This is a genomic window from Curtobacterium sp. C2H10 (assembly GCF_025407985.1).
In the GTDB taxonomy this organism is placed as follows: domain Bacteria; phylum Actinomycetota; class Actinomycetes; order Actinomycetales; family Microbacteriaceae; genus Curtobacterium.
In genome coordinates, this window is record NZ_JABXGF010000016.1 from 1 (window position 1) to 55259 (window position 55259).

Here is a 55259-nt window from a genome sequence, read left to right on the forward strand (position 1 = left end):
ACCCAGCAGGCTGCCCCGCAGCAGCAGGCGCCGGTGCAGCAGGCCGCCCCGCAGCAGGCCGCGCCGTCGACCCCTGCCCCCGCGACCGAGGCGGCTCCGGCTGCCCCGAGCAAGCCCGCGGCCGTCAAGACGAGCGGCAAGACCTACACGGTCGTGTCGGGCGAGACCCTCGACAGCATCGCGACGAAGCTGCACATCGACGGCGGCTGGAACAAGCTCTGGGCCGCGAACACGTCGACCATCGACGACGCGAACCTGATCTACGCCGGCCAGGAGCTCCAGCTCCCCGCCTGATCGTTCCTCCGATCGACAGGACGCCCGGTGACCGTGTGGTCACCGGGCGTCCTGCTGTGTCCGGCTACTGCGGGTTGTCGGCCAGCCACCCGGCGACGTCGTTCGATCGGAGCGCCTGGGACAGCGACTGAACGGCGATGGTGTTCACCGCGACGTAGGACTGTCCGTCCGCCGAGGTCCCGCCGCCCGCGGTCGGCATCGTGAACGTCCGCAGGTCCGACGGCCGGACGTCACGCAGGGACCAGCCGAGGTCGACCATCGTGCCGGCGGTGAGGCCGGCGTCCACCGACAGGTACTCGCTCGTCGCCCGGACGAAGTGCTGCACGCGCCCGGGGTTCGTGAGGGTGTCGCGCGAGAGGAGTCCGTCGACGATCCCGCGCATGAACGCCTGCTGGTTCCGCACACGGGTGTGGTCGGCGTCGGCGAAGGCGTACCGCTCGCGGACGAACGCCAGGGCGGCGTCGCCGTCGAGGTGGTTCGCGCCGGCGGTGAACTCGTGCCCGCGGGCCGAGAACGCCGTCCGTGACTGCACCGTCACCCCGCCGAGCGCGTCGGTCATGCCCGAGAAGCCGGCGAAGTCGATCTCGGCGACGTGGTCGATGCGCACGTCGAGCAGGCGTTCGACCGTCTGGACCGTCAGCGGGACCCCGCCCCAGGAGTACGCCGCGTTGATCTTCGCGGTGCCGTGGCCGGGGACCTCGACCCACGAGTCGCGCATGATCGACATGAGGTACACGGCCCGCTTGTCGGCCGGGACGTGGGCGAGCATCAGGGTGTCCGACCGACCGCCGGCAGCGCGGTCGCCGTCGGGGTCGGCACCCTGGCGGGAGTCCGATCCGATGAGCAGGATGTTCTGCGCGCCCTCGGTCGGAGCGGGGCGCGCGCCGGTCGGGAACGGGTCGGCGAGGACGTCGGCGTCGAAGCTGCGGACGAGGCCCGCGATGAAGAGGCCGGCGACGACGGCGAGCACCGTGGCGACGGCGACGAGCGAGCCGGCGGTGCCGAGGACGGCGACGAGGAACGGGCGCTTCCGGCGGCGTCGGCGCCGCTTCCGGCCGTTGCTGCCCCGGCTCCCGCTCCGGCTCGAGCCGCTGCTGTGGGGCCTGCGGGCGCTCGATCCGCTCCGGGGTGCCCGCGGTGCGGGGGCGTCGGTACCCGCGTCGGTGCCGGCGTCGTCGGCGGCGATCGATGCTGCCTGCGCTGCCGCCTCGGCCAGTTCGGCCGCATCGGCTGCTTCGGCTCGTTCGGCGGCCTGACGGGCTGCTCGGCGCTCGGACATCGGGTCTCCTGCGGGTCGGGTCGGTCGTGCTACCGACTCCGCGAGTCTACCGTATGTGGTATATCAACCGCTAGGTGTTCGGTTCGGTCGGTGCTTCTCGAGCAGCCGGGTCAGGGCGCCCCGCAGTGCGGCATCGTCCGGCAGGACGTCACGCTCGATGTGCCGGGCGGTCTCCCACGCCTCGCGCCCGTGCTCCGTCACGGTGACGATCCGCCGTCGCCGGTCGTCCGGGTGCGGCGAGCGTTCGACGAGCCCGTCGCGCTCCATGCGCTCGAGCGTGCGGGACATCGTCTGCGGCTGCACGCGTGCCGTCCGGGCCAGGGTGTCCGCGCCGGTCGGGCCGGTCCGCACGAGGATGTCGATCGCGATGAGCGCCGCGTGCGGGAGGCCGATCGCACGCAGACGCTCGTCCCAGTCCCGTTCGATCGCCCGGGCAGCGGCGGAGAGGAGACGCCCCAGCGGCCATGCGTCGGGGGCATCGTCCATGCCCCGAGTCTACGGATCCCGTTCCTTCGATCTCTCTAGTAATCAGCATGCTGACGATTGGAGTACGCTCACGGACGTGTCCCGCTTCCTCCGCATCGTCCTCCCCGCGCTCGTCATCGTGGTCTGGCTCGCGATCGCCTCCGTCGGCGGTCCCTTCTTCGGCAAGATCTCCGAGGTCTCCACGAACGACCAGACGTCGTTCCTGCCGGCATCGGCGGACGCCACCAAGGTGCAGGAACGCGCGTCCGAGTTCCGGCAGGCGTCGGGCGCCCCGGCGATCATCGTGCTCGAGCGCGACGGCGGCCTGACGGCTGCGGACCAGCGCGCCGCGACCAGCCTGGCCCAGCGGCTCGGGGACCGCGACGACGTGCAGGGCGTCAGCCCGGTGATCCCGAGCGAGGACGGGGACGCGGTCGAGATCGTCGCCACACTGACCCAGAGCGCGGACACCGGTGACGCCGTCGAGGCCGTCCGCGCCGACGTCGAGGACGCGCTGCCGTCGGGGGTGCAGGGCTACGTCACGGGTCCGGCGGGATTCACCGCCGACCTCACCGAGGCCTTCGCGGGCATCGACGGGCTGCTGCTCGGTGTGGCGCTCGCCGCGGTCTTCGTGATCCTCATCATCGTCTACCGCTCACCGCTCCTGCCGATCCTCGTGCTCGGTACCGCGACGTTCGCCCTGTGCGCGTCGATCCTCGTCGTGTGGTGGCTCGCCAAGGCCGACATCGTGACCGTGAACGGCCAGGTGCAGGGGATCCTGTCGATCCTCGTCATCGGCGCCGCGACCGACTACGCACTCCTCTACACCGCACGCTTCCGCGAGGCACTGCGCGACCACCGCACCGGGTGGGACGCGACGAAGGCCGCCCTGCGGGGGAGCCTCGAGCCGATCCTCGCCTCGGGCGGGACCGTGATCGTCGGTGTGCTCTGCCTGCTGCTCTCCGACCTCAACTCGAACAAGGCACTCGGTCCCGTCGCGGCCATCGGCATCGCGTTCAGCCTCCTCGCCGCGCTCACCCTGCTGCCCGCGCTCCTGCTGGCGTTCCGGCGCGCGGCGTTCTGGCCGCTCCGCCCGAAGTACGGCAGCGCGCACCCCGTCCTCACCGGGCCCGACGCCCGCGGGCTCTGGGCACGGGTGGGCCGGCTCGTGGCGCGCCGCTCCCGGATCGTCTGGATCGTGTGCACCGTCGGGCTCCTCGCGATGGGTACCGGCCTCGTCGGACTCAAGGCGGACGGGGTCCCGCAGAGCGACCTGGTCATCGGGAGCTCGCAGGCGCGCGACGGTCAGGACGTGCTCGCGGACCACTTCCCGGGCGGGTCCGGCAGCCCGGCACAGGTCATCGGTGCCGCGTCGAGGACCGACGAGCTCGCCGCCGCGATCACCGGCGTGGACGGCGTGGACAGCGTCGTGGCGGCCGCGAAGGACGCGCCGTCCGGCACCGTCCCCGTGACGACGAGCGGCAACCAGGGCGGCGCCGCCGGTGCGACCCCGACCGTCTCCCGTGGCGACGTCCTCCTCGAGGCCACCCTGTCCGACCCGGCCGACTCCGACGCCGCCGAGCAGACCGTTCGTGCCCTCCGCACGGCGGTCGAGCGGGTGGACCCCGGCGCGATCGTCGGTGGCGCGACCGCGACCGCCGTCGACACGAACGACACCGGCATCCGGGACCGCACGCTGATCATCCCCGTGGTGCTCGCGGTCATCCTGCTCATCCTGATGCTGCTGCTCCGGAGCATCGTGGCGCCGCTCGTGCTCATCGGCAGCGTCATCGTGTCCTTCGCCGCGGCGCTCGGCGTCGGTGCTCTCGTGTTCGACCACGTGTTCCACTTCCCCGGGGCCGACCCGAGCGTCCCGCTGTACTCGTTCGTGTTCCTCGTGGCGCTCGGCGTGGACTACAACATCTTCCTCATGACCCGGGTGCGCGAGGAGGCCCTGCAGCACGGTCCGCACGAGGGCGTCCTGCGCGGGCTCGGGGTGACGGGCGGCGTGATCACCTCGGCCGGGGTCGTCCTCGCGGCGACGTTCGCGGCGCTCGGCGTGATCCCGATCCTGTTCCTCGTGCAGATCGCGTTCGTGGTCGCCTTCGGTGTGCTGCTCGACACGATCGTGGTCCGCTCGCTGCTCGTCCCGGCGCTGGCGTACGACCTCGGGCGCCGGGCCTGGTGGCCGTCGCGCCTGTCGCGTCCGGCCCATCACATGTGACACGCTGGGCGCATGCCAGTTCCTTCGACGCAGCCCGCCGCCGAGCGGAAGCTCCTCCGTGACACCGTGCAGGACAAGATCCGGGACGCGATCATGGACGGCACCCTCGAGCCGGGCGAACGGCTCAACGACGACGACCTCATCGCCTGGCTCGGTGTCTCCCGCACCCCCATCCGTGAAGCCCTCGCCGAGCTCGCCCGAGCCGGACTCATCGAGATGGCGCCGAACCGGTACACCCGCGTCGCCGCCCCGACGAAGGACGAGCTCCTCGACGCCTACCGCACGCTCGGCGTGATCTACGGCGGTGTCGCCCGCCTCGCGACGCCGCGCTTCACGGACGCGCAGCGCAAGAAGGTCGTGAAGACCCTCGACGACGTCACGGCGCAGGTCGAGGCCCGGCACCAGGGCGAGGTCGCCCAGCACGGCGCGGACATCTACGCGATGTGGGCCGACCACTGCGGCAACCCGTCGCTCGAGCAGCTCTGCAAGGCGACGACGGACGGGCTCGCGTTCAAGCTGCGGGTGCCGGAGCTGGCCGAGCTGGTGCCGGCCGAGGTCGTGCTGCCGGAGCTCGAGAAGCTCAAGGCCGCCGTCGTCGCGAAGGACCCGATCGCCGCCGAGCTCGCCATGGAGGCGATCCACCTGCTGCCGTCGCGCGACTGACGCGACGAGTGCGACCGGCGCGACGAGCGCGTCCGGCGCGACCACCTGACGGCCAGGAGGCGCGGTGCGGGCCCGCACCGCGCCTCCTGGCCGTCAGTGCGCGACCGCGCTGATCATGCCGAGGCCGACGCTGATGCGGTCGGCCACCTCGATGAGGTCCTCGGCGAGCGACGCGGTGTCGCGGTCCCGCAGCTGCGTCACCCGCCCGGAGATCGACAGCGCCGCGACGATGCGCCCCGACGCGTTCCGGATCGGTGCCGCGATGCAGAACCGGCCGAGCGCGACCTCTTGGTTCTCGACGCACCAGCCGCGCTTCGCGGAGGCCTCGAGGTCCGCCGTCAGCGCGTCGTGCGACGTGATCGTGTGGTCCGTGTAGCGCGCGAGGTCCGCGCCGAGCAGCGCCTCCCGCTCGGCCTGAGACAGGTCGAGCATGAGCGCCTTGCCGAGCGCCGAGGCGTGCAGCGGCTGCCGCATGCCGATCATGGTGTGCGACTTCGGGGCGAGCGAGCCTTCGAAGTGGCAGAGGTAGATGCAGGCCGCGTCGTCCTGCACCCCGACGTTCGCGGTGAGGCCGATGCGGTGCGCGAGCTCCTGCGCGGCGGCCCGGCTCTCGCGGTGGACGGGGTTGTGGTTGAGCCCCTGGCTGGCGAGCTCGAGGACGGCCCGCCCGACGGAGTACCCCTGCGACTCGGGGTCGCGTCGCACGTACTCGAGCGACTCGAGCGTGGCGAGGAGCCGCCCGGTCGTCGACGTGCCGAGGCCGATCGCCCGTGCGATGTCGGAGGCGCGCATCGCCCCGTCGGCGGCACCGAGCGCGCCGAGGACCGCCGCGGCGCGCTCGATGCTCTGGTTCGGAGGGGTGGTGGCCATCCGCCCATTCTGTCCCGTGGAGTCGATCAGGACACCGTGACACCGCTGACGAACTGGTTCGTCCGCACCTGTGCCGTGGTGAGGGGTGCGCCGCCGAGCACGACGTCCTCGAGGGCGACGTCCGACACCCCGTGCGTCGCGTCCCACCCGGACAGCGTCACCGTGTCGGCCGTGACGTCGGTGAAGTCGCGGATCGTGATGCCCGTGATCGTGCCCCGCTCGTCGCGGTACCCGGTGTCGTTCGAGTACTGACCCTTGAGCACCTGCAGCACGATGGCCTGCCCGCCGACCGGCTGCGACTCCACGTGGAAGCCGTCCACGGTGACGTCGGAGACCGTCGCCCAGTCCTGGACGTCGAACTTCAGCGCGACCTCCTTCGCGCGGAGGACGTACGACTGCGTGATGGAGACGTCGGTGAAGACCTCGGTCTCCATGGACGAGCCGAACCGGACGGGGTTGCCGCCGGTGACGTTCCAGAACGTGGTGTCGGTCGCGTGCAGCCCACGGGTCTCCGGCTCGCCGTTCGTGGCCGCGTCGAGGGCGTGCCAGCCGAATCCGTCGTCACCGCTCATCACGAAGTTGTGCTCGACGGTCATGTCCTGCACACCGTCGGTGTCGATGCCGTCGTTGTTGATGAGCGTGCCCATCAGGTTCAGCCAGGACACGTGGATGCCCGAGGAGTGGATGTACAGCGTCTGCCACCACTGGGCGTTGCGGACGCCGATGCCGGACACCGTGATGTCCGAGCTGTCGTGGAAGCGGATCGCCATCGTCTTGTCGGTCCGCGACGTGTCCGAGCCGGCGTCGAGGATCCCGCGCCCGAGCACGTGCACGCCGGTGACGCCGTCGCCGTCGATGCGCCCGTGCACGAGGGCACCCGGCGCGAGGTAGACCGTCTGGCCCGACACGGGGCGGATCACGCCGGCATCGTGCTCGCCGGGCCCGAAGTACAGCACGTCGGGGTCCGACGCGGACGGCACCGCGGTCTCCGACGGCGTGACGAAGAGGAACAGTGCGCGGACGCCGGGGGTCTCGATGACGAGCGGGTGCGCGTCGCGGATCGTGAAGGTCACGGTGTCACCGGCCCGGGTCGTGGCGATCCCGAGCGTCCGGGGCGTGACGACCGGGGTGGCCGACGCGGCGAGGCCGGGCATCGTGACGCTGACCGTCGCGGTACCCGTCCCCTTCGCGAACATCGCGACGTCGTGCGAGGTGCCGCTCACGGACTCGGCCTTGACCGGCACGGCGGTCCCGTTGACCGACACCGTGTGCGCGGTGGCGGTGGGCGACGTCGGGTTCCCCGGGTTCGCCTGGATGCTCGCGGTGCCGGCGGCGACCGCGGTGCCGGACGCGACGGCCGGCGGCCCGACGACCCCGACGGTGGTGAGCGACAGTGCGACGGCCGTCGCGATGGTCAGTGCGCGCAGGCGCATGGCGATCTCCCTTGATCGTGGTGGTGCTGCGGGTGGTGCGGTGGGTCAGTAGACCTTCACGGCGCTCGCCGACGCGAACGGTGAACCGTTCGTGGCGGTCACGACGACGCGGAGCGAGGCGGTCCGCGTCGGCGCGACGTCGTGCACGCGGTGCCGGTGCCGGTTGTCGGTGACGGTCGCGAGTCCCTGCCACGATCCGTCGACGCACGCCTCGATCCGGTAGTCGCGGGCCAGGGTCGGGACCGCGTCCCACGGCGTGCGGTGGTGGTGCAGGTTGATGAGGTCGGCGTCGACGTCGTCGTTCCAGACGATGCGGACCTCGCGGACGTCGACGGGCTCCGCCCAGTCGAGGGTGAGGGTCGCCGCGCCGTCGTCCGGCTCCGACGACCACAGGTGCGGTCCGCCGAACGGGCGCTGGTAACCGTCGGCGACCCGGGAGGCGCGCCACGCGTCCGACGCGTCGGCTGCGGTGAACGCGAAGGAGCGTCCGCGCAGGGCCCGCGCCTCCCAGTCGGTGACCGGCTGGTCGGCCTCCTCGGGGATGTGGTCGTCGAACTGCTCGTCGTCGGCCGTGCGGGCGCGGAGCGCGAGGACGCCGTACGGGTGCCCGTCGGTGAGGACCAGGCGCACGCCGGGGGTCCGGCGGACCACGACCACGGCGTTGCACGGCTCGTCCGGCCGGAACCCGAGGTCGACGACCGCCTCGCCCGCCCCGGCGGGGACGCGCGCGGTGTGCGTCGAGACGTGCGCGATCGGGGCGTAGTTCTGCGGCCGGCCCGTGGTCCAGAGCTCGATCGTGACGTCGGTGTCGTGGTCGGCGACGGTCCGGAACGCGACGGAACCGAGCACGGGGTCGACCGGCACGACCAGCGCCGCGTCGCGGTCGAGCGCGAAGGTGTCCTCGGTCGCCCACGGGGTGGTGTCGAGCCGGACGAGTTCGCTGCTCGCGCTGATCCGGGCGCGCTGGGCGAGGTCCGCCCCGTCGTGGGCCCGGACGCCGATGAGCGGCGCGTCCTCGCGGAGGAGCGTCTGCTGCAGCATCGCGACGTGGTCGGTGCCGAGCTCTCGCGGCGTGACGCCGTGGCGGGCGGCGAGGTGCGCGGCGGTCCCGGCGGCCTGGCCCTGGGTGGCGCAGGTGGCCATCACGCGGGTCGACCCGAACGCGACGTGCGACGCGGAGATGTTCCGGCCGGCGAAGAGCAGGTTGGCGACGTCCGCCGAGTAGAGGGAGCGGAACGGGATGTCGTACGTGCCGTCCGTGTACCGCTGCTGCGCTCCGGCCGTCTCGGCGTAGACGCCCTCGACCGGGTGCAGGTCGATCGACCACCCGCCGAACGCGACCGTGTCCGGGAAGGTCCGCTGCGAGAGGAGGTCCTGCTGGGTGAGGGTGTGGTCGCCCACGAACCGTCGGTACTCCCGCTTGCCCGGGATCGCGCCGACCCAGTCGAGGGTGAGCGAGTCGGCGTCGAACGCGCCGGAGTTCTTGATGTGGTCCCAGATGCCGTAGACGACGCCCCACAGCTCGTCGCGGATCCGTTCGTTCTCGGTGACGGTGTCGAGCTCGCCGCCCCACTCGATCCACCAGTAGTTGCAGCCGTTGTCCCCGGTCTTGATCGCCCGGTTCGCCAGGATCGGCGTCGTGCTGAGGTCCTTCGCGATCGACGGCGGCACGAACTTCTCCGGGCGGCCGGTGTCGTGCGTGGAGAAGAAGATCGAGCTGCCGAGCAGTTCGTCGTCCGGCTGTTCGGGCGCCCACTCCTCGCCGTGTTCGTCGCGGCCCTCGCGCCCGATCCGGTACGACGCCCCGGCCAGGGCACCGACGAGCCCGTCTCCCGTGCAGTCGAGGAACACCGGGGCGGTGAACGTCGTCTCGATCTCGGAGCCCATCGTCCAGCCGGTGACGGACGCGATGCGCGGTGCGCCGGTCTCGTCATCCACCGTCGTCACGGTCCGCACGTCGGTGTTGAGGTGCAGGTGGACGTTCGGCTCGGCGCGCACGAGGTCGAGCACGACCTGGTCCCAGTAGATCGCGTTGCCCTGCGGGTTCCGGTACTGGTTCTCGAGGAACAGCTCGCCCATGATCCCGGTCTCGCGGGCGAACCGCTGCGTGCCGTGGGCTGTGGCGCCGACGACCCACACGCGGATCTCGCTCGAGGAGTTCCCGCCGAGGACCGGGCGGTTGGTGACGAGGGCGACGCTGGAGCCGAGGCGGGCGGCGGCGACGGCGGCGCTCACACCGGCGAGGCCACCTCCGACGACCACGACGTCGTGGTGCTGTTCACGGGACTGCATGGCGGCGACGGTATCACTTGCTGGCGACACTTTCCCACTGTGTGGCAAAGTGTGCCCGGCGAGTGCTATCGTCAACCAACTCTCGACAACGAAGTGTGAGGTCTCCCCATGAGCGACGGAACCCAGACGCGCACCAGCGCCGACGCCGCCAACGCCCCCGTCCCGGACGTGTTCGGCGACGACGCCCGCCGCCGGAGCATGCGGAAGGTGATCGTGGCGGCCGGCGTCGGCCACTTCGTGGAGTGGTTCGACTTCGGCCTCTACGGCACCCTGGCGACGGTCATCTCGCTGTACTTCTTCAAGCAGGGGGACCCGCAGGTCGCGCTGCTCTCGGCCTTCGCCGTGTTCGGTGCCGGGTTCGTGATGCGTCCGCTCGGTGGACTCTTCTGGGGTTCGCTCGGCGACCGGGTGGGGCGGAAGACGACCCTCGCGACGGTCATCCTCATCACGAGCGGCGCGACCGCGGTGATGGGCATCCTGCCGACGTACCAGAGCGTCGGGCTGCTGGCGCCGATCCTCCTCGTCGTGGTGCGGCTCGTGCAGGGCTTCGCCGCCGGCGGTGAGGGAGCGGGGGCGACCACGCTCCTCGCCGAGTCCGCGCCCTCGAACCGACGCGGCTTCGTCACGAGCTTCATCGACGTCTTCGGCTTCGCGGCGTTCATCGTGGGTGGCGGACTGGTCTTCCTGTTCACGGCGATCGCGGGCGACGGCGCCCTCGAGTCGTGGGGCTGGCGCGTGCTGTTCCTCATCGCGCTGCCGCTCGGGCTCGTCGGGCTCTACCTCCGCTCGAAGCTCGAGGACACCCCGGAGTTCCGCGCGCTCAAGGCCAAGGGCGACCTCGCGAAGAACCCGCTCCGGCGATCGCTCCGCACCGGGTGGAAGGCACTGCTCTTCTGCGTCGGGTTCGTCGTCCTCAAGGCCGTCGGGCACTGGATCCTGCAGACGTTCATGCCGTCGTACCTGCAGGCCGACCTCGGCTACTCGCCGCTCGTGTCGTACGGCGTGGTCGTCATCGGGTTCATCGTGATCGCCGGACTCGTGCCGTTCTTCGGCCTGCTCTCGGACAAGATCGGCCGGAAGCCCGTGATGCTCGCCGGCTGCGGCGGCTTCCTCGTGCTCACCTACCCGACGCTCATGCTCATGAACGCCGGCAACTTCTGGGCCGCCGCCGGCGCGATGGTGCTCCTCGGGCTGTTCATGGCGGCCTTCGACGGTGCGGTGAGCGCTGCGATGGCCGAGCTCTTCCCGACCGCGATCCGCTACGGGTCGATGGGCATCGCGTACAACATCAGCGTCGCGCTCTTCGGCGGGATCACGCCGTACTTCGCCACCTGGCTGATCACGGCGACGGGCAACACGTTCGCGCCGGCGTTCTACGTGATGGCGGCCGCGGCGATCACCGGGATCACGGTGCTGCGGGCGCGGGAGACCAACAAGGGCAAGCTCGCGTCCTGAGACGCGACCGAACACGGACGGGAGGCGCGGTGCCAGCTGGCACCGCGCCTCCCGTCCGCCGGTCGGTCACGGCGGGATCGCGGCGACCTGCCAGGACGGTTTGATGTTGTCGGCACACACGCCCGTTATGGTTTCCGGGTGACGAACGAGCCCGAGCAGACGACCGGTCGTGGCCGCCGCGGCTTCACGCCACCGCGGCACGGCCGCCAGAAGCGACGTGGCGGGGTGGTCCTCCCCGCCGTCGCGGGCGTGCTCACCATGGCCCTCCTGCTCGGCGGCGGCTACGCCGCGTACGCCTACGGATCGCTGTCGAACGGCGTCACCAAGATCAACGCGATCACCGGGAGCACTGCGACGAAGGACGACGTCGACGGCCAGGCGCAGAACATCCTGCTGGTCGGCGACGACCACCGCCCGGACAACGCGACGCCGGAGGAGATGGCGGAGCTCAGCACCGAGTCGGACGGCGGTGCGACGAACACCGACACGATGATCGTCCTGCACATCAACGAGGACGGCTCGCAGGCGACGATGATCTCGTTCCCGCGCGACTCGTACGTCGACATCCCGGGTGTCGGCAAGGGCAAGCTCAACAGCGCGTTCTACTTCGGCACCCTCAACGGCGGCGGGGACACCGGGGGCGCGAAGCTGCTCATCAAGACGATCCAGAACCTCAGCGGCCTGACGATCGACCACTACGTGCGCGTCTCCCTGCTCGGCTTCTACCAGGTGGTCAAGGAGCTCGGGCCGGTCGACGTCTGCCTCAACAACGCCGTCAACGACCCGTACTCGGGCGTGAACCTGCCGAAGGGCAAGTCCACCCTCGACGCGAAGCAGGCGCTGTCCTTCGTCCGACAGCGGCACGGGCTGCCCAACGGGGACCTCGACCGCAACGTCCGGCAGCAGTACTTCCTCTCGCAGGAAGCCCGCAAGGTGCTCTCCGCGGGGACGCTGCTCAACCCGATCAAGATGGGCAACATCCTCAAGGCGGTCGGCGGCTCGATCCAGACCGACACCGACCTGGTCAACCTGGCGACCCAGATGCGGAACCTGCGCCCGGGCAACATCCAGTCGGCGACGATCCCCACGCTCGGTACCCCGACGATCACCGTCAACGGCTCGCCGCTGTCGATCGTCGAGGTCGACACGGTCGGGCTGCCGGCCTTCGTGCAGGGTCTCGTCGGTGAGCCCGCGGAGTACAGCAAGGCCGGGCGCGCCCAGCCGGCGAGCACCTCGGTCACCGTGCTGAACGGCAGCGGTGTCACGGGTGCCGCAGGAGCCGCCGGGACCGTCCTCACCGCGCGCGGCTTCCAGGTCGGTGCACCCGGGTCCTCCGACCTGACGAAGACGACCCAGGTGCAGTACCCGGCCGGCATGGAGAAGCAGGCGAAGGCGGTCGCGGCCGTCGTGCCCGGTGCCGTCGCGGTGCGGACGAACGCGGTCACCGGCGTGACGCTGGTGCTCGGGTCGGACGGCAAGACGGTGACCCCGGTCGCCGCTGCCGGTGGGACCGCCTCGAGCCCCGCAGCCGGCTCCGGTTCGTCCGATGCCGGTTCGACCGGTTCCGGCGCCGCGGCTTCGAAGCCCGCGGCCTCGAAGCCCGCCGCGCCCGAGCCGAAGCCGTCGTCGACCGACGTGAAGAGCTACGGCAAGGCAGGCGTCTGCATCAACTGACGCCGGAGCCGGTCGCGTGCCGGCGGATGGTCGTGATCGCGGTGTCGAGCCCGATCGCGAGCGGGCGGACGTCCCGCTGGACCTGCGCCAGGAGCAGGCCGCCCTGCAGCGCCACCATCACGGTCGTCGCCAGCGCGGCGGGGTCGGCGTCCGGTCCGAGCAGCCCGCGTTCGCGCATCGTGCGGATGCCGTCGTGGAACCCCTGCTCCCAGCGGGCGAAGCCGGCGGCGACGAGGTCGCGGGTGTCGACGTCACGCTCGGCGACCTCGGTCCCGAGGGACCCGAGCGGACAGCCGCCCACGCAGCCGCCGGCCTCGGCGTCTGCGACCGTCCGGTCCCGCCACCGCTGCCAGGCGTCCCACGTGGTGAGGTCGCCGTAGTCCGGCCCCTGGTGCGCGATGATCGCGTCGGTCTGCTGCCGGACGACGTCGCGCACGAGCTCCTGCTTGTCGGCGAAGTAGTGGTACATCTGCGACCGTCCGACCGTGGCGGCGGCGCCGATGTCGTCGAGCGTCGTCCCCGAGATGCCGCGCGTCAGCATCAGGTCGGCCGCGGCGGCGACGATCCGGCTCCGGGTCGCCAGTCCTTTGGACGTCGTGCGTCGAAGGGTCTTCGGGGTGTGTTCGGGGCGCATGCTCAGAGTGTACTTGCGAGTACATTTGCAGTATGTGACATTCGAGTCGTGAACGACGAACTCCTCGCCAAGCGCGACGAAGAACGCATGCTCCTCATCGCAGCGGCCGCCGGTGACCGGGCGGCCTTCACCCGGCTGCACGACCGCTTCCGACCGCTCGTCGAGCGGTACGTCCGCCACCAGCTCGTCGATGCGTGGCAGGCGGAAGAGGTCGTGCAGGACGTCTTCCTCGAGATCTGGCAGATCGCCGACCGGTTCGACCCGGCGCACTCGGCCATCGCGTGGATCCGCACGATCGCGCAGCGCCGGGCGATCGACCGGGTCCGGAAGAGCCGGGCGGACCGCGACCGCGACCTGCGGATCGGCACCAGGGACGCCGACCTCGTGGACCACTCGAGCGTGGAACGGGCCGAGAGCGTCCTCGACCGTGCCGAGCTCCGCCGCGCCGTCGCCGCGCTCCCCGGGCGCCAGCGCGACGCCGTCGTCCTCCGGCACCTGGTGGGGCTGACCGGGCCCGAGGTCGCCGCGCGGCTCGGGGTCCCGGTCGGCACCGCCAAGACCCGGGCGCGCGATGGGGTCATCGCACTGCGGCGGGTCATGGTGCCCTGAGCGCGCCCGTCGGTAGGTTCGACGGGTGAGCAACGCAGCGCGTCCGATCACCCTGATGACCTACAACGTCAAGAACCCGGATCCGGCCCACGACTGGCCCGCCCGGTTGCCGGTCCTGCTCGACGTGGTCCGGCGGCACGACCCCGACCTCGTGTGCGTCCAGGAGGCCTTCGCGCACCAGCTGGACGACCTCCGCGCCGGTCTGCCCGACCACGGCGACGTCGGCCAGGGGCGCGAGGGCGGCACGGCCGGTGAGCACGCGGCCGTCTTCTTCCGTCGCTGCCGACTCCGGCCGATCGACGAGGGCGCCTTCTGGCTCTCGGACACCCCGGACGAGCCCGTGTCGAACACCTGGGGGAGCCTGTTCCCCCGAGTGGCGAACCACGCGCGGTTCCTCGACGCCGAGGGCGAGGCGTTCACGCTCCTGACGACGCACCTCGACCACGAGGTCGGACCGCACGGGGACGACGTCCGGGCGCGGAGCGCGGCGCTCATCGTCGAACGCCTCAGCACGGCGGACGGCCCGGTCATCGTGGCGGGGGACTGCAACGAGCCGGCCGGGGCGGGGCCTGCGTCGCGGGTGCTCGTCGAGGCCGGGTTCGAGGACGCCTGGCTGGTCGGTGGCGACCCGGCGGACCGGACGGCGACCTTCAACGACTGGCAGCCGCCGGTCGACTCCGGGGAGCGCATCGACTGGGTGTTCACCCGGGGGATCGCCGGCGTCGACCGCGTCGTCATCGACCACGACGGCCCGGAGACGTGGTTCGCGAGCGACCACTTCCCGGTGGTGGCGACGCTGCGGGTCTGACCGGGCCGGTCAGCAGGTGCGCTTGGCGTGCACCGGCATCGGCGACCCGAGCACCGTGACCGTGGTGTCGTCGGTCAGGGCGGAGACGCCGTTCGTCCCGGCAGCGGACTCCGTGTCCGTGTCGGACGGCGTGCTCGTGTCCGTCTCGGTGCCCGTGCCGCGGCTGTCGGGCGGGCTCGCGGCGTCGTGCTGCGGGGCCCACCCGGGCTCGAGCAGGAGCTGGAACGCGCGGGCGTCCGCGGAGCCGAACGACATCCGGTCGGACTTCGGGGCGTCCCGGATCGCCGTGCGGATGTCGTCGCCCACCTGGACACCGTCGGGTCCGGTCAGTTCGACGTCGCCGCCGAAGCGGGACCGCACCGTCTCGCGCAGGACGCGGATCTCCACCGCGTTGCCGGCAGCGGCGGGGGACGTCAGGGCAGCCACGCGGACCGCCCCGCCCCACGTGTAGGTCGTCCCGGCGGGGAAGCACGCGCCGCCGTCGCCCTCGGCCGTCTGCGTGCGCGACGCGGTGCCGAGCAGGCGGTTCAGCAGGCTGACCGTCGTGCGGGAGTCGCGCATCGACGCCTCGGTCACGGTCTTGTCGCCGCGCCGGAACACGAGCGATTCGGCGTCGAGCTCGATCGAGTCGACCCGCTTGAGCTTCGCGTTCGTGACCCGGACGGGCTCGTGGTGCACCGGGTCCGGTCCGAGCTCGGCCGCACTCGCGGGGGTCGCTGCGACCCCGGTCCCGACCGTGCCGTCGACGGCGACCGTGCCGGCCGAGAAGGCGAGCACGGCGGCGCTCAACGCCAGCACGGTCCGGAAGGTCACCACTCGACGGTACGACGCCCGACCCGTCTGGACGACGGGTGTTACCGAATCGGAGCCTGGTCGTCACCGGACCGTGACATTCGTCGGTGACGCGTCACATGCCCTCGGCAAGCCCCGCCGACGGGGGCCTGTCGGCCGAACGGGGGACAGCCTCCTGGACGGTGCGGGGGTGCCGCGTGCGTACCGTCGGCGGCATGACGGACCAGCAGATCGACCAGTACAGCATGCAGGACCCGACGAAGATGTACGCCGACAAGAAGCCCGACGAGCAGTACCTCGAGGGTGCCGGCACGGACGAGGAGATGGCGGAGAACGTCCCGGCCGACCACGGCGAGGACACCTACCGCGGCTCCGGTCGACTCACCGGCCGCAAGGCGCTCATCACCGGCGGTGACTCGGGCATCGGGGCCGCCGTCGCGATCGCCTACGCACGAGAGGGTGCCGACGTCGCGATCTCGTACCTCCCCGAGGAGCAGGAGGACGCCGACCGGATCATCGCCCTCGTCGAGGCCGCCGGTCGCAAGGCCGTCGCCCTGCCCGGTGACATCACCTCGCTCGCGACCTGCGAGCAGCTCGTCGCGGACGCCGTCGAGCAGCTCGGCGGGCTCGACATCCTCGTGAACAACGCGGGCAAGCAGCAGAACGTGTCCTCGATCGAGGACATCTCGGACGAGGAGTTCGACGAGACGTTCAAGACCAACGTCTACGCGACGTTCCGGATCACGAAGGCGGCCGTGCCGCACCTGCAGCCGGGATCGACCATCATCAACACGACCTCGATCCAGGCGTACGCGCCGTCGCCGCACCTGGTGCACTACGCGGCGACGAAGTCGACCGTGAACAACCTCGCGAAGGGCCTCGCCGCGCAGCTCGCGCCGAAGGGCATCCGCGTGAACGCCGTCGCACCGGGGCCGATCTGGACCCCGCTCCAGCCCGCCGGTGGCCAGCCGCCGGAGGCCCTGCCGTCCGCCGGTGAGCAGACCTACCTCGGCCGCTGGGGTCAGCCGGCCGAGCTCGCGCCGGCGTACGTCTTCCTGGCGAGCGGCGAGTCGTCGTACGTCGTGGGTGAGACGCTCCACGTCGACGGGGGCATGCCGACGCCGTAGTCGCGACCTGCGGAAGGACGGGAGGGACGGTGCCAGCTGGCACCGTCCCTCCCGTCCGTCAATCGGTCGTCAGCAGGGCGCGGTGCAGGTGCGCGCCAGACGCTCGAGCAGTTCGCGCGCGGACAGCGCCGCGGCCAGCTCGACCTCGACCGGGTTGATGCCGACGGCCCGTTCGAACGCGCGGCGCCGGGCCTGGTCGGCGATCGGGACCTCGGGGCGCTGCGGGAGCGCGGCGATCGCCCGGGCCGCGGCGTCGAACGCGCCGGTCGGCCGCCCGAGTTGCTCCCACATGGTCCGGACGTCGTGGGCGACCTGATCCGGGTCGCCGCCGAACTCGAAGCCGGCCGAGGCCATGGTCGCCAGTCCCTGCGCGGTGGGGTCGTTCGGGGTCATGACGGCATCGTCACACGGATGACCGCGAACGCGCTGCGAACCGCATCGCTTGTCCCCCGACATGCCGACACCCGGACCGGGGATTCTGGTGTCCCCCGATCTCCGTTTGGATGGACCTGCCCCCAGGGGCGACACGGACAGGACGTCCGGGGACCGACGGAGGGCACGATGCTCGAACACACCAGCGCGGACACGCAGGCGGCAGCCGCCGCGGCCGCGACCCTGCACCTGCGGATCACGATCGTGGGGGCGACCGTCGACCTGCTGCGGGACGTGCCCTTCCACGAGGCCGACGCGGGACTCGTCGCCCAGCGACTGGGGATCACCGTCGAGGAGCTCCGGCAGCACTTCCCCTCGTGGGACGGACTCGTGCTCGCCGCCGTCGACCGGTGGAACGGCGGCCGCATGGACGAGGTCGCGCGCGAGGTCGGGGACGGCTCGACCGTGCAGCTCCTGCGCGGGATCGTCGCGTCGAACGCCGAGGACCCGGCGCTCATGCGGCTCCTCGTGGCGCTGCTCTCGGTCGCGGGCAACCCGCAGCACCCCATGGCGTCGTACCTCCGGTCGCGCTACCAGCTCTTCTACGCGCAGATCAAGCGTGGCCTCGAGCACGACATCGCGGTCGGTCGGGCGCCGCACACGATGGACCCGCGCCGAGGGGCCGAGCAGCTCATCGCCCTGTACGAGGGACTCCAGTTGCAGGCGTTGCTGCGGTCGGACCTCGACCTCGTGCCGGCGTTCGACCGGGCCGTCGCGCGGCTCGAGCGGGGCTGGATGGAGCGGTACGAGCCGCAGGCGGCCCGGCGGCTCTCGACGTGGAGCGACGGCGGCTGGGAGCTCTGACGCCGCGCGGCGGTGCGCAGCGTCACGCGGCGGTGCGCGTTCTCACGGGCTGGGCGACACTTCACGCGCGTCGCGGCCCGTGAGATGTCGCCCAGCCCGTGAAGTCGTCGGCTGGCCGGCTCGCCGGCCGGCGCGGCGCCGGCGCCAGCCCGTCAGCGCGGGCGCGGCCCCCGCGGCACCGAGCCGTTGCCGGGGTCGTAGCCCGAGTCACGGATGACCTTGATGGCCGTCGTGTCGTTGTGCACGGAGTGCACGACCACCCGTCGGGACCGCCGGAGCGCCCGCCGTGCCCCCGGCGTCGCCACGAGGCCGCCGAGGACCAGCCCCGCCCCGATCGCCAGCGCGACCGAGACCGCCGCGACGAAGTCCAGCGCGGCACTCGACGACCCGGACATGAAGTTGAGCAGCGCGTTCGACACCGCGACACCGGGCAGCAGGGCGCCGCAGAACGCCGGCACGGAGATCGCCGCCACCGCCGTCCGCATCCGCGCGGCCGCGATCGTCGCGAGGACGCCCAGCAGCACGGCGGCGAGGAACGTCGCACCGAGCAACGGGATGCCGAGCTCCCGGAGGCCCCGCAGCGCGGCACCGGCGGCGACCGAGAAGACCACCGCGACCGGGATCACCCGCGCGCTGGCCTGCTGCACGAAGCAGTTCGCCGCGGCCGACACCACGGTGAGCAGCAGTGACGCCCACAGCGGCAGCGTCTGCGTGACGATGCCGGACGGGTCGACCTCGATCCGGAGCCACTTCGTCACGGCGATGCCCGCGGGCACCCCGACCACGATCGCGGCGATGACGAGCCCGATGTAGAACGCCCGGGCCACTGCCATCGCCCGGAACCCCGAGATCGCGTCCTGCGCCCAGGTGACGAGCGACGGGTGCGGGAGCAGGAGCACCACGAGCGCGGCCACCATCGTCGCCGCCTGCCCCGGGTGCAGCACACCCGCCCAGATCGCGAGGGTGCCGATCGCCGACGCCACCGCACCCTGCGCACCGGAGACGAAGAACTGCGGGAAGCCCCGGCCGGTCAGCCACCGGCCCGAGACGATGATCCCGAGCATGAGCACGAAGGCGCCGAGTCCGGCACGCCAACCGCCGCCGGCCTGCATCGCGATCGAGATGCCGAGGATCGACAGCCCCACGTCGGCCGTCCACCGCGGCCAGCGCGGCGGGAGCCGGAGCACCGCGACCAGGGCGCTCACGGCGGAGGTCATGTCCCGCTCGTCGTGGACGAGGTCGTCGACGATCTGGTTCGCCCGCGCCAGGCGGTCGAGGTCGGATCCGTCGGACTGCACCGTGCGGACCTTCACGAGCGGCGGGTGGTCGGCCGGTGCGTACTGGATCGTCACCGAGCTGCCGGAGAAGTCGAGGTCGAGCGGCGCGAGGTTCCACTTCGTCGAGACCGCGACGACGGCCGTCTCGACGCTGCGTGTGTCCGCACCGGACGCGAGCATCACCTCGGCGAGGTCGAGGCAGAAGTCCACGATCTGCACCGGCGAGTACTGCTCGAGCGGTCGGGTGTCGGGGACGACCTCTTCGTAGATGGTGCCGCGGAGGCGTGCCCGGGCGTCGCGGATGTCGTGCTGCGCGAGGCTCCGGACGCGTGGCCGTGGTGGACGCCCGGGTCTGGCTCCGGGGAGGGACTGCTCGGCCATCACGCCATCGTGCCAGGCGCGCTCCGCCGAGTCCGGACGCGCGCTGAACGCCTCAGCGCGGGCGACGGACGCTCAGCCGACCGGCGGCGAACGCGGCGACCACGGCGCCCACGACGACGAGCAGCTGCCCGACGACCCGCTGCCACGAGTTGGTCCCCGCGACGAAGGCGTAGTCCGACAGTGGGGCGTACGCGAACCACCCGAACGCGGCCGGCGGCGCGGAGGCCGCGACCACGAGTCCCGCGACCACGGCGACGAGTCCCGCCCAGAAAACGATGCCGGTCGGGGTGGCGAAGAGACGTCGGATCACGTCCGCCAGCGTATGTGGTGACCGACGGACGGGAGGCGCGGTGCCAGCCGGCACCGCGCCTCCAGTCCGTCATCAGGTGACGGCTCCTGCGTCGCTCGCCTACTGCTCGAACGTCGCGTGCAGCGTGATGTCGACGCCGGTGAGTGCCTTGCTGACGGGGCAGGTGGCCTTGGCGTCCTCGGCGGCCTTGAGGAAGGCCGCCTCGTCGATGCCGGAGACCTCGCCGTTCACGGTGAGGACGATGCCGGTGAGCTTGAACCCGCCCGCGCTGTCCGGGCCGAGCGAGACGTCGGCCTTGACGTCGAGTGCCTCGACCGTGCCGCCGGCCTCGCCGAGGACGGCGGAGAACTGCATGGCGTAGCACGCGGAGTGCGCGGCGGCGATGAGCTCCTCGGGGCTGGTGGTGCCGTCGGCGTCCTCGGCGGCGCGCTTCGGGAACGAGACGTCGTACGTGCCGACCTTCGAACTGGAGAGCTCGACCTGGCCGGTGCCGTCCTCGAGGCCGCCGTTCCAAGCAGTGCGTGCGGTGCGCGTGGGCATGGCCGCTCCTTTCGTGTGGGGGATCGGTCCCGATCGGGACCGCCGACGCCGAGTCAATCAGAGAACGACCGTTCTCGCATCGGCTCTCGGGGAAGACGCAGGTCTGCCCTACGATCGGGCGCATGGGGGACAGTGTGGTCGGCCGATCGCGTCCTGGCGGTGCCCGCTTCGACCACGGGCTCTTCGCCGGTCGTGCGGCGGTCCGGCCGGATGCGCAACACGTGTCGCCCTGAACGACGGGTGTAATCTGGAGAGCGTTCAAAGGAGACCCACCATGCGCGCCGTCGTGTTCGAACAGTTCCAGACGTTCCCGTCCCTCACGGACGTCCCGAAGCCCACTCCGGGTCCGGGGGAGGTGCTCCTCAAGGTCGCCGGTGCCGGTGCGTGCCACTCGGACGTCGCCGTCTACCGCGAGTTCCAGGCGGGGCAGCCGGGCGCACAGCAGCCCCCGTTCGTCCTCGGGCACGAGAACTCGGGTTGGGTCGAGGAACTCGGCGACGGCGTCTCCGGCTTCACGGTGGGCGACGCCTACCTCGTCTACGGCCCGGTCGGCTGCGGGCACTGCTCGTACTGCTCGAAGGGCCAGGACACCTACTGCGAGAACGCCGCCACGAACCCGTACATGGGCATCGGCCTCGGGCGCGACGGCGGCATGGCGGAGTACGTCACCGTGCCGGCGCGCAACCTCGTGCCGCTCGGCGACGCCGACCCGGTCGCCGCCGCACCGCTCAGCGACGCGGCGCTCACGCCGTACCACGCGATCAAGAACTCCCTGCCGAACCTGGCCGGCGGCGGCAAGTACGCCCTCGTCGTCGGACTCGGCGGCCTCGGACAGATCGCCGTGCAGATCCTCACGGCGCTCACCGGTGCGACCGTCATCGCGACGGACATGAAGCAGGACGCGATGGACCGCGCTGCTGCCCGCGGGGCGATCACGGTGCCGGGCGGCCCGGACCAGGCCGCTGCGATCCGCGAGATCACCGGCGGCCGCGGGGTGGACGCCGCGTTCGACTTCGTCGGGGCGACGCCGACGATCACGGTCGCCCAGGCGTCCATGGCCATCGGTGGCCGGTTCACCGTCGTCGGGATCGCCGGTGGCACCACCGAGTGGAACTTCTTCCGGACGCCGTACGAGTCGACCATCACGAACACGTACTGGGGCACCATCGAGGACCTGCACGAGGTCGTCGCGATGTACCGGGCGGGGCAGATCGTCCCCGACGTCGAGCGCTACGCCCTGTCCGACGCGCTCGAGGCGTACCGGAAGCTCGAGGCCGGCGAGCTCTCGGGCCGCGCGGTGGTCGTCCCGACGCTCTGACCCACTCGCCGCGGGGCGGTCAGCGTCCGGCGGCGTAGCCCTGCGCGCCCCGCGAGTTCGCCGCAGCGCCGAGCACGCCGGTCGCGGGGTCCCGCGTCACGCAGGACAGTCGACCGAGCGCCCAGTCGCCCGCCCGGGTGACGACGTGCCCGCGGGCCTCGAGGCCGGTGATCACGTCGTCCCCGAGGCGGTCCTCGACCACGAGCCCCGCCGGTTCCCACGTGCGCGGCCAGAAGGACCCCGGGAACGACGTCGTGTGCAGCGCGGGGGCGTCGATCGCCTGCTGCGGGGAGTACCCGCCGACGATCCACCGCAGCAGGAAGAGCAGCTGCCACTGGTCCTGCTGGTCGCCGCCGGGTGAGCCGAGCGCTGCGACCGGTTCGCCGTCGCGGAGCACCAGGGTCGGGGTGAGTGTGGTGCGTGGGCGCTCGCCGGGGCGCAGCGTCGACGCCGTGCCCGGTTCGAGCCAGGTCATCTGCAACCGGGTGCCGAGGCAGAAGCCGAGCTCGGGGATCGTCGGGGACGACTGCAGCCAGCCACCGGACGGGGTCGCGCTGACGATGTTGCCCCAGCGGTCGACGACGTCGATGTGGCACGTGTCGCCGCGGGTCTCGCCGTCCGGGGCGACGAACGGCTCGCCGCGGTCCTCGACGGGAGCGGCGGGAGCAGCAGGCGCGGCGGGTGCGGCAGCCGCGGCTGGGGTCCGGTCCCGAGCGACCTGCACGGTCGGTTCGCCGAGCCCCGCCGCGGCACCGGTCGCGTACGACGTCCGGACCGGCGGCATGGCGTGCACGACCCCGTCGACCGCCCCCGGACGCAGTTCGGCCGACGCACGCTCGCCGATCAGTGCCCGGCGCGCGTCGGTGTACGCGTCCGAGAGCAGCACGTCGAGGGGGACGTCGCCGTCGCCGTAGAACGCCTCGCGGTCGGCCAGCGCGAGCTTCAGGGCCTCGGCGATCGTGTGCGCGCCGAGCTCGGTCGAGGGGTCGAGCCGGGCGTCGTCGAGCGGTTCGAGCAGCCGGAGGGTCTGCAGGAGCGCCGGGCCCTGACCCCACGGGCCGGTCTTCGCGATCGTGCAGCCGCGGAACTCCGCCGTCGTCGCGGGTTCGTAGGACGCCCGGAACGCGGCGAGGTCCGACGCCCGGATCACCCCGGCGTGGTCGGTCCCGGACGCGTGCCGGTGCGGTTCGCGGACGAACCGGTCGATCGCCTCGGCGACGAAGCCCTCGGCCCACTCGCCGCGGGCGGCGTCGATGCGGGCGGTCCGGGTGTCGGCGCCGGCACCGGCGGCGACGAGCCGCTCGAACACCGAGGCGAGCGCCTCGTTGCGCACCAGTTCCCCGGGGACGGGCACCGCGCCTCCTGGCATCCACTGCGCTGCGGAGGTGGGCCAGTGCTGTCGGAACAGGTCCTGCACGGCGGTGATCGTCCGGACGACCGCGGGCGTGACGGGGTGGCCGTCGCGTGCGTAGCCGACCGCCGGTGCGAGCACGTCCGCGAGCTCCCACGTGCCGTGGTCGCGGAGCAGCAGGAGCCAGGCGTCGACGGCGCCGGGGACGGTGGCGGCGAGGGCACCGGAACCGGGGACGAGGTCGAGGCTCTCGGCGCGGTAGTGCTCCGGCGTCGCGCCGGCCGGGGCCGGACCCTGCCCGACGAGCACCGTCGGCGTCGGGTCCGTGGCGGTGGCGAACACCGCGGTGAGGTCGCCTCCGGGGCCGTTCAGGTGCGGTTCGACGACCTGCAGGACGAACGCCCCCGCGACCGCTGCGTCGAATGCGTTCCCGCCGCGCTCGAGAACGGACTGCGCCGTGGCGGTCGCGATCCAGTGCGTGGCCGCCGCCGTGCCGAACGTGCCGCGGATGTCCGGGCGGGTGGGGTGTGCGGTGGGCGGCGTGAACGCGGGGTTCGGCATGCTCCCATCCTGTCCCCGCGGTCCCGATCAGGCGACAGCCACGGCGACACCGGCGGCGACGAGCAGCACGAGGTACCCCCACGCGTGCACGGCTTCGGGCAGGTGCGGGGGACGGCGTCGGAGCATGACGATGACCGGCACGGCGCCGAGGAGCAGCGCTGCCGCCGCCCGGACGTCCACGGCGCCGACGAGGCCCGCCGCGTGCAGGGCCCCGGCGGGCACGAGCAGCGTCGCGATGGTCGCGGGCAGGGCGATCGCGAGGGTGAGCGGGTTCGCCAGGGTCGTCGCGGCGGACATCGTCGCACCCGCTCGGCGCATCACCGGGACGGTCATCACGCTGCCGCCGACCCCGAGGAACGCCGCGGCGGCGCCGATCGGCAGGCCCGCCACCGTCGGCAGGCCGCCACCGGTCGGGACGCCGGCGGCGGTCGCCCGGCCCGCGGTCGAGTGCACGGACGGGTCCGGGGCACCGGGGCGTGCACGGCCGGGACGGAGGAACCCCGGGCGCAGCACGAGGTCCGCGACCGTGACGGCGAGGTAGACGACGAAGCCCCACCGGATGAGCACGTCGGGGGCGAACCGGGCCGCCGCGACTCCGACGACCCCACCGCCGCCGAGCAGCAGGAAGAGTGTCCACCGGCCCCGGAGCGGCGTGAGCGCACCCCGCCGCGCGGACGCGGTCGCCACCGCGGCGTTGACGAGCATCACGAGCGCGGAGGTCGCCGTCGCCACCCGGACAGCGTCCCCGCCGAGCGCGGCGTCCGCCACCGTGATGATCGGCACGGTGACGAACCCGCCGCCGAAGCCGAAGAGGACGGTGGTGACCCCGACGAGGACACCGATGAGGACGAGCACGACGAACGACACCCCTCCATCACAGCCGGAAGGGGAGCGGCGGACGATCGCATGTGCGGCAACTTCCTTCGAGACCTAGCCTTGCCGTGTGCGCAACGTGTCCGTGGCCGACTTCGACGGCCTCCCCGTGGACGTCCTGCCGATCGGCACCGACTACCCGCCCGACCACCTGCTCGCCCGGCACGAGCACCGGCGGGCACAGCTGCTCTACGGCGCGAGCGGGGTGATGCTCGTCGAGACCGACGAGGGGTCGTGGACGGTGCCGACCGACCGCGCCGTGCTCATCCCCGCGGGCGTCGCCCACGAGGTGCGGATGCTCGACGTCACGACGTGGAGCCTCTACGTCGAGCCCGACGCCGTCCCGTGGTGGCCGACCGTCTGCACCGTCGTCGAGGTCGGCCCGCTCCTGCGCGAGGTCCTCCGCGCCGCGAACGCGCTCGAGGTCCCCTACGACGAGGCCGGTCGGGACGCGGTGCTCGTCCGGCTCGCCCTGCACGAGCTGCAGCGGGTGGCGCCGATCCCGCTCACCGTGTCCCTGCCGCCGCACGGGGTCCTCCGCGAGCTGTGTCGTTCCTACCTGGCAGCCCCGGACGTCCACGTGACGAACGCGGACTGGGCGCGCGCGGCCTCCGTGTCCGAGCGCACCCTCGATCGGCACTTCCGCGAGGCGACGGGCGTGGGGCCCGCGGGCTGGCGGGTCCGTGCGCGTCTGTTGTCGAGCCTCCCGGCCCTCCGGCGGTCGAGCGTGACGGACGTCGCGGGCCGGCTCGGGTACGCCACCCCGGCGGCGTTCACTGCCGCCTTCACGAAGGCGTTCGGTGCGCCGCCGTCGCGGTTCCGGTGAGGGGCTTGCGCAGGACCGAGCACGCACCCATACTGAACCCAGCGGTTAATTAACCGCAGGGTTCACCGAGGAGGCGACGATGGAGACCGATCGCACCGACGCCGTCCTGTCGGCGCTCGCCGACCCCATCCGTCGCCGCATCGTCGAACGACTCGGCAGGGGCGAAGCCACCGTCACCGACCTCTCGGCACCCTTCGACGTCAGTGCGCCGGCGATCTCCCGGCACCTCGGCATCCTCGAACGCGCCGGCCTCATCACCCGCGAACGGCACGGCACCTGGCGCACGTGCCGCCTCCGGCAGGAAGCCGTCGACGAGCTCGGCACCTGGGTGGGCCGGTTGCGGCCCGACTGGGACCGCCGGTTCGACAGCCTGGAGGCGCTGCTCGCCTCCCAGCGACCGCCCGCCCCCGTGGGTGGCGCGTCCACCGCACCGACCGTCACGTCCGTCGACCACCAGGAGCAGTCATGACCGAACAGTTCACCGCCCACGCCACGCACCGGTTCGCGTACCCCATCGCGGACGTCTACCGCGCCTTCGTCGACCCCACCCTGCTCGCGCTGTGGTTCGGGCCGCTCGGCTTCCACGTCCCGGCAGCCACCGTCGAGGTCGACGCCCGGGCCGGCGGGGCGTGGAACCTGACGATGGTGAGCAACGACAACCCCGAGTGGACGTCGCCGGTGACCTCGGTGCTCGAGCAGATCGAGGAGAACCGGATCATCGTCGGTACCTCGACCGCCCAGGGGATCCCCGGGATCGAGGACGGGACGCCGCTGTCCCTCACGCTCGAGTTCGCCGAGGACGGCGACGGCACGATCGTCACGCTCACCCAGGGCCCCTTCCCCGAGGTCATGCGCGACATGAACATCGCCGGTTGGACGCAGTCGTTCCACAAGCTCGAGGCGCTGCTGGGGTCGCCGAAGGAGTTCCTCAAGGCCCCGTGACGACGGCCGTTGCCCCCGGAACTGGGGTTGTCCGGTCCGGGCAACGGGGTTGTGGACTCGTCACGAAAAGGTGACCATCGTTCGGCGGCGTGTCGAGAGCACGTCGCCGAACGGCCGCGCAGGGGCTCGGCCGGTTCCAGATCAGGGGTTCCATGACCAGCACACCGTCCTCCGTCGCGCACGCACGCCGACTCCCTCGACTCGCCGCCGCGGTCGTGGCCATCGCCGTCGTCGCCGGCGGTGTCGTCGGGATCGCCGAACCGGCGTCCGCCGCCGTCGTCCACAAGGGCTCCGTCCCGGCCGGCACGACGCTGCAGCCCGGGGACTCGGTGACCTCGCCGAACGGGCAGTTCCGGCTGATCCTGCAGGGCGACGGCAACCTCGTCGAGTACGGCGTCGGGAACCAGGTGCTCTGGGCATCGAACACCTCGAACCAGCCCGGCGCGATCGTGACGATCGGCCGCAACCGGGCCGTCGACCTGCTGCGGGGCGGGAAGCGGATCGTCCGCTGGGCCTCGGCCGGCACCGCGCAGTCCACGTCGTTCGCCGTCCGCGCCGACGGCACGATGGGGCTCTACTCCGGCAAGACCGCGATCGTGAACTGGACGAGCCAGCAGGGCACGGTCCCCGCTGGCAACTCGATCTACTCCGGCACCGTGCTCAGCTCCGACACGAGCGGTGCCCGTCGCCTCTCCATGCAGGCCGACGGCAACCTCGTGCAGACCGTGAACCGCAAGGTCGTCTGGCAGTCCGGCACCGCCGGCCACAAGGGCGCGTGGGCCGAGCTGCGCAAGGACGGCAACTTCGCCGTCGTCGGTCGCGACGCCGCGCAGAAGAAGGTCACGCTCTGGAACTCGCGGACCGGCACAGCGGGCGCCGGCACGCTCATGGTGCAGGTGGACGGCAACGTCGTGCTCTACGGCGGCAAGGACACCCGGGTGTGGTCGACGAAGCCCGTCACCGGCATGATGTGGCCGGTCGCGAGCACGAAGATCTCCGGGCGCTACGGCGACGACCGCGGGGCCGGACACGTCCCGCGCTACCACCAGGGCGCCGACGCTCCGGTCGCAGTGGGCACGCCCGTGTACGCCTCCGGGACCGGCACCGTGACGAGCACCGTCGCGAACAACGCCTCGTACGGCAACTACATCGTCGTGACCTACGGGAACGTCACCGTGCTCACGGCGCACCTCAGCAAGATCGAGGTCAAGCAGGGGCAGATCGTGTCCGTGCGGAGCGAGATCGGGCGGTCCGGGAACACCGGGCAGTCGACGGGGCCGCACGTGCACGTGGAGACGCGGCGGGCGGGGTCGCTCTTCGATCCGTTGACGCTGCTGCACTTCCGCTGACGCCGGGGAACGGCCCGCACTGGACCGGTGCGGGCCGTTCGTCGTCGTTCGCCCCCGGGGGCGAGGAAATCCACAGCCTGATCGACTCCCGCACATCACATGTCACGATCGTCATGTGACGGGAGCCAAGCGCGCAGGGATATACATCGACGGGTTCAACCTCTACCGCCGCGCGCTCGAACAGCGGCCCGAGTGTCGGTGGCTCGACGTCCGACGGCTCTGCGAGCTCTTGCTCCCGGACTTCGAGGTGGTCCACGTCCGGTACTTCACCGCGTACTCGCAACCGTTCCGGGGGTCTCCCTGCACTTCGGGACCTTTCGGTCGAATCGTCGGTGGATGGCCGTCAGCCCGCTCGAGCTGCAGGCCGACGGATCTCCTCGAACCGTGCGGGTGCGCAAGATCGAGGAGAAGGGGTCGGACGTCAGCCTGGCCGCGCACCTCGTCTGCGACGCGATGAGCGGGAGCGTGGACGCGGTGTTCGTCCTGTCGAACGACTCGGACTTCGTCGATGCGCTGCGGCTGGCACGGGAGCGCGCCGATGTCGAGATCGGGTTGATCAGCCCGACGGCGGCACCCGCTCGGAGCTTGCTCGCTCTCGCTCCCGATCACGTGCGGCATGTTCGCGCGGCGTCGATGCTGGCGGCGCAGCTGCCCGAGCGGATCGTGGATGCCCACGGCACGGTCACCCGGCCGAAGCGCTGGGTGGCCAGAAGTACAGAAGCCCCGCCGGAGGCGGGGCTTCGCGCCCGGTAGTCGAGACATCCGGGGGTGTGGCACACACGCTATCCGAGAGGCCGGCCACGAGCAAGCGCGGGACCTTGCCGCCGTCTCGTCTGCGCCGCTCGCTCGACTCGTGGCCGACGCGCGACACCAGCACGGACTGCTTTGCTCCAGTCGACAGTCCCGGACCTCGGCGACGTCCCTCCAGTCGGAACGGCCCGCACTCGTGCCGAGTGCGGGCCGCCGTCTCAGTCCCGCCGCCAGACGTCGAGCAGGAGCCTGGTGACGGCCACGAGCAAGCTCGCGACCGGCAGCCAGGACATCCGACGCCTGGGCTCGGACCCGTTGTCCTTCGACATCGAGACCACCTCCGGTGTGTCAGCGCCGGCGGACACGAGGAGCGGGGTGCCGAGGGGTGCGTCCATGACCGGGGTCACGTATGCTAGTTCCGAGCGAAACGCTCGGGACGTCGCGTGTCCCTCTGGCACTCCACTCGGAGAGCAACTCGAAGCCCATCACCGTTGCAGCGGTGGTGGGCTTCAATCTTGCCCGGGACGATCGTCCGGCGACCGCCGCCCCATACAGCAGCCTACGGTGATGATGTGTGATGTTCCACCTGCAGTAGCTTGGTCACTGCCCGCGAATTGGGGGCGCGAGCGATCGCATTGGTGACAGGTCTTCAACTAACGTTGGATCGACCCAGGGGAGGAACGATGGAGTTCGAAGAACGCCTTGCTGCACTGGCCACGAAGGTGCAGAACCAGCGCGAGGCCATCCAGACCGAAGAGGCGACGAAGAACGCGTTCGTCATGCCGTTCATCTCAACGATCCTCGGCTACGACGTGTTCAACCCGCTCGAGGTCGTACCGGAGTTCACCGCCGACGTCGGTGTGAAGCGCGGCGAGAAGGTCGACTACGCGATCATGCGCGACGGCGAGGTGCAGATCCTCATCGAGTGCAAGAAGTCCACCGAACCGCTGAAGATCGAGCACGCCTCCCAGCTGTTCCGCTACTTCTCCGTCACCAACGCCCGCATCGCGGTGCTCACGAACGGCGAGGTCTACAACTTCTACACGGACCTCGATGCGCCGAACAAGATGGATGACCGGCCGTTCCTGGTGCTGGACCTCGCTGACATCGACGAGACGCTCCTCCCGGAGTTGAGCAAGCTCACGAAGGACGTCTTCGACCTCGACTCGGTCATCAGCGCGGCGGAAGAGCTCAAGTACGTCGGCTCGATCAAGCGAGCGATCGCCGCGCAATTCCGCGAGCCGGAGGAAGACTTCGTCCGACTCTTCGCCTCTCGTGTGTACGACGGCCGTTTCACCCAGGAGGCGCGGACGCAGTTCACGACGCTCGTCGCGAAGGCGTCGAAGCAGTTCCTGAACGAGCAGGTCAACGATCGCCTCAAGACGGCTCTCGGCGCCTCCTACACGTCCCCGGTCGGAGCGGAAGCACCTGCGGAGGCCATGACGAGCGCGGCAGTCGCGGAGGACGATCTCGACCGGGACACCGAGATCGAGACCACGCTCGAGGAACTCGAGGGGTACCAGATCGTCAAGGCGATCGCCTGCAGCGAGGTGAAGCCGGACCGCATCGCGCACCGCGACCAGAAGTCGTACTTCGCCGTCCTGCTCGACGACAACAACCGCAAGCCGATCGCTCGTCTGTGGTTCAACGGCAAGAAGCAGAAGTACCTCGGGCTGTTCGACGAGAACAAGGTCGAGACCAAGCACCCGATCGAGGCGCTCGACGACATCTACCTCCACGCGAACGCAATACGCGCCAGTGTCGCCAGCTACCTGAAGTGATCACCCCGGCAGTCTCCCCTCTGATGAGATTCGGTATCCGGCCCCGACTAGCTATTTACGCGATTGAAGGCAGATGCTCCAGGTGAACTCCGTACGCCGCCGCGCACTATTCGGACTGGTGGTACTCCTCGCTTTCACGGCGGTTGCATCCTTAACGGGTGAAGCATTTTACGGGGCTTGGTGGTTCTACACGGCACTTGGCGGAATCCTATCCGCGTCACTGCTCGAACCGTTCTATACGGCGGCTCGGCCGGCGTTGGTTAACGCGATTGGCGCCATCGCGGCGTTCTTTACTGTTGACCGGAGCCCCCTGTGGGGGCTGTGGGTTTCCTACCTCGGCCTTAGCTTGATCGTTGTCGTAGCGGCATTATTGGCAATATTCCTTGCGGATGACACGGCTTTGAAGCGCGTATCCTACCGAGTTTCATCGTGGGGAACTGCCGTGGCGCTGGGGGTTACCGCGCTTCAGCTCTACGCCGTCAATCGCATTGCGGCTGGTGATTCAAGGTATGTGTGGTTGGTAATAGCTGCGACCTTGGTCGCATTCGCTCCAAAAGTCGTTCCCCTTGCCGCGCTGTGGCGTAAAGAGCCAACGGTGAATGGAGCGCTCATAGACGCGATCGCGCCTGGCGTCGTGCTCCTCGGCGGATTGGGGCGTATCGAAGCAGGACGCCGCGTTCGTGTCTCCGACGTGGGCGAAGGTGTGGTGACCGGTCAACTACCTGGGCAGACCGGCTGGCAGACCGTCGTGTCTCTTGCCCAGGCTGGTGATGTATCGGGCGGTGGTCTTCAGCGGAGTGTTGGTGTCGAGGTGGGGGCGCATTCGAACGTTGTAGGCGTGGCAGGGCCCGGTACGACCGTCTCGTTAGTCCATTTCACCTCTCTTGAAGCGCTCGAACTCGGTCAGGTGCTGGCCGCTGACGTCGACGGTGCAGATCGGTGGCTGCAAGTCGTTCACCTCGAGTTGAACGAAATGAACTGGTCTAATTCGAAGGCGGTGGGCGCGTCCATCGTTGCGACGCAACTGGGAACCGAGGTGGCCGGTTGGCTCAGGCATTCCGTGCGCCTTTTGCCGCCTCATGCTCCGCTCCGACTTGCGGCACCCTCGACGAGCGCTCTGCCAAGCACTCATTTTCGCGTCGGTGAGCTCCCTGGTACCTCGATGCCGATTGGCGTCGCTACTGATCCTGCTGTAAGGGGCCATGTCGCGGTGCTCGGGATGTCAGGAATGGGAAAGACAACAACTGTCGCTCACATTGGGGAGCAACTCTCCAAGATGGCGCAGGTGGTGGTCCTCGACGTTACCGGGGAGTACTCAAGTAAGAGATCGATTGCTTCATATTCGACCGGAGCCGCGTTCTCGAACGGGTTCTCAGTGCAGGATGTGCGAGGGGCTCCGGCCGCTGCGACAGAGGTATTTGTTCGGGAGATGATGAACTCTGGGCATGCGGAGTACATGGCGGGTTCACCGAATAGCCGGGTGGTGTTGTTAGAGGAAGCGCACAGTCTCGTCCCAGAGTGGAACTTTGCGAGTCGGCCCGAGCAGGACGCATCGGCATTGTCGGCGCGCTACGTCATGCAGGCTAGAAAATTCGGCCTCTCGTTTGTTCTTGTCTCGCAAAGAACGGCGGTTGTTTCGAAGTCTGTTCTCAGTCAATGCGAAAGCTACATCGTATTTCGCGTGGTGGACGACACCTCTCTCTCGTATCTAGAGTCTATTGTGGGCCCTATTGCGCGCCAGGTGGTGCCGTCCTTGAAGCGATACGAAGCCTTGTGCTTTGGGCCTGCCTTCAACTCCGACGGACCGGTTGTCGTGAGGATGGACGTCTAGGCTCGGTTTTGATGGAGAAGCGCGGCGGTCGGGTGCTCGTGTTGGTGGCGATCGGGGTGGTCGCGGGGGTGCTCTCCGGCCTGTTCGGCGTCGGCGGCGGGGTCATCGTCGTGCCGGCACTGATGGCGTTCCTCCAACTCGACCAACGTCGGGCATCGGCGACGTCCCTCGTGGCGATCGCCCCCGCGGCCGTCGTCGGTGCGATCACCTACGCCGTGCAGGGCGAGGTGCACTGGCTCGCGGCCCTGACCCTGGCGGTCGGCAGCGTCGTCGGGGCCCCGATCGGCGCGCGGCTCCTCCGTGCGCTCCCGCTGCGGGTCCTGCCGTGGATCTTCGTCGGGTTCATCGCGGTCGTGCTCGTCTCCCTGTTCACGACGGTGCCGACGCGTGGGGGCGACGTGCACTTCGGGGTCGTCGAGGCGATCGTGCTCCTGCTGCTCGGGCTGCTCTCGGGCGTGCTGTCGGGGCTCGTCGGGGTCGGCGGTGGCGTCGTCATCGTGCCGGGGCTCGAGGTCGTCCTCGGCGCGGGCGACCTGCTGGCGAAGGGCACCTCGCTGCTCACGATGGTGCCGACGTCGGTCTCCGGCACGGTGGCGAACCTCCGTCGCCGTGCGGTGGAGCTGCGGGTCGGCCTCACGATCGGCATCACGGCCGCGATCTGCTCTCCAGGAGGCGCGTGGATCGCCCGCCTCGTCGATCCGCAGGTGGGTACCTGGCTCTTCGCCGAGTTCCTCGTGGTGGTCGCGGTGATCGTCCTGCGCCGTGGTCGCCGGGCCGTGCCGCGGAACGAGGCGACGGACGGGGAGGTCGCGTGACGCGCCTCCAGGCCGGTGGTGGACGGAACCCGGCGGATGCGGAGGCCGTGCTCGCGGCGTTCGCACGGACGAGCGGTGACGTGCCGGCGGCGCGACGCGTCGCGCGGCAGTTCGCCGACCTCGACGAGGGCGAGCGGTCCGCGCTGCTCTGGAGCGAGGACGCGGGGGCACGCCTCGTCGCGGTCCTCCTGATGGTGCAGGCGATGCGGGAGCACCCGGACCCGGAGCTGACCGACGAGTACCTGTCGGCGGCGAAGGCGGAGCGCTTCGACGACTCGGTGCTGGTCGACCTCGGGGCGGAGGAACTCGTGGGCGCCCCGCTCGTCGGCGGCTCGACCGGACCGCTGTTCGCGCTCGTGAAGTCCGACGTTGCGATGGTCCGGCGGATCGCTCTGGTCGCGACCCTGGCGTTCGTGAAGCAGGGCGACGCCGAGGTGCCGCTCGCCATCGCGGGGCGACTCGTGCGGGAGCGGAGCGACACCGTGCAGTCGGCACTCGGGTGGGTGCTGCGCGAGACCGGCAAGCGGGCGTCGGAGGACGCGCTCGTGGCGTTCCTCGAGCGGCAGGCGCGGTTCCTGGGCCCGGCGGCACGGGCGACGGCGACGGAGCACCTGCCGGCGGCCGAACGCGACCGGTTGCGCGGCTGAGGCGACCGCCGGCCGTCCGTCGGACGCGGCGCGTGCCCTCAGTCGGACGCGGCGCGTGCCCTCAGTCGGACTCGGTGGGCTCCGCGAAGAACGTCGTGAGCGACACGACGACACCGTCGCGGACCTCGACGACGTCGATCCCGCGCACGGCGGGCGCCCCGACCGGGCCGAAGCCCCACGCGAGTGCGCCGTGCGTCTCCGAGACGTAGCGACGCCCCTCCTCGACGAACTGGAAGGCGCCGGGCACGGTCTCGAGGAGCTCGGCGGCCTTCTGCTCGAGGGCGTCCCAGCCGACGGCGGTGCCCTCCGGGTCGGTGAAGGTCACGTCGGGGGAGTACGTCCGCTCGATCGCGGCACGGCGGGAGGCGGCGTCGCGGTTCCCGAAGACGTCGTGGAGGTTCGCGGTCAGCAGCTCGGACACGGTGGCCATGCCCGGAGCCTAGCCTGGGGGCATGCACACCGAGGTGCCCCGGCCCCGCATCGATGCCGCACTCGTGGAACGGCTCGTGGCCGCGCAGTTCCCGCAGTGGTCCGGGCTGCCCGTGCGCGAGGTCGATCCGCAGGGATGGGACAACCGCACCTACCGACTCGGCAGCGAGCTCGCGGTCCGGCTGCCGAGCGCCGCCGGGTACGTGGCGGCGGTCGAGAAGGAGCAGCGGGTGCTGCCGTACCTCGCGTCGCGGCTCGACGTCCCGGTGCCGGAGCCCGTCGGCCTGGGCGTCCCCGCCGACGGGTACCCGTTCCCGTGGTCGGTCCGGCGCTGGATCGACGGCACGGTCGCGCTCCGGGCGACGGACCTCGACCGACGGGCCTTCGCCGCCGACGTCGGCGCGGTGCTCCGGCAGCTCCGGGCCGTGCCGGCCGGGGACGGGCCGGTCGCCGGGGCGCACTCGTTCCACCGGGGAGCGCACCCCTCGCACTACGCGGCCGAGGTGGTGGCGGCGCTCGACGCGCTCGGGGACGCCGTCGACCGCCGTGCCTGCGAAGCGGTCTGGGACGCTGCGACGGCCTCGGTCTGGCACGGGCCCGCCGTGTGGTTCCACGGCGACGTCGCCCCGGGCAACCTGCTCGTCGGCGCGGACGGTCGGCTCTCCGCGGTGATCGACTTCGGCACGTGCGGCGTCGGCGACCCGGCGTGCGACCTCGTCCTCGCGTGGACGTTCCTCGACGGCGATGCCCGCCGGGACTTCCGTGCCGCGGTGGGTCTCGACGGGGACACGTGGGCGCGTGCTCGGGGCTGGGCGCTCTGGAAGGCGCTCATCATGCTCGCGGGGAGCGCCGGGCCGGGGGACCGGAGTGAGCACGAGGCGGTGCTGCGGGCGGTCCTCGCCGATCCGGTCGCGACCTGAACTCCGAGTCACGCAGTCGGACCGCCCGCCGGGGCCGGGGCCGGCGGGACTAGGGCGTCAGCACCGCGTCCAGCACGAGGTCGAGCGCCGCGAGCTGTCGCTCGGGCGTCCACCGCTCCGGGTCGCCCGCGGCCAACGCGGTGATCCCCTCGACGGTCGCGGCCACGGCAGCCGCGCGGTCGGCACACACCGCACCCGCGAGGCCGGTCGCGAGCGCGAGCAGTCGAGCGAGTCGCTCGGCGAAGGAGCGGCTGTTCGTCACGTGCCGATCACGCAGCACCGGGTCGCCGAGCGCGGCGGCGAGGAACGCGACCCACGCCCGGGCCTCGGCGAGGCGTCCAGCATCGACCGCGAGTGCGCCGCCGGCCACGGCCCGCACTGCTGATGCCGCATCCGGGGCGTCCGCCTCGAGCGCGTCGGCACGGACCCTCGTGCGGTCGTGCAGGACGTCCCGGGCGTGCAGGAGGAGGGCGCGCTTGTCGGGGAACGTGTGGAGGACGAGCCCCGTCGTGCACCCGGCGCGCTCGGCGACCGCACGGAGCGTCAGGCCCGTCGGACCGAGGTCGGCGAGGGTGGTGAAGACGGCCTCGGACAGCCGGGTCCGCTGGGCGGCATCGTCTCGGGTCCGGGGCACACCGGAAGCGTAACAGGTGTTACCGTAACGGTCGTTACCGAAAGGATCGCCATGCGCTGGACCATCACGACCGTCCCGTTCGACCACCCGGACGCCGACCGGCTCCGCCGAGCGCAGCGGCAGGAGCTCGACGCGCGGTACGGAACGAGCGACCACGAGCCCGGCGTCCCGCCGACCGCGGCCGACGTTCCGGTGTTCGTCCTGGCCTGTGACGAGCACGGCTCCGCGATCGCCTGCGGCGGACTCCGGCCGCTCCCCGACCATGTCCTCGGTGCCGGGGTCGTGGAGATCAAGCGGATGTACACGACGCCGTCCGCTCGGGGGACCGGTGTGGCGACGGCGGTGCTCCGGCGGCTCGAGCGGGAAGCGGTGCGGGCGGGCGCAGGCTCGGTGGTCCTCGAGACCGGCACGGCGCAACCCGACGCGATCCGGTTCTACGAGCGCGAGGGGTACACGGCGATCCCGCTCTTCGGCGCCTACGCCGGGTCGACGAACTCGGTGTGCTTCGGTCGGCGAATCGACGCGGTCCCCGAGGTCAGCGCCGCGGACTGATGGGCGTCTCGGCCAGGACGACGTCCGGGTCCATCGGGATGCCTCCGAGTACCCGGGGTGTGCCCTCGTGCCAGGCGACCTCCACGCCGGAGGCACGGAGTCCGGCGACGCTCAGGTCGATCCGGAGCAGCGGGATGGACAGGTCGGCGTAGCGCTCGGTCACGATCGCATCGACCTCCGCCGGGGTGGTCACGCGGACGTGGTCGCCGGGTTCGAGCGGCACGTTCCGGGTCGCGACCTCGTACACGCCGAACCCGCGGCTCATCTCCCAGTCGTCGGCGATCGCCACGTGGCAGATCACGTCGTCCATTGCGCATCCTCTCCTAATGAAACGCCAACGTATCATTACCGGTACACTCGGACCATGGGCAAGCGAGGGCGACCGACCGCGGACGAGCGTGCTGCACGCGACGAACGGGTGATCGACGTCGCGACCGACCTCTTCCTGGCGCACGGCTTCGCGGACGTCTCGCTCGACCGCGTCGCCGCAGCGGCCGAGGTCACGAAGCGGACGATCTACACGGCCTTCGGCGACAAGGCGGCCCTGCTCCGGGCGGTCGTCCAACGGCACCACGGGTACAGCGACGACGCGCACCCCGACCTCGAGTCGACCGCGACCGCCGTGGTCGAGGCGTTGCTCTCGGACCGCGCGGTCGCGCTGCACCGGCTGGTCATCGCCACGGCCGTCAGCTCGCCCGAACTCGCACGGGGCTTCCACGAGTCCGGCCCGCTCACGGCGCAGGCCGCGCTCGTCCGCGCCGGTGCGGAACCGGGCGAGGCGGAAGCGCTCTTCACGCTGCTCCTCGGGGAGCGACACCGTCGGCGACTGCTGGGCCTCGAACCGGCTCCGACCGCTGCCGAGGCCCGCACCGCCGCCCGTCGCGCGCTGGCACGCACCGGAGCAGGACCCGGGGTCACGGCCACCCGGCACGACCCCGCCGACCCCGCCGACCCCGGCGACCCCGGCCCCGGCCCCGCGCCTGGTCCGCGGTCAGCGTGAGAACACGTCGTCCAACGTGTACGTCCCGAGCCGCCGCTGCCGGACGAGCGCGCCCAGCCGGGGGAGCGCGTCGATCGTCCCCGGGAAGTTCGCGTGCCCGATCACGATCCGGCCCGGCGTGAACCACTGGTCCGCGAACCCGACGATCTGCCCGGCACCGATGTCTCCGGAGTCCGCGAGCGTGCCGTACCAGAGCAACGGCGTGGTGTAGCCGACGCGTGCGGCCACCGCGTCGACCCGGGCGTCGTGGTACCCGAACGGCGGCCGGAAGTACGGGCGCGCGTCGACGCCGAACGTGCGCTCGATGAACTCGTGGTTGCGCGTCAGCTCGTCCTCGATGGCCTGGTCGCCGAGCTTCGTCAGCGCCGGGTGGTCCCAGGTGTGGTTGCCCATCTGCACCTGCCCCGACTCGACGAGGGGCCGGAGCACGTCGGCGTGCTCCGTCCAGGAGGGCCGCGCCCCGTTCACGAAGAACGTCAACCGGGTGCCGGTCGCGGCGGCGAAGCGGGCGTAGGCACCGACGACGTCGGAGGACGCTCCGTCGTCGACGGTCCACGCGATCCCGGGCGTCCCCGCCGGCAGTCCGGTCACGGTGCCTGCCGGGAGCGTCGTCCTCGAGATCGTCGGCTGCACCCACGTCGGTGTCGGCGTCGGAGTGGGCGTCGGCGTCGGGGAACGCGTCGGGGTCGGTGGGTGCGTCGCGACGGCCTCCCGTCGTGGTCCGGTCGGCGAGCAGGCGGAGAGCGCCCCGGCGGCGAGCAGGGCGCCCGCTCCGGCGAGCAGGGAGCGGCGGGTGGTGCGGTGGTCCATCGGCACCAGCTTCGGTCGACCGGCCGGTCGGGCGCATCGGCTGGCGGGACGATCCGGTTGGCCGGTCGGCCACCGGGCGCGAGCACGGGACTGCGCACGGCGACGACGAGTGCGCACGGTGGACGGCGCGCAGACGTCGTTCCGATGCGCACCTCCGGCAGGCGGCTGACGCGGGACACGGGGTCGCCGCGGGCGGGCCAGGAGGCGCGGCTCGCGTCCGCCACGGAACGCGCTGACCGGACGGGGCTGGGAACGCACCACGGGTCGGGCGGGTACCGACGTGGGGAGACGAGCCGCGCCTCCTGGCCGGCCCGAAGCGACCACGAGAGGAACGCGACGTGCGCGCACTGACCTGGCAGGGCACCGAGAAGGTGTCCGTCGAGACCGTCCCCGACCCGACCATCCAGGAGCCGACCGACGCGATCGTGCGGATCACCTCGACCGCGATCTGCGGCTCCGACCTGCACCTCTACCGGGTGCTGGGCGCCTACATCGACAAGGGCGACGTCCTCGGCCACGAGCCGATGGGCATCGTCGAGGAGGTCGGTTCCGCCGTCACGAACCTCAAGGTGGGCGACCGCGTCGTCGTCCCGTTCAACATCTCGTGCGGCCACTGCTGGATGTGCCGCAACGGCCTGCAGTCGCAGTGCGAGACCACCCAGACCGCCGAGTACGGGACGGGCGCCTCGTTGTTCGGCTACACGAAGATGTACGGCCAGGTCCCCGGCGGACAGGCCGAGTACCTCCGCGTGCCGCACGCCGACTACGGGCCCATCGTCATCCCGGACGACGGCACGCCCGACGACCGCTGGCTGTTCCTCAGCGACATCCTGCCGACCGCCTGGCAGGCCGTGCAGTACGCCGACGTGCCCGAGGGTGGGACGCTCGCGGTGCTCGGCCTCGGTCCGGTCGGACAGTTCGCGGCCCGGATCGGCGCGCACCTCGGCTACCGGGTGCTCGCCGTCGACCCCGAGCAGGTCCGCCGCGACCTGGGGGCGAAGCACGGTGCCGAGGTGTTCGACCTGACGAAGGACGTCGTGCCGCAGCTCATCGACCTGACCGACGGTCGCGGTCCCGACGGGGTCGTCGACGCGGTCGGCATGGAGGCGCACGGCAACCCGGTCGCCGGGTTCGCGCAGCGCGCCGCCGGACTCCTGCCCGACGCGATCGCGCAGAAGGCCATCGAGGTCGCCGGTGTCGACCGGCTCGCTGCCGTGCACGCGGCGATCGACCTGGTCCGCCGTGGCGGCACGGTCTCGCTGAGCGGTGTCTACGGCGGTCGAGCGGACCCGATGCCGATGTTCACCCTGTTCGACAAGCAGATCACCGTCCGCGAGGGGCAGTGCAACGTGAAGCGCTGGATCGACGACATCATGCCGCTCGTGCAGGACCCGTCGGACCCGCTCGGGACGCTCGACCTGACGACCCACCGGGTCTCGCTCGAGGACGCCCCGCACATGTACGAGGTGTTCCAGAAGAAGGAGGACGGCTGCGTGAAGGTCGTGCTCGACCCCGCACTGGCCGCCGCCTGATGCGGATCGTCGTCGTCGGCGCGACCGGCAACCTGGGGACCGCCGTGCTGCGGCGGTTGGCAGCGGTCCGTGCCGAGGGCACCTCCGTCGAGGTCGTCGGGGTCGCCCGGCGGCTGCCGGACCTCCGTGCCGAGCCGTACGGGACGGCCGTCTGGCACGCCGTCGACATCGGCGCCCCGGACGCGGTCGATCAGTTGGCCGCCGTGTTCCGGAGTGCCGACGCGGTGGTCCACCTCGGCTGGGCCCTGCAACCGACGCACGACATCCCGGCGCAGTACCGGACGAACGTGACCGGGACCGCCAACGTCCTCGAGGCCGTGGCGCGCGTCGGCGTCCCCCAGGTCGTCGTCGCATCGTCCGTGGGGGCGTACCGCGGGGTCGACGTGGACGGCAAGCGGACGCCCGTCGACGAGGAGTTCCCCGTCACCGGCATCCCGACCGCCACGTACTCGATCCACAAGGCCGAGAACGAGACTGCGATGGACGCCTTCGCCGCTCGCCACCCGGACGTCGTCGTGACCCGGCTCCGCCCCGGACTGGTCTTCCAGCGCAGCGCCGCCGCGGAGCTCCGCGGACTGTTCCTCGGACGTCTCGTGCCGATGTCGATCGTCCGGTGGATCCGCTGGGCGGTCCTGCCGTTGCCGCTGCCGTTCGTGTTCCAGGCCGTGCACGCCGACGACGTCGCCGATGCCTTCTGGCGCGCGATCGACCGACGTGCCGGCGGGGCGTTCAACATCGCTGCCACACCCGTGCTCAACCCGCCGAGGATGGCGCGGGCGTTCGGCATGCTCGGGGCGATCCGGGCGCCGATGTGGCTGATCCGCGGGCTCGTCACGCTCACGTGGCGGCTGCGATTGCAGCCGACGGACGCGGGGTGGGTGGACATCGCGGCCCAGGTGCCGATCATGCGGACGGACCGGGCGCGGTCGGTGCTCGGATGGGAGGCGCGGCACACTTCCGAGGAGGCCTTGCGCGAGCTCGTGGCCGGGTTCGCGGACGGGGCGCGGGTGCCGGGGTCGGGGCCGTTGAGCGGGTGAGGGTGGCCCCTTCGCGGGGCAGCGCCCGGGCCGGGGAAGCGCTACGGTCGGATCGTTCCGACGAAGGGGGACGGCGTGTTCGGGGATCTGTACAGCGACGGCAGCGGCGGGTTCGGGGGTTTCGGCGGGCTCGGCGACTTCGGCGCGTTCGGGGTCCTGTTCGGCGTGGGCTCGGCCGTGATCGGCCTCGGGGTCGTCGCGATCGTCGTGACGATCGTCCTCCGCAGCGCCCGGATGGCGAAGCGGGGCCAGAACCCGTTCACCATGGAGGAGGACCTGGCGTACCAGGCCATGCAGAGCCGGACGCTCGCGCCCGAGAAGACGCTCGAGCAGCGGCTCGCCGAGCTCGACGACCTGCGCGCCCGCGGCGTCATCTCCGACGAGGAGCACCGCACTGCCCGCACCGAGGCCCTCCGCGGCTAGCCTGGGCGGGTGCTGCAGCCCATCGACCTGCTCGGGGAGTGGACCCTGCGCCGCACGGTCCACGACCGGCGTGCCGGGGTCGACGGCCTCGTGACCGGGACGACCACGCTGACGCGCGCGGCCCCGGACGAGGTCCGCTGGGACGAGACCGGCACGATGGCGTTCGACGGGCGGACCGTCCCCGTGGCACGGACGCTCCGGGTGCGCCGGGGCCCGGACGGCCGCTGGACCGTGCACTTCGCCGACGGCCGGGTGTTCCACGACTGGGTCTGGGGATCGGCGGTGTCGCACGCGTGCGCGCCCGACGACTACTCCGGGGTGCTCGCCGGGGACGCCGATCGGTGGACGGTCCGGTGGGAGGCGCACGGTCCCGCGAAGGACTACGTCCTCGACAGCACGCTGCGACGTCGGTCCCACGCGGCAGACTGAGTGCATGCCCCGCAGCTCCGGTACCGACGCCCCGCGCATCACCCTGACCGAACCGACGGACCTCGACGACTGGACGCCCGGTCCCGGCGACGTCCTCACGGGCGACCGGATCGAGGGGAAGCGCATCGACGTGTTCGACCTCGCGGGGGAGCGGCTGCCGGACCTCGAGATCGAGGAGTCGGTGATCGGCACCCTCCGGGTCGACGGCGCCGACCTCCGGGGACTGCGGGTGCGTGACTCGGTGGTCGAGACGCTCGACGCGCCGGTGCTCCGGGCGTCGAGCAGCTCCTGGCGCGAGGTCCGGATCGCCGGCGGCCGCATCGGTTCCGCCGAGCTGTACGACGCGGGGCTGAACGGCGTCGAGTTCGTCGGGATGAAGCTCGGGTTCGTGAACCTCCGTGGGTCGACGCTCACCGACGTGGTGTTCCGCGACTGCGTCGTCGACGAGCTGGACATCGCCGATGCCCGACTGCTGCGGGTGTCGTTCGAGGGGACGAGGATCCGCGCGGCCGAGGGGTCGAACACCCGGATCGAGCACGTCGACCTCCGCGCCGCCGACCTCGACCGGGTGGAGCGGCTCGAGGGGTTCCGCGGCGCGACGATCGCCGCCGACCAGCTGTGCACGCTCGCGCCGCTCCTCGCTGCCCAGGCGGGCTACCGCGTCGACTGACCCGCCGGCGCGGACGCGGTCGCCAGCGCGCGCGCCAGGTCCGCCTGCACGAGGTCGCCGTGCACCGCCGCGCCCGCCTGCGTCCCGGCCGCCGCCGACGCGATGACGGTCGCCATCGGCGCCGCCACGTTCCCGGCCGCGTATACGCCCCGCACGCTCGTCTGTCCGGCGGCGTCCACCGTCAGGGCACTCGCGTACCGGTGGTCTCCCATGAGCTGATCGGTGGCCTCGAGCCCGAGTCCCTCGAGGAACCCGATGCGCGCCTCCGCCGTGCTCGCGGCGGCCAGGGCGTCGAGCGCCACGAACTCGCCGGACACCAGCGAGACGCCGGTGAGCCGATCACCGTCGGACACCACGCCGCGCACCGGTCCCGTCACGACCCGGACACCGCGGGCGGCAAAACCGGCCAGGGTGGTGTCATCGACGAGCGTCAGGTCCGTGACGAAGGCCGTCACGTCCTCGCTCAGCGCGCGGAACATGAGCACCTGGTGTGCCCCGATCGGCGACGTCACGAGCACGCCGATGCGCTGGTCGCGGATCTCCCACCCGTGGCAGAACGGGCAGTGCACCACACCGAGCCCCCACTGCTCGGCGAGGCCCGGGACCTCCGGCAGGACGTCCACGGCGCCCGAGGCGACGACCACCCTGCGGGTCGCGACGACCGCGCCCGACTCCAGCGTGACCGAGAAGCCGACCGGGTCGACACCGTCACCGTCCGTGGCGGACGCGGCCACGATCCTCCCGGTCGTCCCCTCGACGCCGTAGGCGGCCACCTCGTCGCGGCCGACCGAGCCGAGCTCCGCTGGCGAGGCGCCCTCGCGCCCCAGGTAGTTGTGGACCCCCTCGGCGCGGGCGTTCCGCGGCTCGCCGGAGTCGACGACGAGCACGGACCGTCGCGAACGGCCGAGGACGAGAGCTGCTGACAGGCCGGCGGCTGCTCCGCCGACCACGATGACGTCGTAGTGATCACGCATGCCTGCATCCTGCGGATCCATGAGCGCCGACGGCAAACATCCTTGCCGGTCTGGCAACATGGTCGGCATGGCGACGGATCGGGAGGAACGGATCACCCCGCGCACGACGGCCGAGGTCGTCGACGGGGTCGGCCCACGACTGCGCGCGCTGCGGACGCGCCGTGCCGTCACGCTCGCGGCGCTCGCCGCCGAGACCGGGATCTCGGTGTCGACGCTGTCGCGGCTCGAGTCGGGCCAGCGGAAGCCCACGCTCGAGCTCCTGTTGCCGCTCGCACGGGCGTACCAGGTGCCGCTCGACGACCTGGTCGGGGCGCCTCGGACCGGTGATCCGCGGGTGCACCTCGCGCCGGAGCTGCACGGCGGCCGGGTGGTGGTGCCGCTCACCCGACGGACCGGCGGCGTGCGCTCCTTCAAGCAGCTGATCCCGCCGGAGCCCGCGAACACCGATCGGTCCCTCCGGACGCACGAGGGCTACGAGTGGCTCTACGTGCTGTCCGGACGGCTCCGGCTGCTCCTCGGCGACCGTGACTTCGACCTCGGGCCGGGCGAGGTCGTCGAGTTCGACACGCACACGCCGCACTGGGTCGGGAACACCACGGACGAGGTGACCGAGGTGCTGTGCCTGTACGGGCCGCAGGGCGAGCGGGCGCACATCCGGTCGCGGCCCGCCGACCGCTAGAAGACGTGTGCGATGACGTCGTCGAGGAGGCCCGACGTCGGCGTGTTCGACTGCTGGACGTGGATGCCGACGTCGCCGCGGGTGTAGTACGTGTCGCCGTCGGTGACCGGGTACTCGGCGTTCTGCGTGCCCTTCTGGCAGCGGTACCCGTAGCCGTCGAGGGAGCAGTCGTACCCGTCCAGTGCCGTCTTCAGGTGCTCGTACGCCTTCGTCGAGTCCACCGTCGCGACCCGGATCGACAGGAAGGAGATGTCCGCCCGAGGGTCCTTCCAGACGCAGGAGAGCTGCTTGCCGTCCGGCTGGAGCACCGGGGTGAGGTCGTCCTTCGGCACCACCACCGGGTCGCCGACCACCGTGGGGTCGTTCAGGGGCGAGCCCGCGAACGAGGAGTCCCACTTGCCCGCCGTGATGAGCGCCGCGCACGAGTCGGGGATCCGGCCGGCGTCGTCGTCGACCCCGGGCACGGGGGTGATCGTCGAGGTCGGACGCGGGGTCGAGCCCGGCATGGTCGGGGAGGCACTCGGAGCCGCGGCGGACGTCGTCCCGGTCGGGGCAGGGTCGGCGCCGGTCGAGCCCTGGGCGCAGCCGGTGAGGGCCAGTGCTGCGAGCGCGATCGCGATCGCCGTGCTCCCCGTGGTCGTCATCCGTCGCATGTGCTCCCCCTGGTACCGCGATCACGGGCCGGGCGGTGGCCCCGCAGCCGACCGTAGTCGTCGGCGTCCGCGGACCGATCCGATCGTCATCGGATCGTGTCCGGGGCGGTTCCCGCCGGCGATGGGAGGATGACCGGGTGACCACGCCCACCGTCCCGCTCTTCCTCGACTGCGACACCGGCGTCGACGACGCCCTCGCCCTCACGTACCTGCTCGACGTCCCGCACGTCGACCTCGTCGGCATCGGTACGGTCTCCGGCAACACCGACGCGGCGACCGCGGCCGTCAACACCGCGGCGCTGCTGGCCCTGTGCGGCCGGACCGTGCCCGTCGCGGTCGGCGCGCACGACCCGATCGGCGGATCGTACGGCGGCGGCGCTCCGCACGTGCACGGAGCGAACGGCATCGGCGGGGTCGACCTCCCGCCGGGTGTCGCGGCCGCGGAGGACCCCGCCGCCGAGCTCCTCGTCCGGCTGGCCCGCGACCACGCAGCCGGTGACCGGAAGCTCGACGTCCTGGCCATCGGGCCGCTCACGAACCTCGCTGTCGCGCTCGAGGCCGAGCCGCGTCTGCCGGAGCTCGTCGGCACGCTGACGATCATGGGCGGTGCCGTGGGGGACGCGGGCAACGTGTCGCCCACCGCCGAGGCGAACGTCCACAACGACGCCGAGGCGGCCAGGCGGGTCCTCCGCGCCGGATTCGACCTCGTGCTCGTGCCGCTCGACGTCACCCGGCAGCACCGCTTCGACGACGCCGATGCCGACCGGTTCACGGCGGCCGGCGATCCGCTCCGGGTCGCGCTCGGAACGATGCTGCGCAGCTACGTCGACTTCTACGAGTCGGTCGACCACGTCCGTCGCGCACCGCTCCACGACCCGCTGGCGGCGGCCATCGCGGCGGGCGAGGTCGAGCCCGCGGTCCGTACCACCCCGCTCGACGTGGTGGTCGGTGGGGCCGAGCACGGCCGGACGGTCCCCGCTGCGGACGGGCCGGCGGTCCGTGTCGTGGTGACGGCCGACGACCGTGCGGCGGACGTCATCCGCGAGCGCATCCTCCACGTCGGCACGGTGTCGACCGGGTCGGTCGGGCGCGACGGCGTCGGTCGGTAGCGCAGCGGCACGCCGTGGTCGCGGTCTCAGCTCCGCCAGACCACCCGCGGAGCCAGCAGGCGGTGTCCGGTCGACGCGGGCAGGACGGTCCGACCGGTGCCCATGAGCAGCTCGATCGCGGCCGCGGCGACCTCGACCAGGGGCTGCTCCACGCTGGAGACGCCCACCGCCTCGGCCACCGGGGTGTCGTCGTAGCCCACCACCGGCACCGCCGCCCCGAGCGCGAACCGGGCTCCGAGCGCGAGGGTGTCCGACGCACAGACGAGCGCGTCGAACCCGGCGCCGGCCTCGACCGCCGCCGCGACCGTGCCGGTGGCCGCGGTGACGTCGTCCTCGCACGTGAGCCCGGGATCGTCGGGCAGCCCGGCCGCGCGCATCGCGTCCCGCCAGCCCCGTCGGCGCTCGTCACCCTGTCCGGACGGGCTCGGCCAGCCCAGGAACCCGATCCGGCGGTGCCCCTGCGCCACAAGGTGCTCGGTCGCGTCGTGCACGCCCGCGTACCCGTCGACGTCGACCCAGGGGTGCGGCGCGGCGTCCATGTCCGGCAGACCCCACGGCCGGCCGAAGGTCACGAAGGGGATGTCCCGGGCGCCGAGCCACGCCGCGCGGGGATCGCCGTGGAACGTCGAGGTGAGGACGAACCCGTCGACGTCCGAGCCCTCGACGAGGCGTTCGATGTGGGCGAGTTCGTCGTCGACGTCGGTGGCGGTGAAGAGCAGGATGCGCATCCCGCGCAGGTCGGCACACTCGACGAGCGCGTGCAGGAAGCGGTCGAGCACGGCGCCGGAGATGCCGTGCACCGGTTCCAGCCGGACGCCGAGCGTGGAGCTCTGGCGGGTGCGGAGCCGACGGGCGGATGCGTGCGGCCGGTACCCGAGGTCGTCGATGGCTGCCTGGACCCTGGTGAGCGTCGCGGGGCGGACGACCTCGGGCCGGTTCAACGCGTTCGACACCGTCTGCCGTGAGACGCCCGCGGCGAGGGCGACGTCGGCGACGGTGGCGGGATGCGACATGGGGTTCACCGTAGCGCCTCGCAGGTGTATGGTCGACTCGTTTGATCGATCAAATTTGAACGATCGAAGTACTGCACTCGACGAGGAGTCCCCCTGATGCAACGACGCACAGCACGCATGCTGACCGCGGGAGCGATGGCGCTCACCGCAGCTCTGACCCTCTCCGCCTGTGGCTCCGGCTTCTCGAGCTCGGGCGGCAACGGTTCCGGCGGTGGCGCCGCGAAGCTCACCTCGAGCGACGACCCCCTCACCGTCCTCATCGGCTCGTCGGGCGACGCCGAGACCGCCGCCGTGAAGAGCGCCGCCGCCGCGTGGTCGAAGTCCTCGGGCACCGGCGCGACGGTGCAGCCGGCGAACAACCTCGACCAGCAGCTCGCCCAGGGCTTCGCGGCCGGCAAGCCCGCCGACGTGTTCTACGTCAGCACGTCATCCCTCGCCGGGTACGCCGCGAACGGCTCGCTGTTGGCCTACGGCGACCAGCTCGAGGACACGAGCGACTTCTACCCGACGCTCACGAAGTCGTTCACCCTGGACGACCAGCTCTACTGCGCGCCGAAGGACTTCTCCACCCTCGCGCTGTTCATCAACACGAAGGACTGGAAGGCCGCCGGGCTGACCGACAGCGACGTCCCGACCACCTGGGACCAGTTGCGGACGGTCTCCGAGAAGCTCACCCGCGACGGACGGGTCGGACTCACGACCAGCCCGCAGATCGAGCGTCTCGGGGCGTTCATGACCCAGGCCGGCGGTGCCCTGACGAACAGCGCCCAGACGAAGGCGACGGTCGACTCGGCCGCGAACGTCGAGGCCCTCGACTACGTGAAGGGCCTGCTCGACGACGGCTCGATGAAGTTCTCGAGCGACCTCGGCGAGAGCTGGGGAGGTGACGCGTTCGGCAAGGACAAGGCCGCGATGACAATCGAGGGCAACTGGCTCACCGGGGCGATGTCGTCGAGCTACCCGAGCGTGGACTACAAGGTCGTCGCCCTGCCGAAGGGCCCGAAGGGTGCCGGCACGCTGCAGTTCACGAACTGCTGGGGCATCGCGAAGGACTCCCCGAACCAGAAGGCAGCGCTGTCCTTCGTCGAGAAGATGACGAGCACCGACCAGCAGCTCGCCTTCGCGAAGGCGTTCGGTGTGATGCCCTCGGTCGAGTCGGCCGCCGGCACCTGGAAGCAGGAGTACCCGCAGTACGCCGCGTTCCTCGACCAGGCGGACGCCGCCCAGGGCCTGCCGAACGCGTCCGGGACCGCCGACGTGATCGCCGACTTCGACTCGAAGCTCGGCAGCCTCAGGACGACCGACACCAAGACCCTGCTCGAGGGCGTCCAGAAGAACATGGCCGCCGCGCTGAAGGGCTGACGGACGTGTCCCGGAAGAACCGTGCCGAAGCCGTCTCGGGCTGGCTGTTCACCGCGCCGACGATCATCGTCCTCGGCCTGTTCCTCGCTGTGCCGGTGGTCATGGCGGCCTGGGTCAGCGTGTCCGACTGGCGGGGTGTCGGCAGCCCGTTCTCGTCCGACGTCTCCTTCGTCGGCGGGCAGAACTACGCCAAGATCCTCGGCGGCGGGGGGCTCGACGAGCAGAACTTCGGCACCGCGCTGCGGAACAACCTCTGGTACGTCGTGTTCGTCGTCCCGCTGCAGACCGCCGTGGCGCTCGGGCTCGCCCTGCTCGTCAGCGGTCGGGCACTGCGCGGGCGCGGGTTCTTCCGGACCGCGTTCTACTTCCCCTCGGTGACGAGTTCGGTCGCCATCACCGTCCTCTGGCTGTTCCTGTTCTCGTCGACGGGAGCCGTCAACAAGATCATCAGCTGGGCGGGGATCAACGGACCGAACTGGTTCAACGAGCCCACCGGCCTGTTCCACCTCGGCGCAGGCACACCACCGGCCTTCCTCGCCGACCACACGATGCTCGGCATCTCGTGGTGGGAGTGGCTCGCCGGTCCGTCGGTCGCGATGACCGCGTTCATCCTGCTCGCGGTGTTCACGACGAGCGGCACCTTCATGCTGCTGTTCATCGCGGCGCTGCAGAACCTCTCGCCGGAGGTCGACGAGGCAGCGATGATCGACGGCGCCGGGTCCTGGACGCGGTTCTGGCGGGTCACCCTGCCGCAGCTGCGCCCGACGCTCTTCACGGTGCTGACACTCGGGCTGATCGGGACGTGGCAGGTCTTCGACCAGATCTACACCGGCACGAAGGGCGCCCCGGCGAACACGACGCTCACGCCGGCGTTCCTGTCGTACACGTCCGCGTTCCAGAGCCAGCAGTGGGGCGTCGGCGCAGCCATCGCCTTCATCCTGTTCGGCATCATCGTCGTCTTCACGCTGCTGCAGCGGTGGGCGCTGCGCGACCGCCCGGTGTCCCGCCGTCGGATGCGGTGGATCGAGAAGGGGAGCACGCGATGACCAGCGCACCCACGCCGGCGACCGCAGGCGGCGGGACCGAGCCGACCCGCGCCTCCAGGGCGGCAGTGCCAGGAGGCGCGGTGCCGGACCTCGGCGCCACCACCGTCACGCAGGCACCCGGCCCCGGCCGGCGGCCACGTCGGCTCACGCCGCGGAGCGTGGTGCTGCTGGTGTTCGGCGTCCTGATCGCCGTCGTCTACCTGCTGCCGTTCTACGTCGCGATCGTGAACGCGTTCAAGACCGACCAGGACGCCTCCCTGCACCCGCTGGCGCTCCCCGTCACCTGGACCGGCGCGGCGTTCCAGACCCTCTTCGAGAACTCCGACTTCGGGATCTGGGCGATGAACTCGATCATCGTCGCGGTCTTCGTCACGCTCGGCCGGATCTTCTTCGACTCCCTCGCCGGGTACGCGTTGGCGCGACTGCGGTTCCCGGGTCGCCAGACCGTCTTCGCCCTGCTCATCGCCGTCATGGCGGTGCCGGGCGTGGTCCTGCTCATCCCGAAGTTCCTCGTGATCAACCAGCTCGGCATGTACGACTCGTACTCGGGCATGATCGTGCCGTTGCTCGTGGACGCCGCCGGGGTGTTCATCATGAAGAACTTCTTCGAATCGATCCCGGTGAGCGTCGAGGAGCAGGCGAAGATCGACGGTGCCGGCACGTTCCGGACCTTCTGGTCGGTCGTGCTCCCGATGGCGCGTCCGGCCGTCGTGACGATCACCATCCTGTCGTTCCAGGGATCGTGGAACGAGCTCGCGCACTTCATCGTGTCGACCTCGTCGCCCGACCTCACCACGCTCACGAAGGGCGTCGCATCACTGGCGTCGGGCGCGCTGAGTGCCGGGAACCAGTTCCCGGTCAAGCTCGCGGCGGCCTTCGTCATGACCATCCCCGTGGCGGTCGCGTTCTTCGTGTTCCAGAAGCGCATCATGAACGGCAGCGACGGGGCGGTCAAGGAATGAGCACCCCGACGTGACCGCCACCGAACCCACGATCCTGGCCACCTGCGGCGGTCTGGTCGGCGGCGAGTGGGACGACTCGGCGTACGGTCCGCTCCTGTTCGAGGCCGTCCGGCTCGCCCGCGTCCCCGCCGGTCGGCCGCCACGCGTGTTGCACGTGAACACCGCCGGCGGCGACCAGCGGACCGTCGAGGGGGCAGAGCTCGCCGCAGCCCGTACGGCCGGTGTCGAGGCGTCGCACCTGCGGTTCTTCCCGAGACGGAACGTGCCGTCCCTGCGCGACGCCGTCCTCGGTGCGGACGTCGTCTGGGTCTCGGGCGGCTCCGTGGTCAACCTCCTCGCCGTGTGGCGTGCCCACGGTCTCGACGAGGTCCTCCGTGAGGCCTGGGGAGCCGGGGTGGTGCTCGCCGGTGGATCGGCCGGCGCGCTCTGCTGGCACACCGGCGGCGTCACGCAGAGCCACGGCCCGCAGCCGTCGGTCCTCGCCGACGGACTCGGCTTCGTGTCCGGCTCGCTCGGTGTCCACACCGACTCGGACCCGGAGCGGTCGCCGGTCTTCCGCGCGGCCGTCGCGGCGGGGGACCTCCCGGCGGGCATCGAGCTCGACGAGGGCGTCGGCGTCGTCCACCGTGGGCGCTCGGCCACGTTCGTCGAAGCCGTCACCGACCACGACGGAGGCGGCGCGGTGCGCATCGCCCGTGCCCCCGGCAACCCGACCGGCATCCGTGCCGAGCCCCTGCCCGTGCGTCGCCTGCCGGACGCACCCCGATCCGTACCGAGCTGGACACCCAGCGCCTGGACCCCGTCCCCCGAACCCGTCGACGAGGAAGCCCCATGACCTCCACCACCACGAACACCACCACCGCCGCTGCCACGACCGCCACGCTGCAGCCCCTGCTCCACGACGAGGTCGCCGTCATCGCGGCACCGACGCAGGCATGGTCCGGTCGGGACGGTGCCATCGGCGCGAACCCCGTGCACGGCTACTGGACCGGCGACCAGCGGTTCGTCTCCGCCGTGCGCGTCAGCGTCGAGCACTCCGCGGTGGAACCCGTCGCCGTCGTGCCCGCCGGTGCCCGCGAGGTCGTCTTCAGCGGACTCCTGCGCGGCCTCGACGGTACCGGCGCCGATCCGGACGTCCGCCTCGACCGTCGTCGGACGGTGCGCATCGACGGGGTGGCGGAACGCCTGCGCATCACCGATCGGCTCCAGGGGCCCGGCGCGAGCACCGCGGAGCTCGTCGTGACCGTCAGGCTGACCCCGGACGCCGCCGGGATGGACGCGGTGAAGGCCGGTCACGGCCCCCAGCCGGTCCCCGCCGACGCCTCGGACCAGATCGCATCGTGGACCTCGGGCTCCGTACGGGTCCGGCTCGACGCCCCCGGCGCATCCGTCCGCGTCGAGGACGGTGACGTCGTGCTGCGCTGGCGGACGGAGCGCGCGCACCAGGTCGACCTCGCGTGGGACTGCGCCGTGGAGACGCCCGACGCCGTCGTCACCGGCGTGACGACCCCGCGCCCGTTCGACGTCCCGGCCGGCGTGCAGGACGACCGGCTCCGGCGCTGGCTGGAGCGTGCCACCGACGATCTCGACGCCCTCCGGCTGGCACGGCCCGAGGGCGAGTTCATCGCGGCCGGCGCCCCCTGGTTCTTCACCCTGTTCGGCCGCGACGCGATCTGGGCCGCCCGCTTCCTGCTGCCCGTCGACACCAGCACCGCCGGGGGCACCCTCCGGGTCCTCGCCGCGCTGCAGGGCACCGCGGACGACCCCGCGACCGCCGAGCAGCCCGGCAAGATCATGCACGAGCTGCGCCAGGCGTCCCTGCCGGTCGACAACGACGAGATCTCCCTGCCACCGCTCTACTACGGGACCGTCGACGCGACGGCGCTCTGGGCGTGCCTGCTCCACGACGCCTGGCGTGCGGGGCTCCCCGACGCCGAGGTCGAGGCGCTCCTGCCGACGCTCGAACGCGCCCTGGCGTGGATGCGCGACCACGGCGACGCCGACGGCGACGGGCTGCTCGAGTACGTCGACGAGTCCGGCCGAGGGCTGGCGAACCAGGGCTGGAAGGACTCCGGGGACAGCGTGCAGTGGCGGGACGGCACCCTCGCCGACGGCCCGATCGCGCTGTGCGAAGTGCAGGGCTACGCGCACGAGGCCGCGGTGCACGGTGCCGACCTGCTCGATGCGTTCGGCCGTCCCGGCGGCGACGAGTGGCGTGCCTGGGCCGCGCGCCTGGCCGATCGCTTCCGCGACGCCTTCTGGGTGGCCGACGACATCGGTCGGTACCCGGCGATCGCCCTCGACGCCCGCAAGCGCCCCGTCGACTCCGCCACGAGCAACATCGGCCACCTGCTCGGCACCGGCCTGCTCACCCCGGACGAGGAAGCCGTCGTCGCAGCACGCGTCGTGAGCCCGGACCTGGCGAGCGGCTTCGGCCTCCGGACCCTCTCCACGACCGCCGCCGGGTACTGGCCGCTCAGCTACCACGGGGGCACCGTCTGGGCGCACGACACCGCCGTGGTGATCACGGGCCTCATCCGGTCCGGACACCACGACGAGGCCCGGGTCCTGTCCGAGCAGCTGCTCGCCGCGGCGGTGGCGTTCGACTTCCGGATGCCCGAGCTGCACGCCGGCGACGACGCGTCCGCCGTCACACGTCCGGCCCCGTACCCGGCCGCCTGCCGCCCGCAGGCCTGGAGTGCCGCCGCCGCCTTCCCCGTCTGGGTGGCGCTCCGGTAGGCCGCCGTCGCAGGGATCCGGCGGTACGGTCGAGGGCATGACGACGACCCCGGACGACCTCGCCGAGGAGCTCCGCGAGTCGATCGGCCGGATCGTGCGGGCCACCCGGGCACTCACCGACGAGCTGCCGCAGGCGCAGAGCGCGAGCCTGGGCCTGCTCGACCGGCAGGGGCCGCAGACCATCGCCGAGCTCGCCCGGGCCCGCGGCGTGAAGCACCAGGGACAGTCACGGACCGTCGCGGAGCTCGAGGAGCGCGGCTTCGTGGAGCGAGGCGTGTCCGACGGGGACCGGCGGGTCTCGGTGATCCGGCTGACGGACTCGGGCCGCACGGTCATGCTCCGGGAACGGAGCGCCCGAGCCGGGGCGTTCGCGTCGGTGATCGGTTCCGAGCTGTCCGAGGCCGAGCGCGCGGCACTCGCCAGGGTGCCGGAACTGTTCGACCGCATCGCGGCGAGACTCGAACGGTGAACGCCCTCTCATCCGGATCGACTACGTCGATGTACAACACTGTTGTAGACTCGTCGACATGGAGCTGACGAAGTACAACCACGCCACCGTCGTCCTCGAGCAGGACGGCGCCACCCTCGTCATCGACCCGGGCACGTTCACGCCGGAGGGCGCCGACCTCGCGACGGCCGCCGTCGCCGTCCTCGTCACCCACGAGCACTTCGACCACTTCGACGTCGACGCCGTCCGTGCCGCCCTCGCCGCGAACGACGCCCTCGTGGTCCGTGGGCCCGCCGCGATCGTCGACCAGCTCGGCGCGCACGACGGCCGCGTCGCCGCGGTCTCGGCCGGTGACGCGTTCGAGGTCGGCCCGTTCTCGGTGCAGGTCTTCGGTGAGGAGCACGCCGTCATCCACGGCGACATCCCGACGATCGCGAACGTCGGCTACCTCGTGAACGGCGCCGTGTTCCACCCCGGCGACGCCTACCTCGTGCCCGGCGTCCCGGTGCGGACCCTGCTGCTGCCGACCAGCGGCCCGTGGACGAGCACCGCCGAGGCCGTCGACTACGTCCGCGCGGTCTCCCCGGAGCACGCCGTGCAGATCCACGAGGCGATGCTCAGCGAACTCGGGCAGCAGTCCGCCGCGCGGTTCCTCGGCCCGGACGGTCTCGGACCGGTGCCGGTGCAGATCCTGCCCGCCGGCGAGTCGATCACCGTCTGACGGACGTGACGCACCCCTGAGAGGTGATCCGCGCCTCCAGGGCAGGGTGGAGGGATGCCCGACGCACCCTCCACCGCCGTCCTCTTCGACATCGACGGGACCCTCGTCGACTCGAACTACCCGCACATCGACGCCTGGTGGCGGGCGTGCACGGCAGCGGGCGAGTCCGTCGACGCCTGGCGGATCCACCGCGCGATCGGCATGGACTCGGCGAAGCTGCTCGAGGAGCTGCTGCCGGACGCCACGGACGAGCAGCGCGACACCGTCAAGCAGTTCCACACCGCGTACTACGCCGAGCAGATGCCGCGGTTGCGGCTCCTCCCGGGTGCCCGTGAGCTGCTCCGGTCCGTCGCCGAGGCCGGTCACGCCGTCGTGCTGGCCACGAGCGCGCCCGAGGACGAACTCGTGCGCCTGCGCGAACTGCTCGACGCCGAGGCTTGGATCACCGCCGTCACGAGCTCGGAGGACGTCGAACAGGCCAAGCCGGACCCCGGGATCATCGAGGTCGCACTCCGGAAGGTCGGCGTGTCCGCCGATGCCGCCGTGATGGTCGGCGACGCGATGTGGGACGTCGAGTCCGCCGGACGGGTCGGTGTGCCCTGCGTCGCCGTGATGACGGGCGGGATCGGCGGTGACGAGCTGCGCCGGGCCGGGGCAGCCCGGGTGTACGACGACGCGGCAGCGGTCCTCGCCGACCTGCGGGCCGGCCGGGGCCCAATCGCGGACCTGGCGAGCCGCGCCGGGGGAGCCGCCGGCAGCGGGGCGGGCGCGTGAGCGTCCGCGGCGTCGACCACATCGGACTGACCGTGCCCGACGTCGACGCGGCCAGCGCGTTCCTGGTCGACGCGTTCGGTGCCGAGGTGCTCTACGACACGCTCCCCGCGGACCAGCCTCCGAAGGGCGGCGCGGCGACGACGTCGCGCCTCGGTGTCCCCGGAGACGCGCGTGAGGTGCGGATCCGGATGCTCGCGCTGCCCGACGGCCCCGGCATCGAGCTGTTCGCCTTCGACCACGTCGAGCAGGACACCCCGGCGGTGCCGTCCGACCTCGGGTGGCAGCACCTCGCGCTGTACGTCGACGACCTCGACGCCACGTTCGACCGGGTCGTGGCCGCCGGAGCGACCGCGCTCGGCGCACCCCGCCCGCTCCCGGGTCCCGAAGCCGGCGACCGGAACCGGTTCGTCTACGTCCGCACCCCGTGGGGCAGCACCGTCGAGCTCCTGACCTACCCCGATCCCCAGCCCTACGAGGAGCACACGTCGCGCCGACGCTGGCATCCGTGACAGGATCGTCGGTCGTGATCACGATCGAACGCGTTCGGTGGGACGACCCCCGTGGTGTGGCGCTCCGCGCCCGCATGGACGAGGAGATGCACGAGCGCTACGGCGCCGCCAACGGCGACGAGGACCCGGCGGTGACGGCCGAGCGTGGCCGGGCGCTCGCCGTGGACCCGGCGACGGTCATCACCTCGATCCTCGCGATCGACGAGGACGGTGAGGCCCTCGGGCACATCGCCGTCCGGCGTCTCGGTGACGAGGTCGAACTGAAGCGCCTCATCGTCCTCGCCGCCGCCCGCGGCAAGGGTGCGGCCACCGCGCTGCTCGCCGAGGGGGAACGCGTCGGGCGTGAGGAGGGCGCCGCGCGGCTCATCCTGCAGACCGGCGACAAGCAGCCCGAGGCCGTGGCGCTCTACGAGAAGACCGGCTGGAC

At 71.7% G+C, this 55259-nt stretch carries 60 protein-coding genes (1 of these 60 running past the window's edge); 39 read left to right on the forward strand and 21 right to left on the reverse strand.

Annotation, left to right across the window (positions count from 1 at the left end; all coding sequences use genetic code 11):
• A partial coding sequence (locus HWD93_RS08245; protein ID WP_261646542.1) for a LysM peptidoglycan-binding domain-containing protein occupies positions 1–294 on the forward strand: 294 nt, incomplete at its 5' end.
• Positions 295–358: 64 nt separating this feature from the next.
• On the opposite strand, the gene HWD93_RS08250 is transcribed toward HWD93_RS08245, so the two are convergent.
• Both HWD93_RS08250 and HWD93_RS08255 read right to left on the reverse strand, forming a co-directional pair.
• A complete protein-coding gene (locus HWD93_RS08250; RefSeq protein WP_261646543.1) occupies positions 359–1573 on the reverse strand; it encodes an LCP family protein in 1215 nt (404 codons plus the stop codon).
• A 63-nt stretch (positions 1574–1636) separates the two neighbouring features.
• On the reverse strand, positions 1637–2059 hold the full coding sequence (locus HWD93_RS08255) for a MarR family winged helix-turn-helix transcriptional regulator (RefSeq protein WP_261646544.1): 423 nt from the start codon (positions 2057–2059) through the stop codon (positions 1637–1639).
• A gap of 76 nt (positions 2060–2135) precedes the next feature.
• Between HWD93_RS08255 and HWD93_RS08260 the strand changes: the two genes are divergently transcribed.
• A complete protein-coding gene (locus HWD93_RS08260) occupies positions 2136–4262 on the forward strand; it encodes an efflux RND transporter permease subunit (protein ID WP_261646545.1) in 2127 nt (708 codons plus the stop codon).
• A gap of 12 nt (positions 4263–4274) precedes the next feature.
• Entirely contained in the window at positions 4275–4925 is a 651-nt protein-coding gene (locus HWD93_RS08265) for a GntR family transcriptional regulator (RefSeq protein ID WP_083295114.1), read from the forward strand.
• A 93-nt stretch (positions 4926–5018) separates the two neighbouring features.
• Here the strand turns inward: HWD93_RS08265 and HWD93_RS08270 are convergent, their stop codons facing one another.
• From HWD93_RS08270 to HWD93_RS08280, 3 genes are read right to left on the reverse strand one after another with little or no spacing between them, the layout of a single operon-like run.
• The gene (locus HWD93_RS08270; RefSeq protein ID WP_070417242.1) at positions 5019–5795 is read right to left on the reverse strand and encodes an IclR family transcriptional regulator; all 777 of its coding nucleotides are present in this window, start codon (positions 5793–5795) and stop codon (positions 5019–5021) included.
• A 26-nt stretch (positions 5796–5821) separates the two neighbouring features.
• Positions 5822–7228 carry a hypothetical protein gene (locus HWD93_RS08275; RefSeq protein ID WP_261646546.1) on the reverse strand — a complete coding sequence of 469 codons (1407 nt, stop codon included), beginning with the start codon at positions 7226–7228 and terminating at the stop codon, positions 5822–5824.
• Between the two features lie 45 nt (positions 7229–7273).
• The gene (locus tag HWD93_RS08280; protein WP_374115152.1) at positions 7274–9550 is read right to left on the reverse strand and encodes an FAD-dependent oxidoreductase; all 2277 of its coding nucleotides are present in this window, start codon (positions 9548–9550) and stop codon (positions 7274–7276) included.
• Positions 9551–9628: 78 nt separating this feature from the next.
• On the opposite strand from HWD93_RS08280, the gene HWD93_RS08285 reads away from it, so the two are divergent.
• A complete protein-coding gene (locus HWD93_RS08285) occupies positions 9629–10975 on the forward strand; it encodes an MFS transporter (RefSeq protein WP_083295113.1) in 1347 nt (448 codons plus the stop codon).
• A gap of 138 nt (positions 10976–11113) precedes the next feature.
• On the forward strand, positions 11114–12649 hold the full coding sequence (locus HWD93_RS08290) for an LCP family protein (RefSeq protein WP_261646548.1): 1536 nt from the start codon (positions 11114–11116) through the stop codon (positions 12647–12649).
• Here HWD93_RS08290 and HWD93_RS08295 read toward each other — a convergent pair.
• Positions 12642–13283, reverse strand: coding sequence for a TetR/AcrR family transcriptional regulator (locus HWD93_RS08295; RefSeq protein WP_261646549.1), 642 nt, complete (start codon positions 13281–13283; stop codon positions 12642–12644). The two genes, HWD93_RS08290 and HWD93_RS08295, sit on opposite strands and share 8 nt — an antisense overlap.
• Positions 13284–13331: 48 nt before the next feature.
• On the opposite strand from HWD93_RS08295, the gene HWD93_RS08300 reads away from it, so the two are divergent.
• Both HWD93_RS08300 and HWD93_RS08305 read left to right on the forward strand, forming a co-directional pair.
• On the forward strand, positions 13332–13892 hold the full coding sequence (locus HWD93_RS08300; RefSeq protein WP_261646550.1) for a sigma-70 family RNA polymerase sigma factor: 561 nt from the start codon (positions 13332–13334) through the stop codon (positions 13890–13892).
• A gap of 25 nt (positions 13893–13917) precedes the next feature.
• Entirely contained in the window at positions 13918–14700 is a 783-nt protein-coding gene (locus HWD93_RS08305; protein WP_261646551.1) for an endonuclease/exonuclease/phosphatase family protein, read from the forward strand.
• A 9-nt stretch (positions 14701–14709) separates the two neighbouring features.
• On the opposite strand, the gene HWD93_RS08310 is transcribed toward HWD93_RS08305, so the two are convergent.
• The gene (locus HWD93_RS08310) at positions 14710–15513 is read right to left on the reverse strand and encodes a hypothetical protein (protein WP_261646552.1); all 804 of its coding nucleotides are present in this window, start codon (positions 15511–15513) and stop codon (positions 14710–14712) included.
• A 194-nt stretch (positions 15514–15707) separates the two neighbouring features.
• Here HWD93_RS08310 and HWD93_RS08315 point away from each other — a divergent pair, with 194 nt between their 5' ends.
• A complete protein-coding gene (locus HWD93_RS08315; RefSeq protein WP_071296596.1) occupies positions 15708–16619 on the forward strand; it encodes an SDR family oxidoreductase in 912 nt (303 codons plus the stop codon).
• A 69-nt stretch (positions 16620–16688) separates the two neighbouring features.
• Here the strand turns inward: HWD93_RS08315 and HWD93_RS08320 are convergent, their stop codons facing one another.
• Positions 16689–17012, reverse strand: a complete 324-nt coding sequence (locus tag HWD93_RS08320; RefSeq protein WP_022907826.1) for a hypothetical protein — start codon at positions 17010–17012, stop codon at positions 16689–16691.
• A 168-nt stretch (positions 17013–17180) separates the two neighbouring features.
• Between HWD93_RS08320 and HWD93_RS08325 the strand changes: the two genes are divergently transcribed.
• Positions 17181–17855, forward strand: coding sequence for a TetR/AcrR family transcriptional regulator (locus tag HWD93_RS08325; protein ID WP_261646553.1), 675 nt, complete (start codon positions 17181–17183; stop codon positions 17853–17855).
• A gap of 152 nt (positions 17856–18007) precedes the next feature.
• Here HWD93_RS08325 and HWD93_RS08330 read toward each other — a convergent pair whose 3' ends face one another.
• From HWD93_RS08330 to HWD93_RS08340, 3 genes are all read right to left on the reverse strand, one after another.
• Positions 18008–19513, reverse strand: a complete 1506-nt coding sequence (locus tag HWD93_RS08330; protein ID WP_071296545.1) for a threonine/serine exporter ThrE family protein — start codon at positions 19511–19513, stop codon at positions 18008–18010.
• A 52-nt stretch (positions 19514–19565) separates the two neighbouring features.
• On the reverse strand, positions 19566–19823 hold the full coding sequence (locus HWD93_RS08335) for a hypothetical protein (RefSeq protein ID WP_229085802.1): 258 nt from the start codon (positions 19821–19823) through the stop codon (positions 19566–19568).
• 99 nt (positions 19824–19922) lie between these two features.
• A complete protein-coding gene (locus HWD93_RS08340) occupies positions 19923–20363 on the reverse strand; it encodes an OsmC family peroxiredoxin (protein WP_071303323.1) in 441 nt (146 codons plus the stop codon).
• Positions 20364–20637: 274 nt separating this feature from the next.
• On the opposite strand from HWD93_RS08340, the gene HWD93_RS08345 reads away from it, so the two are divergent.
• Positions 20638–21681: an NAD(P)-dependent alcohol dehydrogenase gene (locus HWD93_RS08345; protein ID WP_070417231.1), complete on the forward strand. Its 1044-nt coding sequence runs from the start codon at positions 20638–20640 to the stop codon at positions 21679–21681.
• 19 nt (positions 21682–21700) lie between these two features.
• On the opposite strand, the gene HWD93_RS08350 is transcribed toward HWD93_RS08345, so the two are convergent.
• Both HWD93_RS08350 and HWD93_RS08355 read right to left on the reverse strand, forming a co-directional pair.
• A complete protein-coding gene (locus HWD93_RS08350) occupies positions 21701–23593 on the reverse strand; it encodes a gamma-glutamyltransferase family protein (protein ID WP_261646554.1) in 1893 nt (630 codons plus the stop codon).
• 27 nt (positions 23594–23620) lie between these two features.
• Positions 23621–24460: a sulfite exporter TauE/SafE family protein gene (locus HWD93_RS08355; protein WP_261646555.1), complete on the reverse strand. Its 840-nt coding sequence runs from the start codon at positions 24458–24460 to the stop codon at positions 23621–23623.
• A gap of 76 nt (positions 24461–24536) precedes the next feature.
• Here HWD93_RS08355 and HWD93_RS08360 point away from each other — a divergent pair, with 76 nt between their 5' ends.
• The 5 genes from HWD93_RS08360 (at position 24537) to HWD93_RS08380 (ending at position 28336) form a co-directional block, all read left to right on the forward strand.
• Positions 24537–25292: a helix-turn-helix domain-containing protein gene (locus HWD93_RS08360; RefSeq protein WP_261646556.1), complete on the forward strand. Its 756-nt coding sequence runs from the start codon at positions 24537–24539 to the stop codon at positions 25290–25292.
• A gap of 79 nt (positions 25293–25371) precedes the next feature.
• Positions 25372–25761 carry a helix-turn-helix transcriptional regulator gene (locus tag HWD93_RS08365; protein ID WP_071303328.1) on the forward strand — a complete coding sequence of 130 codons (390 nt, stop codon included), beginning with the start codon at positions 25372–25374 and terminating at the stop codon, positions 25759–25761.
• Entirely contained in the window at positions 25758–26234 is a 477-nt protein-coding gene (locus HWD93_RS08370) for an SRPBCC domain-containing protein (protein ID WP_261646557.1), read from the forward strand. The genes HWD93_RS08365 and HWD93_RS08370 overlap by 4 nt, the downstream gene beginning before the upstream one ends.
• A gap of 152 nt (positions 26235–26386) precedes the next feature.
• On the forward strand, positions 26387–27583 hold the full coding sequence (locus HWD93_RS08375; RefSeq protein ID WP_071303330.1) for a peptidoglycan DD-metalloendopeptidase family protein: 1197 nt from the start codon (positions 26387–26389) through the stop codon (positions 27581–27583).
• Positions 27584–27919: 336 nt separating this feature from the next.
• Entirely contained in the window at positions 27920–28336 is a 417-nt protein-coding gene (locus HWD93_RS08380; RefSeq protein ID WP_261646558.1) for an NYN domain-containing protein, read from the forward strand.
• 215 nt (positions 28337–28551) lie between these two features.
• On the opposite strand, the gene HWD93_RS08385 is transcribed toward HWD93_RS08380, so the two are convergent.
• Positions 28552–28728 carry a hypothetical protein gene (locus HWD93_RS08385; RefSeq protein ID WP_175473744.1) on the reverse strand — a complete coding sequence of 59 codons (177 nt, stop codon included), beginning with the start codon at positions 28726–28728 and terminating at the stop codon, positions 28552–28554.
• 288 nt (positions 28729–29016) lie between these two features.
• Between HWD93_RS08385 and HWD93_RS08390 the strand changes: the two genes are divergently transcribed.
• From HWD93_RS08390 to HWD93_RS08405, 4 genes are all read left to right on the forward strand, one after another.
• Positions 29017–30114, forward strand: coding sequence for a type I restriction endonuclease (locus tag HWD93_RS08390; RefSeq protein ID WP_071296557.1), 1098 nt, complete (start codon positions 29017–29019; stop codon positions 30112–30114).
• Positions 30115–30196: 82 nt separating this feature from the next.
• On the forward strand, positions 30197–31945 hold the full coding sequence (locus HWD93_RS19450; RefSeq protein ID WP_175475951.1) for an ATP-binding protein: 1749 nt from the start codon (positions 30197–30199) through the stop codon (positions 31943–31945).
• Positions 31888–32760, forward strand: coding sequence for a sulfite exporter TauE/SafE family protein (locus tag HWD93_RS19455; RefSeq protein WP_261646559.1), 873 nt, complete (start codon positions 31888–31890; stop codon positions 32758–32760). The genes HWD93_RS19450 and HWD93_RS19455 overlap by 58 nt, the downstream gene beginning before the upstream one ends.
• Positions 32757–33407, forward strand: coding sequence for a DNA alkylation repair protein (locus HWD93_RS08405; protein WP_261646560.1), 651 nt, complete (start codon positions 32757–32759; stop codon positions 33405–33407). Before HWD93_RS19455 ends, HWD93_RS08405 begins: the two co-directional genes overlap by 4 nt.
• 61 nt (positions 33408–33468) lie before the next feature.
• On the opposite strand, the gene HWD93_RS08410 is transcribed toward HWD93_RS08405, so the two are convergent.
• The gene (locus tag HWD93_RS08410) at positions 33469–33837 is read right to left on the reverse strand and encodes a nuclear transport factor 2 family protein (protein ID WP_070417224.1); all 369 of its coding nucleotides are present in this window, start codon (positions 33835–33837) and stop codon (positions 33469–33471) included.
• Between the two features lie 22 nt (positions 33838–33859).
• On the opposite strand from HWD93_RS08410, the gene HWD93_RS08415 reads away from it, so the two are divergent.
• A complete protein-coding gene (locus HWD93_RS08415; RefSeq protein WP_261646561.1) occupies positions 33860–34756 on the forward strand; it encodes an aminoglycoside phosphotransferase family protein in 897 nt (298 codons plus the stop codon).
• Between the two features lie 49 nt (positions 34757–34805).
• On the opposite strand, the gene HWD93_RS08420 is transcribed toward HWD93_RS08415, so the two are convergent.
• A complete protein-coding gene (locus HWD93_RS08420) occupies positions 34806–35390 on the reverse strand; it encodes a TetR/AcrR family transcriptional regulator (protein ID WP_071296562.1) in 585 nt (194 codons plus the stop codon).
• A 51-nt stretch (positions 35391–35441) separates the two neighbouring features.
• Here HWD93_RS08420 and HWD93_RS08425 point away from each other — a divergent pair, with 51 nt between their 5' ends.
• On the forward strand, positions 35442–35942 hold the full coding sequence (locus HWD93_RS08425; protein WP_261646562.1) for a GNAT family N-acetyltransferase: 501 nt from the start codon (positions 35442–35444) through the stop codon (positions 35940–35942).
• On the opposite strand, the gene HWD93_RS08430 is transcribed toward HWD93_RS08425, so the two are convergent.
• Positions 35926–36252 (reverse strand): hypothetical protein, encoded by a 327-nt coding sequence (locus HWD93_RS08430; RefSeq protein ID WP_261646563.1) that lies wholly within the window; start codon positions 36250–36252, stop codon positions 35926–35928. The two genes, HWD93_RS08425 and HWD93_RS08430, sit on opposite strands and share 17 nt — an antisense overlap.
• A gap of 54 nt (positions 36253–36306) precedes the next feature.
• Between HWD93_RS08430 and HWD93_RS08435 the strand changes: the two genes are divergently transcribed.
• Positions 36307–36942 carry a TetR/AcrR family transcriptional regulator gene (locus tag HWD93_RS08435; protein ID WP_261646564.1) on the forward strand — a complete coding sequence of 212 codons (636 nt, stop codon included), beginning with the start codon at positions 36307–36309 and terminating at the stop codon, positions 36940–36942.
• On the opposite strand, the gene HWD93_RS08440 is transcribed toward HWD93_RS08435, so the two are convergent.
• Entirely contained in the window at positions 36934–37752 is an 819-nt protein-coding gene (locus tag HWD93_RS08440) for a polysaccharide deacetylase family protein (protein ID WP_261646565.1), read from the reverse strand. The genes HWD93_RS08435 and HWD93_RS08440 overlap by 9 nt on opposite strands.
• 338 nt (positions 37753–38090) lie before the next feature.
• Here HWD93_RS08440 and HWD93_RS08445 point away from each other — a divergent pair, with 338 nt between their 5' ends.
• From HWD93_RS08445 to HWD93_RS08465, 5 genes are all read left to right on the forward strand, one after another.
• Entirely contained in the window at positions 38091–39284 is a 1194-nt protein-coding gene (locus tag HWD93_RS08445) for a zinc-dependent alcohol dehydrogenase (protein ID WP_261646566.1), read from the forward strand.
• Positions 39284–40321: an NAD-dependent epimerase/dehydratase family protein gene (locus HWD93_RS08450; RefSeq protein WP_261646567.1), complete on the forward strand. Its 1038-nt coding sequence runs from the start codon at positions 39284–39286 to the stop codon at positions 40319–40321. Before HWD93_RS08445 ends, HWD93_RS08450 begins: the two co-directional genes overlap by 1 nt.
• Before the next feature lie 75 nt (positions 40322–40396).
• Complete coding sequence (locus HWD93_RS08455) at positions 40397–40744, forward strand: SHOCT domain-containing protein (protein WP_261646568.1); 348 nt, start codon at positions 40397–40399, stop codon at positions 40742–40744.
• Between the two features lie 9 nt (positions 40745–40753).
• Positions 40754–41173 carry a DUF6314 family protein gene (locus HWD93_RS08460; RefSeq protein WP_261646569.1) on the forward strand — a complete coding sequence of 140 codons (420 nt, stop codon included), beginning with the start codon at positions 40754–40756 and terminating at the stop codon, positions 41171–41173.
• Between the two features lie 4 nt (positions 41174–41177).
• On the forward strand, positions 41178–41843 hold the full coding sequence (locus tag HWD93_RS08465) for a pentapeptide repeat-containing protein (RefSeq protein ID WP_261646570.1): 666 nt from the start codon (positions 41178–41180) through the stop codon (positions 41841–41843).
• On the opposite strand, the gene HWD93_RS08470 is transcribed toward HWD93_RS08465, so the two are convergent.
• On the reverse strand, positions 41828–42817 hold the full coding sequence (locus HWD93_RS08470; protein ID WP_261646571.1) for an NAD(P)/FAD-dependent oxidoreductase: 990 nt from the start codon (positions 42815–42817) through the stop codon (positions 41828–41830). The genes HWD93_RS08465 and HWD93_RS08470 overlap by 16 nt on opposite strands.
• A 67-nt stretch (positions 42818–42884) precedes the next feature.
• Here HWD93_RS08470 and HWD93_RS08475 point away from each other — a divergent pair, with 67 nt between their 5' ends.
• On the forward strand, positions 42885–43496 hold the full coding sequence (locus HWD93_RS08475; protein ID WP_071296572.1) for a helix-turn-helix domain-containing protein: 612 nt from the start codon (positions 42885–42887) through the stop codon (positions 43494–43496).
• Here the strand turns inward: HWD93_RS08475 and HWD93_RS08480 are convergent.
• Entirely contained in the window at positions 43493–44149 is a 657-nt protein-coding gene (locus tag HWD93_RS08480) for a hypothetical protein (RefSeq protein ID WP_261646572.1), read from the reverse strand. The two genes, HWD93_RS08475 and HWD93_RS08480, sit on opposite strands and share 4 nt — an antisense overlap.
• A 137-nt stretch (positions 44150–44286) precedes the next feature.
• On the opposite strand from HWD93_RS08480, the gene HWD93_RS08485 reads away from it, so the two are divergent.
• Positions 44287–45258 (forward strand): nucleoside hydrolase, encoded by a 972-nt coding sequence (locus HWD93_RS08485; protein WP_261646573.1) that lies wholly within the window; start codon positions 44287–44289, stop codon positions 45256–45258.
• 26 nt (positions 45259–45284) lie between these two features.
• Here the strand turns inward: HWD93_RS08485 and HWD93_RS08490 are convergent, their stop codons facing one another.
• Positions 45285–46271: a LacI family DNA-binding transcriptional regulator gene (locus HWD93_RS08490; RefSeq protein ID WP_261646574.1), complete on the reverse strand. Its 987-nt coding sequence runs from the start codon at positions 46269–46271 to the stop codon at positions 45285–45287.
• 96 nt (positions 46272–46367) lie between these two features.
• On the opposite strand from HWD93_RS08490, the gene HWD93_RS08495 reads away from it, so the two are divergent.
• The 10 genes in view from HWD93_RS08495 to HWD93_RS08540 are tightly spaced (at most 58 nt apart) and all read left to right on the forward strand, a layout consistent with a single transcriptional unit that may run on beyond the window.
• Positions 46368–47633, forward strand: a complete 1266-nt coding sequence (locus HWD93_RS08495; protein ID WP_261646575.1) for an extracellular solute-binding protein — start codon at positions 46368–46370, stop codon at positions 47631–47633.
• Between the two features lie 5 nt (positions 47634–47638).
• Positions 47639–48679: a carbohydrate ABC transporter permease gene (locus tag HWD93_RS08500; protein ID WP_229086498.1), complete on the forward strand. Its 1041-nt coding sequence runs from the start codon at positions 47639–47641 to the stop codon at positions 48677–48679.
• Positions 48676–49641: a carbohydrate ABC transporter permease gene (locus tag HWD93_RS08505; protein ID WP_083295110.1), complete on the forward strand. Its 966-nt coding sequence runs from the start codon at positions 48676–48678 to the stop codon at positions 49639–49641. The genes HWD93_RS08500 and HWD93_RS08505 overlap by 4 nt, the downstream gene beginning before the upstream one ends.
• Before the next feature lie 10 nt (positions 49642–49651).
• Positions 49652–50476: a Type 1 glutamine amidotransferase-like domain-containing protein gene (locus HWD93_RS08510; RefSeq protein ID WP_261646576.1), complete on the forward strand. Its 825-nt coding sequence runs from the start codon at positions 49652–49654 to the stop codon at positions 50474–50476.
• Positions 50473–52380, forward strand: a complete 1908-nt coding sequence (locus tag HWD93_RS08515) for an amylo-alpha-1,6-glucosidase (RefSeq protein ID WP_261646577.1) — start codon at positions 50473–50475, stop codon at positions 52378–52380. The genes HWD93_RS08510 and HWD93_RS08515 overlap by 4 nt, the downstream gene beginning before the upstream one ends.
• A 37-nt stretch (positions 52381–52417) precedes the next feature.
• Entirely contained in the window at positions 52418–52849 is a 432-nt protein-coding gene (locus HWD93_RS08520) for a MarR family winged helix-turn-helix transcriptional regulator (protein WP_071296579.1), read from the forward strand.
• 58 nt (positions 52850–52907) lie between these two features.
• Positions 52908–53549, forward strand: coding sequence for an MBL fold metallo-hydrolase (locus tag HWD93_RS08525; protein WP_070417201.1), 642 nt, complete (start codon positions 52908–52910; stop codon positions 53547–53549).
• 54 nt (positions 53550–53603) lie between these two features.
• Positions 53604–54323 (forward strand): HAD family hydrolase, encoded by a 720-nt coding sequence (locus tag HWD93_RS08530; RefSeq protein WP_261646578.1) that lies wholly within the window; start codon positions 53604–53606, stop codon positions 54321–54323.
• Positions 54320–54832 carry a VOC family protein gene (locus tag HWD93_RS08535; protein WP_261646579.1) on the forward strand — a complete coding sequence of 171 codons (513 nt, stop codon included), beginning with the start codon at positions 54320–54322 and terminating at the stop codon, positions 54830–54832. Before HWD93_RS08530 ends, HWD93_RS08535 begins: the two co-directional genes overlap by 4 nt.
• Positions 54833–54846: 14 nt before the next feature.
• Positions 54847–55259: the 5' portion of a GNAT family N-acetyltransferase gene (locus tag HWD93_RS08540; protein WP_261646580.1), read on the forward strand. 70 nt of this gene lie beyond the right edge of the window; the window shows 413 of its 483 coding nt (coding positions 1–413); its start codon is at positions 54847–54849; its stop codon lies beyond the right edge, outside the window.

Coding starts and splice junctions, on each gene's coding strand:
- HWD93_RS08250 (WP_261646543.1), bottom strand. CDS start 1,573: ATGTCCGAGCGCCGAGCAGCCCGTCAGGCCGCCGAACGAGCCGAAGCA.
- HWD93_RS08255 (WP_261646544.1), bottom strand. CDS start 2,059: ATGGACGATGCCCCCGACGCATGGCCGCTGGGGCGTCTCCTCTCCGCC.
- HWD93_RS08265 (WP_083295114.1), top strand. CDS start 4,275: ATGCCAGTTCCTTCGACGCAGCCCGCCGCCGAGCGGAAGCTCCTCCGT.
- HWD93_RS08270 (WP_070417242.1), bottom strand. CDS start 5,795: ATGGCCACCACCCCTCCGAACCAGAGCATCGAGCGCGCCGCGGCGGTC.
- HWD93_RS08275 (WP_261646546.1), bottom strand. CDS start 7,228: ATGCGCCTGCGCGCACTGACCATCGCGACGGCCGTCGCACTGTCGCTC.
- HWD93_RS08285 (WP_083295113.1), top strand. CDS start 9,629: ATGAGCGACGGAACCCAGACGCGCACCAGCGCCGACGCCGCCAACGCC.
- HWD93_RS08295 (WP_261646549.1), bottom strand. CDS start 13,283: ATGCGCCCCGAACACACCCCGAAGACCCTTCGACGCACGACGTCCAAA.
- HWD93_RS08315 (WP_071296596.1), top strand. CDS start 15,708: ATGACGGACCAGCAGATCGACCAGTACAGCATGCAGGACCCGACGAAG.
- HWD93_RS08320 (WP_022907826.1), bottom strand. CDS start 17,012: ATGACCCCGAACGACCCCACCGCGCAGGGACTGGCGACCATGGCCTCG.
- HWD93_RS08325 (WP_261646553.1), top strand. CDS start 17,181: ATGCTCGAACACACCAGCGCGGACACGCAGGCGGCAGCCGCCGCGGCC.
- HWD93_RS08330 (WP_071296545.1), bottom strand. CDS start 19,513: ATGGCCGAGCAGTCCCTCCCCGGAGCCAGACCCGGGCGTCCACCACGG.
- HWD93_RS08340 (WP_071303323.1), bottom strand. CDS start 20,363: ATGCCCACGCGCACCGCACGCACTGCTTGGAACGGCGGCCTCGAGGAC.
- HWD93_RS08345 (WP_070417231.1), top strand. CDS start 20,638: ATGCGCGCCGTCGTGTTCGAACAGTTCCAGACGTTCCCGTCCCTCACG.
- HWD93_RS08350 (WP_261646554.1), bottom strand. CDS start 23,593: ATGCCGAACCCCGCGTTCACGCCGCCCACCGCACACCCCACCCGCCCG.
- HWD93_RS08365 (WP_071303328.1), top strand. CDS start 25,372: ATGGAGACCGATCGCACCGACGCCGTCCTGTCGGCGCTCGCCGACCCC.
- HWD93_RS08370 (WP_261646557.1), top strand. CDS start 25,758: ATGACCGAACAGTTCACCGCCCACGCCACGCACCGGTTCGCGTACCCC.
- HWD93_RS08375 (WP_071303330.1), top strand. CDS start 26,387: ATGACCAGCACACCGTCCTCCGTCGCGCACGCACGCCGACTCCCTCGA.
- HWD93_RS08380 (WP_261646558.1), top strand. CDS start 27,920: ATGGCCGTCAGCCCGCTCGAGCTGCAGGCCGACGGATCTCCTCGAACC.
- HWD93_RS08385 (WP_175473744.1), bottom strand. CDS start 28,728: ATGGACGCACCCCTCGGCACCCCGCTCCTCGTGTCCGCCGGCGCTGAC.
- HWD93_RS08390 (WP_071296557.1), top strand. CDS start 29,017: ATGGAGTTCGAAGAACGCCTTGCTGCACTGGCCACGAAGGTGCAGAAC.
- HWD93_RS08410 (WP_070417224.1), bottom strand. CDS start 33,837: ATGGCCACCGTGTCCGAGCTGCTGACCGCGAACCTCCACGACGTCTTC.
- HWD93_RS08415 (WP_261646561.1), top strand. CDS start 33,860: ATGCACACCGAGGTGCCCCGGCCCCGCATCGATGCCGCACTCGTGGAA.
- HWD93_RS08425 (WP_261646562.1), top strand. CDS start 35,442: ATGCGCTGGACCATCACGACCGTCCCGTTCGACCACCCGGACGCCGAC.
- HWD93_RS08430 (WP_261646563.1), bottom strand. CDS start 36,252: ATGGACGACGTGATCTGCCACGTGGCGATCGCCGACGACTGGGAGATG.
- HWD93_RS08435 (WP_261646564.1), top strand. CDS start 36,307: ATGGGCAAGCGAGGGCGACCGACCGCGGACGAGCGTGCTGCACGCGAC.
- HWD93_RS08440 (WP_261646565.1), bottom strand. CDS start 37,752: ATGGACCACCGCACCACCCGCCGCTCCCTGCTCGCCGGAGCGGGCGCC.
- HWD93_RS08450 (WP_261646567.1), top strand. CDS start 39,284: ATGCGGATCGTCGTCGTCGGCGCGACCGGCAACCTGGGGACCGCCGTG.
- HWD93_RS08465 (WP_261646570.1), top strand. CDS start 41,178: ATGCCCCGCAGCTCCGGTACCGACGCCCCGCGCATCACCCTGACCGAA.
- HWD93_RS08470 (WP_261646571.1), bottom strand. CDS start 42,817: ATGCGTGATCACTACGACGTCATCGTGGTCGGCGGAGCAGCCGCCGGC.
- HWD93_RS08475 (WP_071296572.1), top strand. CDS start 42,885: ATGGCGACGGATCGGGAGGAACGGATCACCCCGCGCACGACGGCCGAG.
- HWD93_RS08480 (WP_261646572.1), bottom strand. CDS start 44,149: ATGCGACGGATGACGACCACGGGGAGCACGGCGATCGCGATCGCGCTC.
- HWD93_RS08490 (WP_261646574.1), bottom strand. CDS start 46,271: ATGTCGCATCCCGCCACCGTCGCCGACGTCGCCCTCGCCGCGGGCGTC.
- HWD93_RS08495 (WP_261646575.1), top strand. CDS start 46,368: ATGCAACGACGCACAGCACGCATGCTGACCGCGGGAGCGATGGCGCTC.
- HWD93_RS08505 (WP_083295110.1), top strand. CDS start 48,676: ATGACCAGCGCACCCACGCCGGCGACCGCAGGCGGCGGGACCGAGCCG.
- HWD93_RS08515 (WP_261646577.1), top strand. CDS start 50,473: ATGACCTCCACCACCACGAACACCACCACCGCCGCTGCCACGACCGCC.
- HWD93_RS08520 (WP_071296579.1), top strand. CDS start 52,418: ATGACGACGACCCCGGACGACCTCGCCGAGGAGCTCCGCGAGTCGATC.
- HWD93_RS08525 (WP_070417201.1), top strand. CDS start 52,908: ATGGAGCTGACGAAGTACAACCACGCCACCGTCGTCCTCGAGCAGGAC.
- HWD93_RS08530 (WP_261646578.1), top strand. CDS start 53,604: ATGCCCGACGCACCCTCCACCGCCGTCCTCTTCGACATCGACGGGACC.